The organism is Limobrevibacterium gyesilva (assembly GCF_025989185.1).
Lineage (GTDB): Bacteria > Pseudomonadota > Alphaproteobacteria > Acetobacterales > Acetobacteraceae > Limobrevibacterium > Limobrevibacterium gyesilva.
Genome location: NZ_JAPDNT010000007.1, coordinates 115,343 through 173,013 on the forward strand (window position 1 = coordinate 115,343; position 57,671 = coordinate 173,013).

40 protein-coding genes (2 of these 40 running past the window's edge) are annotated in these 57,671 nt (G+C 68.4%); 22 read left to right on the top strand and 18 right to left on the bottom strand.

The annotated features are described in order from the left end of the window. A protein-coding gene (locus OL599_RS11825; RefSeq protein ID WP_264713949.1) for a dihydrolipoamide acetyltransferase family protein crosses the window boundary here: on the top strand, nt 1-1,187 show its 3' portion. Its footprint begins 43 nt before the window's first position; the window shows 1,187 of its 1,230 coding nt (coding positions 44-1,230); its start codon lies off the left edge, out of view; its stop codon occupies nt 1,185-1,187. Between the two features lie 13 nt (nt 1,188-1,200). Beyond that, complete coding sequence (gene lpdA, locus OL599_RS11830; protein WP_264713950.1) at nt 1,201-2,604, top strand: dihydrolipoyl dehydrogenase; 1,404 nt, start codon at nt 1,201-1,203, stop codon at nt 2,602-2,604. A gap of 5 nt (nt 2,605-2,609) precedes the next feature. On the opposite strand, the gene OL599_RS11835 is transcribed toward lpdA, so the two are convergent. The 3 genes from OL599_RS11835 to OL599_RS11845 are packed head-to-tail and all read right to left on the bottom strand — an operon-like array spanning nt 2,610 to nt 5,618. Beyond that, on the bottom strand, nt 2,610-3,467 hold the full coding sequence (locus tag OL599_RS11835) for a carbohydrate ABC transporter permease (RefSeq protein ID WP_264713951.1): 858 nt from the start codon (nt 3,465-3,467) through the stop codon (nt 2,610-2,612). Next, on the bottom strand, nt 3,464-4,375 hold the full coding sequence (locus tag OL599_RS11840; protein ID WP_264713952.1) for a carbohydrate ABC transporter permease: 912 nt from the start codon (nt 4,373-4,375) through the stop codon (nt 3,464-3,466). The genes OL599_RS11835 and OL599_RS11840 overlap by 4 nt, the downstream gene beginning before the upstream one ends. 10 nt (nt 4,376-4,385) lie before the next feature. Beyond that, nucleotides 4,386-5,618 (bottom strand): ABC transporter substrate-binding protein, encoded by a 1,233-nt coding sequence (locus OL599_RS11845; protein WP_264713953.1) that lies wholly within the window; start codon nt 5,616-5,618, stop codon nt 4,386-4,388. 777 nt (nt 5,619-6,395) lie between these two features. Between OL599_RS11845 and OL599_RS11850 the strand changes: the two genes are divergently transcribed. The 13 genes from OL599_RS11850 to OL599_RS11910 all read left to right on the top strand — a co-directional run bounded on the left by OL599_RS11850 (nt 6,396) and on the right by OL599_RS11910 (nt 23,234). Next, nucleotides 6,396-7,832 (top strand): ABC transporter substrate-binding protein, encoded by a 1,437-nt coding sequence (locus OL599_RS11850; protein WP_264713954.1) that lies wholly within the window; start codon nt 6,396-6,398, stop codon nt 7,830-7,832. 138 nt (nt 7,833-7,970) lie between these two features. Then, nucleotides 7,971-9,575, top strand: a complete 1,605-nt coding sequence (locus OL599_RS11855; RefSeq protein WP_264713956.1) for an ABC transporter substrate-binding protein — start codon at nt 7,971-7,973, stop codon at nt 9,573-9,575. Nucleotides 9,576-9,591: 16 nt separating this feature from the next. Next, nucleotides 9,592-10,533 (top strand): ABC transporter permease, encoded by a 942-nt coding sequence (locus tag OL599_RS11860; RefSeq protein ID WP_264713957.1) that lies wholly within the window; start codon nt 9,592-9,594, stop codon nt 10,531-10,533. Nucleotide 10,534: 1 nt separating this feature from the next. Then, nucleotides 10,535-11,362 (top strand): ABC transporter permease, encoded by an 828-nt coding sequence (locus tag OL599_RS11865; RefSeq protein WP_264713958.1) that lies wholly within the window; start codon nt 10,535-10,537, stop codon nt 11,360-11,362. Nucleotides 11,363-11,364: 2 nt separating this feature from the next. Beyond that, on the top strand, nt 11,365-12,366 hold the full coding sequence (locus OL599_RS11870) for an ABC transporter ATP-binding protein (protein WP_264713959.1): 1,002 nt from the start codon (nt 11,365-11,367) through the stop codon (nt 12,364-12,366). Continuing rightward, nucleotides 12,363-13,331, top strand: coding sequence for an ABC transporter ATP-binding protein (locus tag OL599_RS11875; protein ID WP_264713960.1), 969 nt, complete (start codon nt 12,363-12,365; stop codon nt 13,329-13,331). The genes OL599_RS11870 and OL599_RS11875 overlap by 4 nt, the downstream gene beginning before the upstream one ends. Nucleotides 13,332-13,507: 176 nt before the next feature. Beyond that, a complete protein-coding gene (gene minC, locus OL599_RS11880) occupies nt 13,508-14,158 on the top strand; it encodes a septum site-determining protein MinC (protein ID WP_264713961.1) in 651 nt (216 codons plus the stop codon). 27 nt (nt 14,159-14,185) lie between these two features. After that, nucleotides 14,186-15,001 (top strand): septum site-determining protein MinD, encoded by an 816-nt coding sequence (gene minD / locus OL599_RS11885; protein ID WP_264713962.1) that lies wholly within the window; start codon nt 14,186-14,188, stop codon nt 14,999-15,001. After that, nucleotides 14,998-15,258, top strand: coding sequence for a cell division topological specificity factor MinE (gene minE / locus OL599_RS11890; RefSeq protein ID WP_264713963.1), 261 nt, complete (start codon nt 14,998-15,000; stop codon nt 15,256-15,258). The genes minD and minE overlap by 4 nt, the downstream gene beginning before the upstream one ends. Before the next feature lie 524 nt (nt 15,259-15,782). Continuing rightward, on the top strand, nt 15,783-20,579 hold the full coding sequence (locus tag OL599_RS11895; RefSeq protein ID WP_264713964.1) for an NAD-glutamate dehydrogenase: 4,797 nt from the start codon (nt 15,783-15,785) through the stop codon (nt 20,577-20,579). 276 nt (nt 20,580-20,855) lie between these two features. Then, complete coding sequence (locus tag OL599_RS11900; RefSeq protein ID WP_264713965.1) at nt 20,856-21,728, top strand: substrate-binding periplasmic protein; 873 nt, start codon at nt 20,856-20,858, stop codon at nt 21,726-21,728. 58 nt (nt 21,729-21,786) lie between these two features. After that, nucleotides 21,787-22,461, top strand: coding sequence for an amino acid ABC transporter permease (locus OL599_RS11905; RefSeq protein WP_264713966.1), 675 nt, complete (start codon nt 21,787-21,789; stop codon nt 22,459-22,461). After that, nucleotides 22,458-23,234 (top strand): amino acid ABC transporter ATP-binding protein, encoded by a 777-nt coding sequence (locus tag OL599_RS11910; RefSeq protein ID WP_408886936.1) that lies wholly within the window; start codon nt 22,458-22,460, stop codon nt 23,232-23,234. The genes OL599_RS11905 and OL599_RS11910 overlap by 4 nt, the downstream gene beginning before the upstream one ends. A gap of 182 nt (nt 23,235-23,416) precedes the next feature. Here the strand turns inward: OL599_RS11910 and OL599_RS11915 are convergent, their stop codons facing one another. From OL599_RS11915 to OL599_RS11930, 4 genes are all read right to left on the bottom strand, one after another. Beyond that, entirely contained in the window at nt 23,417-24,214 is a 798-nt protein-coding gene (locus tag OL599_RS11915; protein WP_283949663.1) for an amino acid ABC transporter ATP-binding protein, read from the bottom strand. Continuing rightward, nucleotides 24,195-24,860 (bottom strand): amino acid ABC transporter permease, encoded by a 666-nt coding sequence (locus OL599_RS11920; RefSeq protein ID WP_264713968.1) that lies wholly within the window; start codon nt 24,858-24,860, stop codon nt 24,195-24,197. Before OL599_RS11920 ends, OL599_RS11915 begins: the two co-directional genes overlap by 20 nt. After that, nucleotides 24,857-25,537 (bottom strand): amino acid ABC transporter permease, encoded by a 681-nt coding sequence (locus OL599_RS11925; protein WP_264713969.1) that lies wholly within the window; start codon nt 25,535-25,537, stop codon nt 24,857-24,859. The genes OL599_RS11920 and OL599_RS11925 overlap by 4 nt, the downstream gene beginning before the upstream one ends. 67 nt (nt 25,538-25,604) lie before the next feature. Next, on the bottom strand, nt 25,605-26,477 hold the full coding sequence (locus OL599_RS11930; protein WP_264713971.1) for a transporter substrate-binding domain-containing protein: 873 nt from the start codon (nt 26,475-26,477) through the stop codon (nt 25,605-25,607). 158 nt (nt 26,478-26,635) lie between these two features. Between OL599_RS11930 and OL599_RS11935 the strand changes: the two genes are divergently transcribed. After that, nucleotides 26,636-27,835 carry an aminotransferase class V-fold PLP-dependent enzyme gene (locus OL599_RS11935; RefSeq protein ID WP_264713972.1) on the top strand — a complete coding sequence of 400 codons (1,200 nt, stop codon included), beginning with the start codon at nt 26,636-26,638 and terminating at the stop codon, nt 27,833-27,835. Here OL599_RS11935 and OL599_RS11940 read toward each other — a convergent pair. Together OL599_RS11940 and OL599_RS11945 are read right to left on the bottom strand one after the other, a co-directional pair. Continuing rightward, nucleotides 27,832-29,010, bottom strand: a complete 1,179-nt coding sequence (locus OL599_RS11940; RefSeq protein ID WP_264713973.1) for a mandelate racemase/muconate lactonizing enzyme family protein — start codon at nt 29,008-29,010, stop codon at nt 27,832-27,834. The two genes, OL599_RS11935 and OL599_RS11940, sit on opposite strands and share 4 nt — an antisense overlap. Then, a complete protein-coding gene (locus tag OL599_RS11945; protein ID WP_264713974.1) occupies nt 29,007-30,509 on the bottom strand; it encodes a M81 family metallopeptidase in 1,503 nt (500 codons plus the stop codon). Before OL599_RS11945 ends, OL599_RS11940 begins: the two co-directional genes overlap by 4 nt. Nucleotides 30,510-30,658: 149 nt before the next feature. On the opposite strand from OL599_RS11945, the gene OL599_RS11950 reads away from it, so the two are divergent. After that, nucleotides 30,659-31,846 (top strand): mandelate racemase/muconate lactonizing enzyme family protein, encoded by a 1,188-nt coding sequence (locus tag OL599_RS11950; RefSeq protein ID WP_264713975.1) that lies wholly within the window; start codon nt 30,659-30,661, stop codon nt 31,844-31,846. A 6-nt stretch (nt 31,847-31,852) separates the two neighbouring features. Here OL599_RS11950 and OL599_RS11955 read toward each other — a convergent pair whose 3' ends face one another. Next, the gene (locus OL599_RS11955) at nt 31,853-34,192 is read right to left on the bottom strand and encodes a penicillin acylase family protein (RefSeq protein ID WP_264713977.1); all 2,340 of its coding nucleotides are present in this window, start codon (nt 34,190-34,192) and stop codon (nt 31,853-31,855) included. A 206-nt stretch (nt 34,193-34,398) separates the two neighbouring features. Here OL599_RS11955 and OL599_RS11960 point away from each other — a divergent pair, with 206 nt between their 5' ends. Further along, entirely contained in the window at nt 34,399-35,544 is a 1,146-nt protein-coding gene (locus tag OL599_RS11960) for a Gfo/Idh/MocA family protein (protein ID WP_264713978.1), read from the top strand. Nucleotides 35,545-35,551: 7 nt separating this feature from the next. On the opposite strand, the gene OL599_RS11965 is transcribed toward OL599_RS11960, so the two are convergent. Next, nucleotides 35,552-36,028 (bottom strand): GreA/GreB family elongation factor, encoded by a 477-nt coding sequence (locus OL599_RS11965; RefSeq protein WP_264713980.1) that lies wholly within the window; start codon nt 36,026-36,028, stop codon nt 35,552-35,554. 397 nt (nt 36,029-36,425) lie between these two features. Here OL599_RS11965 and OL599_RS11970 point away from each other — a divergent pair, with 397 nt between their 5' ends. Genes OL599_RS11970 through OL599_RS11980 form a run of 3 tightly spaced genes read left to right on the top strand, consistent with a single transcriptional unit; the run spans nt 36,426 to nt 39,714 of the window. Continuing rightward, on the top strand, nt 36,426-36,872 hold the full coding sequence (locus OL599_RS11970; protein ID WP_264713982.1) for a hypothetical protein: 447 nt from the start codon (nt 36,426-36,428) through the stop codon (nt 36,870-36,872). Nucleotides 36,873-36,925: 53 nt separating this feature from the next. Then, the gene (locus tag OL599_RS11975; RefSeq protein WP_264713983.1) at nt 36,926-38,203 is read left to right on the top strand and encodes a hypothetical protein; all 1,278 of its coding nucleotides are present in this window, start codon (nt 36,926-36,928) and stop codon (nt 38,201-38,203) included. A gap of 8 nt (nt 38,204-38,211) precedes the next feature. Beyond that, on the top strand, nt 38,212-39,714 hold the full coding sequence (locus OL599_RS11980) for a Dyp-type peroxidase (RefSeq protein ID WP_264713984.1): 1,503 nt from the start codon (nt 38,212-38,214) through the stop codon (nt 39,712-39,714). 18 nt (nt 39,715-39,732) lie between these two features. Here the strand turns inward: OL599_RS11980 and OL599_RS11985 are convergent, their stop codons facing one another. From OL599_RS11985 to OL599_RS11995, 3 genes are read right to left on the bottom strand one after another with little or no spacing between them, the layout of a single operon-like run. Further along, nucleotides 39,733-40,914 carry a catalase family protein gene (locus OL599_RS11985; RefSeq protein ID WP_264713985.1) on the bottom strand — a complete coding sequence of 394 codons (1,182 nt, stop codon included), beginning with the start codon at nt 40,912-40,914 and terminating at the stop codon, nt 39,733-39,735. Nucleotide 40,915: 1 nt separating this feature from the next. Continuing rightward, entirely contained in the window at nt 40,916-42,781 is a 1,866-nt protein-coding gene (locus OL599_RS11990) for a GMC family oxidoreductase (RefSeq protein ID WP_264713986.1), read from the bottom strand. 10 nt (nt 42,782-42,791) lie between these two features. After that, complete coding sequence (locus tag OL599_RS11995; protein WP_264713987.1) at nt 42,792-45,209, bottom strand: hypothetical protein; 2,418 nt, start codon at nt 45,207-45,209, stop codon at nt 42,792-42,794. Between the two features lie 575 nt (nt 45,210-45,784). Here OL599_RS11995 and OL599_RS12000 point away from each other — a divergent pair. Beyond that, nucleotides 45,785-47,119 (top strand): sigma 54-interacting transcriptional regulator, encoded by a 1,335-nt coding sequence (locus OL599_RS12000; RefSeq protein ID WP_264713988.1) that lies wholly within the window; start codon nt 45,785-45,787, stop codon nt 47,117-47,119. Here OL599_RS12000 and OL599_RS12005 read toward each other — a convergent pair whose 3' ends face one another. The 4 genes in view from OL599_RS12005 to OL599_RS12020 are tightly spaced (at most 12 nt apart) and all read right to left on the bottom strand, a layout consistent with a single transcriptional unit that may run on beyond the window. Beyond that, nucleotides 47,120-51,121: an eCIS core domain-containing protein gene (locus OL599_RS12005; protein WP_264713989.1), complete on the bottom strand. Its 4,002-nt coding sequence runs from the start codon at nt 51,119-51,121 to the stop codon at nt 47,120-47,122. A 6-nt stretch (nt 51,122-51,127) separates the two neighbouring features. Then, the gene (locus OL599_RS12010) at nt 51,128-52,375 is read right to left on the bottom strand and encodes a PASTA domain-containing protein (protein ID WP_264713990.1); all 1,248 of its coding nucleotides are present in this window, start codon (nt 52,373-52,375) and stop codon (nt 51,128-51,130) included. 3 nt (nt 52,376-52,378) lie between these two features. Continuing rightward, entirely contained in the window at nt 52,379-56,029 is a 3,651-nt protein-coding gene (locus OL599_RS12015) for a DUF6519 domain-containing protein (protein WP_264713991.1), read from the bottom strand. A 12-nt stretch (nt 56,030-56,041) separates the two neighbouring features. Then, nucleotides 56,042-57,671, bottom strand: partial view of a hypothetical protein gene (locus tag OL599_RS12020; protein ID WP_264713993.1) — the 3' portion only. The gene runs 734 nt beyond the window's last position; 1,630 of the gene's 2,364 nt are visible here — the last part of the coding sequence; the start codon falls outside the window, past its right edge — the gene reads right to left on this strand; its stop codon occupies nt 56,042-56,044.

A 57,671-nucleotide genomic window follows, 5' to 3' on the forward strand; every position in this document is an offset into this window, starting at 1 on the left:
TCGCCGAGGCGGAAGTGGTGGGTTGGCACGTGCAGGTCGGCGCGACCGTGGCCGAGGACGATCCGCTGGTCGATGTCATGACCGACAAGGCCACCGTGGAGATACCGTCGCCCCGCGCCGGCCGGGTCGTCGCGATCACCGGGACGCCCGGCGACAAGATTCGCGTGGGCGCGGAACTCGTGGTGCTTGAAGTCGACGGCGAAGGAGCCGCGCCGGAGGTCGCCGCCCCGGTTGTGACGGCGGCGGCACCGGAGGTGGCCCGGCCAGCACCGGAAAGGCCTCCCGTCGCTTCGGCGGCGATCCCGCTGCGTTCGCCAGGGGCCAAGCCGCTGGCTTCTCCCGCCGTGCGCCGTCGCGCCCAGGAACTCGGCATCGCCCTGCAATTCATCGCCGGCACCGGGCCGGGGGGCCGCATCGGCCATGCGGACCTTGATGCCTATGGGGCCTCGGGCGGCCGTGCGCCGCTTTCCGCGGGGCGTGCGAGGCTGGAGGCGGTCGAGGAAGTCAAGATTATCGGGTTGCGGCGGCGGATCGCCGAGCGCATGCAGGAGTCCAAGCGGCGGATCCCGCACTACTCCTATGTCGAGGAACTCGACGTGACCGCGCTGGAGGAACTGCGCGGCCATCTCAACGCGCGGCATGGCGCCGAGCGGCCACGGCTGACGCTGTTGCCGTTCCTGGTGCGCGCGCTGGTTCGCGCCATTCCGCGGTTCCCGCAGGTCAACGCCCTGTTCGACGACGAGGCCGGCATCCTGCGGCGCCATGCCGCGGTGCATATGGGCATTGCCACGCAGACGCCGCAGGGGCTGATGGTGCCGGTCGTTCGTCACGCCGAGGCGTTGGATCTGTGGGAGGCCGCGTCGGAGATCGCCCGGCTGGCGAATGCGGCCCGGGAGGGCAAGGCGCCTCGCGATGCGCTGAGCGGCTCGACCATCACCATCACCAGCCTGGGGCCGATCGGCGGCATCGTCACCACCCCCGTGATCAACCTTCCGGAGGTGGCGATCATCGGTGTGAACCGCATCGTCGAGCGGCCTGTCGTGCGCGACGGGCAGATCGTGGTGCGCAAGATGATGAACCTGTCCTGCTCGTTCGACCATCGCGTGGTCGATGGCTGGGACGCGGCCCAGTTCGTGCAGGAGCTGAAGGCGCTGCTGGAGCAGCCCGCAACGTTGTTCGTCGAATAAGGGACACGACGCGATGATCCGCACCAAGGTCCTCGTGGTGGGCGGCGGCCCGGGCGGCTATGTGGCCGCGATCCGCGCCGGGCAACTGGGGTTGGAGACGATCCTGGTCGAAGCCGAGCGGCTTGGCGGCACCTGCCTGATCAAGGGGTGCATCCCGTCCAAGGCGCTGATCCACGCCGCCGGGACGTTCGAGGCCATGCGGCGCGCGGCCGGCGGCGATGCGCTCGGCATCATGCTGCCAGAACCGCCGCGGATCGATCTGGCCAGGACGGTGCGCTGGAAGGAAGGGATCGTCGACCGGCTCAACCATGGCGTCGCCGCGCTGTTGCGCAAGGCGAAGGTGCGCGTGATCGAGGGCTGGGCGACGTTCTCCGACGCCAAGACATGCACGGTGCGGACCGCGGGCGGCGAGGAGAGCGTGCGAGCGGAACACGTCATCCTCGCCAACGGGTCCGAGCCGGCATTCCCTCTCGGGCTGGAGCCGGGCGGTCCCGTGATCTCGTCCACCGAGGCGCTGTTGCTGGACCGGCTGCCGGAAAGGCTGCTCGTGGTCGGGGCCGGCTATATCGGCCTGGAGCTTGGCACGGCTTTCCGCAAGATGGGCTCTGACGTGACGGTGGTGGAAGCGCGCGAGCGCGTCCTGCCGAACTGGGACGAGAAGCTGACGAATCCAGTGAAGCGCTGGCTGGAGCGTGCCGGCGTGACCCTGCATCTGGGCGCCAGCGTCGAGGCGGTGGAGCATACGGGCGCCGAGGCCGTGGCCATCGTGCGGACGGGGGAAGGGCCGGCCATCCGCATCGCGGCGGAGAAGGTGCTGGTGACCGTCGGGCGAAGGCCGCGCACGCAAGGCTGGGGCTTGGAGGCGATGGCCGTCGACATGGCCGGACCGTTCGTGCGGATCGACGAGCAGTGCCGGACGTCGATGCGCGACGTGTGGGCGATCGGCGACCTGGTGGGCGAACCGATGCTGGCGCACAAGGCTTCGGCGCAGGGCGAGCTGGTGGCGGAGCTGATTGCGGGCGCACGGCGGCACTTCGATCCCGTCGCCATCCCCGCAGTGTGCTTCACGGAGCCGGAGATCGTCAGCGTCGGCCTGACCCCGCCGGAGGCCGAAGAGCGCGGCCTGGATGCCATCGTCGGTCAGTTCCCGTTCGCGGCGAGTGGCCGCGCGCTGAGCATGGAGGCGGGGGAGGATGGCGGGTTCGTTCGCGTGATCGCGCGCCGCGACGATCACCGGCTGCTCGGCGTCCAGGCGGTGGGCGCGCATGTTGCCGAGCTTGTGGGCGAATTTACGCTGGCGATGGAGATGGGGGCGCTACTGGAGGATGTGGCCGGCACGATCCACGCGCATCCGACGCTGACAGAGGCGTTCCACGAAGCCGCCCTGAAGGGGCTGGGGCACGCGATCCATATCTGAAAGCGTCAGCCCTTCACGCCGCCCATCGTCAGCCCGGCCGTCATGAATCGCCGGAACGCGTAGTAGATCACCAGCGGCGGCAGCGCATAGATGATCGAGGCGGCCATCAGGTAGTTCCACGGCGCCTCGTCGCTGTTGAGGAACTTGCCCAGCACGACCGGCACCGTGATCGTGGCGTCCGACGACAGCAGCAGGAACGCGTACAGGTATTCGTTCCATGCCAGCAGCAGGGCATAGGTGCCGACGGCCACGAGGGCGGGGGCCATGAGCGGCAGGTAGATGCGCACGAAGATCTGCGGCGGCGAAGCGCCGTCGATCCGGGCCGCCTCGTCCAGCTCATGCGGAATGCTCGCGCTGTACTGGCAGAAGATGAAGATGGCGTAGGGCGTCGCGAACGTCACTTCCACCGCGATCACCGACCAGTAGCTGTCCACCAGCCCGTAATTGCTCATGATCCGGTAGAACGGGATGGCGAGGAAGGACATCGGGATCACGTAGGTCAGCAGCGCCGCGTTGGTCAGCAGCCAGCCGATCCGTATCCGCAGCCGCATGATGGCATAGCTTGTCGCCGACCCGATGGCGAGGGTGAGCAGCGCCACGATCACGCCGATGAGCAGGCTGTTGCCCATCTGCCGCCAGTAGTTGGCGAGATACCAGTAGCCCTCGTTGAACACCGTCTGGAAGGCGTGCAGCGTGGGGTTCGGCGGCCAGATATTGGTGCTGAACACATCCTCTTTCTCCTGCACCGCCACCAGCACCATGTTGTAGAGCGGTGCGAGGGTCCAGATCAGGATCACGAGGCCGAGCAGCATGGCGCCGGCATTGCCGAGCCGTCCGTTCGCCCGCCGCGCCTGCGTGCTCACAGTTGCACCTCGCCTTTGCCCATCTTGCGCATCAGGACGATCACCAGCGGGATCAGCAGCGGCAATGCGGAGATCACCGCCGCCATGCCCAGCCGCGGCTGGCTCAGTTCGAACGCATCGCGGATGCCGAGCGTGGCCAGCACGTGCGTCTGCAGCGCGGGTCCGCCGCCGCTGACGAAGTGGACGGTGTTGAAGTCTCCCAGTGTCCAGATCACCGAGAGCAGGGTGCAGACCAGGTAGAGGTTCGCCATGATCGGGAAGGTGATGTGGACGAACCGGTTGAGGCCGGTGGCGCCGTCCACGCTGGCGGATTCATACAACTCCTGCGGGATCGCCATGCGGCCGGCCAGGAAGATCAGCGTCCAGAACGGCATCCACTTCCAGATATAGGCCACGATGTTGGAGGCGAGCGCGAGGCTTCCGTTATCGAGCCAAGGCGGCCCGTCGACCTGGAACAGTGTCCAGATGACGTTGTTGATGAATCCCCACTGGCCGTTGAGCATCCAGTTGATGGAGATGAAGGTCGGGATCGCCGGCACCGCCCAGGGCAGGATGAAGATCAGCAGCAGCCACTTCACCCATCGCTGCGGCCGCATGAAGAAGCCGGACAGCATGAGCGCGAGAAACAGCTTCAGGTTCACGCCGACCGCCAGGAAGATCAGGGTGTTCACGACCGTTTCCATGTAGATCGGGTCGTTGAACAGGGCCCGGTAGGTGGCGGGCGCGCTGCCGAGCCACAGGCCGTAGCCAACCGGGAAGATCACGAAGGCGAGGAAGACCGCGATGTACGGCAGCACGAAGGCGCCCGCCCAAAGCGCGTTGGAACCCGGAACCAATCCCTCCCAGACCGCGTGCCGAACCGCCCGGCCGCCAAGCCGTGCCGTGCTGCCGGCGGAGGTGATTGCCATCCCCGCCTCGCTACTCCGCGGGCTCGGGGTATTTGGCGAAAGCGGCCTTGATCTGCTGGAACGCCGCGTCCACGGCCTTGTCGGGCGTCATGCGGTTCTGCATGACGCTCGCTTCCGCCGTGCCCCAGATCTGCTGGGCGTTCACATCCGCATAGGCCGGGTTGAAGGCCTGGAACCACGGCATGGTCGGCCCGTCCAGTTCCTGCTTCACCGCCACGGGGCGGTGCGGATCCTTCGGGTCGGTCCAGAACGGATTACCCTTGACGATGGACGGCATCACCGGAAGCCAGCGCCCGCGCGCCTGCGCCAGGTAGGTGTCGAGGTTCTTGGGCTGGATCAGGTATTTCAGGAAGTCCTTGGCCGCATCGACGTTCGGCGCGCCCTTGGGCACGAAGGCCAGCTTCACCGAAACCAGGCTGGTCACCGGCTTGCCGTCCGGCCCGTTGGGCTGCGGCATGGTGATGATCTCGTGATAGTACTGCTCGGTCTTCTCCATCTGCGCGACGGCGATGGAGATCGTCGCGTTCGGCGTCATCACGATCTGCTTGGCATAGAAGGCATTGTTGTTGTCGGGGTCGCCCCAGTTGATGGCGCCCGGCGGCACATAGCCTTCCTTGTAGGGCGTGGTGAGTGCGGTCAGCGCGTCGATCGCCGCCTTGCGCACCTGCGGATCGTCGGCGTGCAGCTTGCCATCCGGGGTGACGATCCCGCCGCCGCCATAGGCCACCAGGAACTGGTTGAACAGATAGGTGCTGTCGGAATCACGCGTCGACAGCGAGTAGCCCAGGCCGTAGACGCGCTCGCCCTTGGCGCGCAGCTTCTTGTGCACATCCTCGAAGAACTTGAAATACGCGTTCCATTCCGCGGGGATGTCCGCGTCCTTGTAGCCGGCACGCTCGATCATCGGCCGCCATACTTCGTAGTGCAGGGCCTGCTGCTTGAGCGGGACGCCGTAGTCGCTGCGCTTGTGGGCGACGTTGTTGTACAGCCGCGCCGCCGTCAGCGCGGTCTGGTTGTATTCCGGCTTCTGCGTCTCCACGACATCCGACACGTCGACCAGCTTGTCGTTCCAGGCTGCCTGCGGCAGCAGCAGGAAGTCGCCGTTGTCGACATAGCAGATGTCCGGCACCTCGCCGGTCGTCATGGCGGAGATGATCTTCGCGGGGAGGTCCGAGCCGTTGTAGAAGGTCAGCGCGACCTTGTTGCCGGTCGCGGCTTCCCAGGCCGCGACCATATCCTTCATCGCCTGGTCTTCGGCAGGATAGAACCCCTGGTTCCACCACACGGTGACCGTTTGCCCGGCGGCCCGGGCAGGGGCTGCAGCGGCGAACGCGCTGAGCGCGCATACGCAAAGACAGCCTGCGAGGCTCCGCCACATCCTGCTGTGCATTCCTGCCGTCTCCCTCACTGCCGCCACCTGATCTGCCGGAGTGTCGGCGCGCCGTTACTCGCGTCAGCCGACATCCCGCCGCTGGCGGCCGGATCGACGGCCCGGACCAAAAGCTGGGCCGTTCCCATTGGCCGCGCAACCGGATTCCACCACTGCGGGATGCAAAAAGCTGTGAATCTGCTGGCAATTTCAGACGGCCGCTCGCGCGGGCAGCCTGGCTGCGGATCCCGTTGCACAGCGGCCCACGAATATTGCATGATTTGTCGAGAAGCGTTCCGCGTGCTGGCTCTGCACTGGCAGAGCGGTCTGCTGGCTCTCATCTTGCCCGTTAACGTCGACGTGGAAGCCGCTGACACCGGACTTCCTCACGGCTGCCGACATCCATTTTGCGCAGTGCCTTCCGTTCGATCGGGATCACCCCATCCGCCGGCCGCGAAGAACGCATAAGAGGGAGTGCGCAGCGATGAAGACCACGCGTCGGACCATCATGCAGACAGGGCTGGCCATCGCGGCCATCGCGGCCGCACCTTCGGTCTTGCGGGCGCAAGCCCGGCCGCCGGCATCACGCACGATCCGCGCGGTGATGCACGGCGACATCCGACCTACGATCCGATCTGGACGACGGCGAACATGTCCGCCTATCACGGGGCCATGGTCTACGACACGCTGTTCGGCATCGACGGCGAAGAGGCGCCGCAGCCGCAGATGGTCGGCAAATACGGCGCCTCCGACGACAAGCTGACATGGACTTTCGAGTTGCGCGACGGCCTGCGCTGGCATGACGGCACGGCGGTGACGACGGCCGATGTCGTTCCCTCGCTGAAGCGCTGGGCCGCCCGCAATGGCGCCGCCCAGTTGATGATGCAGCGGGTGCAGGCCATCGAGGCCAAGGACGACAAGACATTCACCATCGTGCTCAAGGAGAGGTTCGGGCTGCTGCTGGACACCCTGGCCAGCAGCGACACGCCGACCTGCTTCATGATGCGCAAGCGGGAGGCCGAGACCGACCCGATGCAGAAGATCGACCAGGTGGTCGGTTCCGGGCCGTTCACGTTCAATGTCGCGGAGACGAAGGCGGGGTCGCAGTACGTCTATGACAAGAACGCCACCTACGTGCCGCGCGGCGAGCCCCCCAGCGGCATTGCCGGCGGCAAGGTGGTGAAGGTGGACCGCGTCATCTACCAGAACATGCCGGACAGCCAGACGGCGGTGGCGGCCTTGCAGGCGGGTGAGATCGACTTCTACGAGATCCCGCCGATCGACCTGATGGCGCAGCTGCAATCCGATCCCAACCTCGTCTTCGAGGTGCTCTCCGAGCTTGGAACGGTCGGCATGATGCGGGTGAACCACCTGCAGCCGCCGTTCGACAACCAGAAGGTCCGGCAGGCATTGCTGTACACCGTCAAGCAGGAAGACATGCTGCGGCCGACCTTCGTCGATCCGAAGTGGTTCCATGGCTGCGGCAGCTTCTTCACCTGCGGATCGCCGATGGAGAACGACGCCAACATGGCGTGGTACACCGGCGGGCAGAACCTGGCGAAAGCGCGCGAACTGATGAAAGAGGGAGGCTATGACGGCCGTCCGATCGTGCTGCTGCAGGCCACCAACATTCCCTACATGAGCAATGCGGCGACCGTCCTTGCGCAGCAACTGCGTTCGGCCGGGTTCACGGTGCAGCTGGAGCCGATGGACTGGTCCAACGTGGTGCAGCGCCGCACCAGCAAGGCCCCGCCGGACAAGGGCGGGTGGAACATCTTCATCACCTCAGGCGGGGGAAGCAGCTACAGCAATCCCTATATCGACATCGGCATGGCCGCGAACGGCGAGAAGGGGTGGTACGGCTGGCCGACGAACGAGCTGCACGAGCAGCTGCGGGAGAAATGGATCAACGCCGAGACGCTCGCCGAGCGCAAGGCGATCGCCCGGCAGATCCAGGACAATGCCTGGAATTTCGTGCCGCATCTCTATTACGGCCAATGGACGCAACCGGTGGCCCACCGCAAGAACGTAACCGGCTGGGTTCATGTGCCGGAGATCATCCCGTTCTGGAACGTCCAGAAGGGCTGACGGAGAGTCTTCCTGCGGCCCCGGGCCGTTACGTGCTTGTCGCACAAACGGAACCAGCGTTACTGTTCAGGCCCGCAGTACGTGCCGCACGCTCCCGCCAGAGGAGCGGCGGCGCTGCGACGAACAGGGAGCGGGAAGATGAAGACGACGCGCCGGACGATCATGACGACCGGGCTTGCGGCGGCTGCTACCGTGGCCGGACCCGGCATCCTGCGGGCACAGACCCGCCCGCCGGCCGCGCGCACCATCCGCGCGGTGCCGCATGGCGACATCCCGACTTACGACCCGATCTGGACCACGGCGAACATGTCCGCCTATCACGGCGCGATGGTCTACGACACGCTGTTCGGCATCGACGCCAACCTCGCGCCGCAGCCACAGATGGTCAGCGGCTTCGGCGTTTCCGAGGACAAGCTGACCTGGACGTTCGAGCTGCGCGACGGGTTGCGCTGGTCGGACGGCAGCGCCGTCACCTCGGCCGACGCGGTCCCGAGCATCCGCCGCTGGGCGGTGCGGTCCGGCTCCGGCCAGCTGCTGCTGCCACGTATCAGGGATGTGTCGGCGAAGGACGACAAGACCTTCATCATCGCGCTGAAGGAGCCGTTCCCGCTGCTGCTGGACATGCTGGCCTCCAGCACCACGCCGCTGTGCTTCATCATGCGCAAGCGCGAGGCGGAAACCGACCCGATGCAGAAGATCGACCAGGTCGTCGGCTCGGGGCCGTTCATCCTGAACGCCGGCGAGACCAAGGCCGGCAACCAGTACGTCTACGACAAGAACCCGAACTACGTGCCGCGCGGCGAACCCCCCAGCGGCATCGCCGGCGGCAAGGTGGTGAAGGTGGACCGGGTGATCTTCCAGAACATGCCGGACAGCCAGACGGCGGTGGCAGCGCTGCAGGCGGGCGAGATCGATTTCTACGAGATCCCGCCGATCGATCTGCTCGACCAGTTGCAGGGCGACCCGAACATCACCGTGGAGAACCTCTTCGAACTGGGGGCGGAGGGCTATATCGGCCTCAACTGGCTGCACCCGCCCTTCGACAACCAGAAGCTGCGGCAGGCGCTGCTATATATCGTCAAGCAGGAGGACATGCTGCGGCCGACCTTCGTCGACCCGAAATGGTATCGCACTTGCGGCAGCTGGTTCGCCTGCGGCTCGCCGATCGAGAACGATGCCAACACCGCCTGGTTCAAGGGCGGCCAGGACCTTGCCAAGGCACGGGCGCTGATGAAGGAAGGCGGCTATGACGGCCGCCCCGTGGTGATGCTGCAGGCCACGAACATCCCGTACATGATGAATGCCGCGACGGTCATGGCGCAGCAGATGCGCTCGGCCGGGTTCAACGTGCAGCTTGCGCCCATGGACTGGGCCAATGTCGTGCAGCGCCGCTCCAGCAAGGCGCCGCCGGACCAGGGCGGCTGGAACATCTTCTTCACGTCCTCGGGCGGCCTCGCCATGAGCAATCCCTACATGATCGGCGGCATGGCCACGATCGGCGACAAGGGATGGTTCGGCTGGCCCACCGACGAACGCAACGAGCAGCTGCGCGACCAGTGGCTGAAGGCGGAGACATTGGAGCAGCGCAAGGTGGTCGCCGCGCAGATCCAGGATAATGCCTGGAACATCGTGCCGCACATGTATTACGGCCAATGGGTCCAGCCCACGGCGCACCGGAAGAACGTGACCGGTTGGCTGCACGTGCCCGAGGTGATTCCGTTCTGGAACGTCGTGAAGACCTGAGGGGACCTGCGACCTCATGATCGGCACCATCGTGCGGCGCCTGTTGTCGATGTTGCCGGTCATGGGCGTGGTGGCCGTCTGCGTCTTCCTGCTGCTGCATCTCGCCCCCGGCGATCCTGCGGCGATCATCGCCGGCGAGAACGTCTCGCCCGAGAACATCGCCCGCATCCGCGCGCAGCTTGGCCTCGACCAGCCGGTGTGGCGGCAGTTCCTGGTCTGGGTGGGCTCGCTGCTGACGGGGGATCTGGGCCAGTCGATGTTCTGGGGCGATTCCGTCACCTCGCTGATCGGGCAGCGCGCCGAGCCGACGATATCGCTCGCGTTCACGACGGTGATGGTCGCGGTGTTCCTGGCGATCGGTCTCGGCGTGCTGGCGGCCGCCTGCGCCGGCACGCTGGTCGACCGGCTGGTGATGGGCTTCGCCGTCATGGGGTTCTCGGTGCCGGTGTTCGTGGTCGGCTATCTGCTGATCTTCGTGTTCGCCATCAACCTGAAATGGCTGCCGGTGCAGGGCTACACGCCGATTTCCGAAGGCGTGGCGCCGTGGCTGCGCAATCTCGTGCTGCCGTCGATCGCGCTCGGCATGGCCTATGTGGCGCTGATCGCGCGCATCACCCGCACCACCATGCTGGACGTGCTGGCCGAGGACTACATGCGCACGGCGAAGGCGAAGGGCGTGGCCATGCGGCCGATGCTGTTCAGGCACGCGCTCAAGAACGCTGCGGTGCCGATCGCCACCGTCGTGGGCAACGGCGTCGCCTTGCTGATCGGCGGCGTTGTGATCACCGAAACCGTCTTCAACATTCCGGGCGTCGGGCGGCTCGTCGTGGATGCGATCGCACGGCGCGACTATCCGATCATCCAGGGCGTCATCATGGTGTTCTCCGGCGTCTATGTGCTGGTCAACCTGCTCGTGGACCTGTCCTACACGTTTCTCGACCCCAGGATCCGCGATTGAGATGACCCTCCGACGCTTCGGCCGCCGCAACCCGACGATCGTCATCGGCGCTTTGCTGCTGCTGCTGGTCACCGCCGCTGCCATCGCGGCGCCGCTCATCGCCGGCGACCCGCTGCTGATCACGCCGGTCGATCGCCTGCTGCCGCCTTCGGAGAAATACTGGCTTGGAACCGATCACCTTGGCCGCGACGTCTATGCCCGCGCGGTGTTCGGGGCGCGCATCTCGCTGCTTGTCGGCGTGGCGGTCGCCGCCGTCTCGGTCGTCGTCGGCCTTGGCATCGGGTTGGCCGCCGGCTACTGGCGGCAGGTGGACGCGGTGGTGATGCGGTTCATGGACGGGATGATGGCCATCCCGGCCATTCTGCTGGCGATCGCCCTGGTGTCGCTGAACCGCGCCAGTGTGTTCATCGTCGTCGTCGCCATCAGCCTGCCGGAGATTCCGCGCGTTGTGCGCCTGGTCCGGTCGGTCGTGCTGACGGTGCGGGAGATGCCGTATATCGAGGCCGCCGTCTCCGGCGGCAGCCGCGGCCGCAAGATCGTCATCCGCCACATCCTGCCCAGCACGGTGGCGCCGCTGATCGTGCAGGCCACCTACATCGCCGCCTCGGCCATCCTCATCGAGGCCGGGCTGTCGTTCCTGGGTGCGGGCGTGCCGCCGGAGATTCCCACGTGGGGCAACATGATCGCATCCAGCCGCCTGTTCGTCGCGCGTGCGCCCTGGACGATCTTCGCGCCCGGCACGCTGCTGGCGCTGGTCGTCCTGGCGGTGAACCTGGTGGGCGACGGGCTGCGCGACCTTCTCGACGTGCGCCTGGCGCGGCGGATGTGACGATGCGAGCAGGCGCGGAACCGATCCTGTCCGTCGAAGACCTGCACACGCATTTCTTCACGCAGGACGGCGTCACCCGCGCGGTCGACGGCGTGAGCTTCACCGTTGCCGCCGGCGAGACATTGGGGATTGTCGGCGAGTCCGGTTGCGGCAAGAGCGTCACTGCCCTGTCGATCATGCGCCTGCTGCCGCCGGGCCTCGGCCGCAGCGTGGGCGGCAGCGTGCGCTTCGGCGGCCGCGACCTGCTGACGCTGGACGAGGCGGAGATGCGGCGGATCCGCGGCGATCGCATCGCCATGGTGTTCCAGGAGCCGATGACCTCGCTGAACCCGGTGCTGACCGTGGGCGAGCAGATCGCCGAGGCGGTGATGATCCACCAGGGCAAGAGCCGCCACGACGCCTGGGCCCGCGCCGAGGAGATGCTGACCCTGGTGCGCATTCCCGACGCCGCCCGGCGCGTGGGCGACTATCCGCACCAGTTCTCGGGCGGCATGCGCCAGCGCGTGATGATCGCCATGGCGCTGTCCTGCCACCCGCAGTTGCTGATTGCCGACGAGCCCACAACCGCGCTCGACGTCACCATCCAGGCGCAGATCCTGAAGCTGATGCTGGAGCTGAAGGGGCGTATCGGGGCGGCGATCCTGATGATCACGCACGATCTCGGCGTCGTCGCAGAAACCTGCCAGCGCGTCATCGTCATGTATGCCGGGCGCAAGGTGGAGGAGGCATCGGTGCTGGACCTGTTCGACCGGCCGCTGCATCCCTACACGCGCGGCCTGATGGCCTCCATTCCGCGCCGCCGCCCGGGCGCGCCGCGCACGCGGCGGCTGCAGGAGATTCCGGGCATGGTGCCGTCGCTGCGCGAACCGCTGTCCGGCTGCCCGTTCGCGCCGCGCTGTCCGCTGGCGACCGCGCGCTGCACGGCCGAGGCGCCGCCGCTGGAGCAGCACGGCGCCGGCCATGTGGTGGCCTGCTGGGAAGCCGGGCGGATCGGCGTGTCATGACCGAGCCCGTGGTCGCCGTGCAGGGCCTGCAGAAGTATTTCCCGGTGCAGCGCGGCATCCTGCGCCGCACGGTCGCCACGGTGCGGGCGGTGGACGGGGTCACGCTCGCCATCGCGCCGGGCGAGACGCTCTGCCTGGTCGGCGAGTCCGGCTGCGGCAAATCGACGGTCGGCCGCCTCATCCTGCGGCTGATGCAGCCGACCGGCGGCCGCATCCTGCTGCGCGGCACCGACGTCACCACGCTCGGCGAGGCCGCCATGCGACCGCATCGCCGGCATGCGCAGATGGTCTTCCAGGACCCCTATGCCTCGCTGAATCCGCGCCTGACCGCCGGGATGATCGTCGGCGAGCCGCTGGAGAACTACGACGACATGGCCGGGGCGGACCGGCGGGCAAAGGTGGCCGCCCTGCTGGAACGCGTCGGCCTGCGCGCCGAAGCCATGCACAAATATGCGTTCGAATTCTCCGGCGGCCAGCGCCAGCGCCTGGGCATCGCGCGGGCGCTGGCGCTCGATCCCGGCCTCATCGTCGCCGACGAGGCGGTCTCGGCGCTCGACGTGTCCGTGCAGGCGCAGGTGCTGAATCTGCTGATGGACCTGCAGGAGGAGCGCGGCATCGCCTACCTGTTCATCTCGCACGACCTGGGCGTGGTGGAGCATATCGGCCACCGCATCGCGGTGATGTATCTGGGTCAGATCGTGGAGCTGGCGCCGAAGGCCACGATCTTCGCGGCCCCGCTGCACCCCTATACCGAGGCCCTGATCGCCGCGGCGCCCATCCCCGACCCGCGTGCCAGGACCGAACGGATCGTGCTGGAAGGCGATATCCCCAGCGCCATGAACCCGCCATCCGGCTGCCGCTTCCACACCCGCTGCCCGATTGCCGTGGCGCGCTGCCGGACCGAGGCGCCGCTGCTGCGGCAGGTGGCGGCCGGGCACGCGGTTGCATGCCATCTGCGCCCGTGATGGCGGCGGCCGGCCGCGACTCGGAACGCTGGGTCCGTGGCTGAGCCGGCGCCTTCCGGTGTCGGTTCAATGCCTTGCCTGGAACTGTTGACCGGCCCCGGCGGTCCAGCTACCCCCGGAGCGTGATTGCATCCGCCCCGTCCCGCCCGTTCATCCGCGTCCGAGGTCGCTCCTTCGTGGCGCTGGTACTGACGCCTGAACCACCGGTCGCCGACTGGCTGGCGGCGCTTGACAGCCAGATGAAACAATCCCCGTCGGTGTTCGAGGCCAGGCCGGTGATCGTCGATATGTCCGGGCTGCCGCGCGGGACCGACCTGACCGCCGTGGTCGACGCGCTCATGGCGCGCGACCTGCGCATCATCGGGGTCGAAGGCGCGGACCCGGACTGGACGGACGGCCAGACCTGGGGCCGCACCCCGATGATGAGCACCAGCCGGGCCGACCGGTTCTACGAAGTGACGACGGAAGTGGCCGACGTGCCGGCACTGCCGAAGGAGCCGTCGGCACTGGTGCTGACGCGCCCGGTGCGGTCGGGGCAGTCGGTTACGTTCATGCAGGGCGACGTGACCATCGTCGGCTCGGTGGCGTCGGGTGCCGAGGTCATCGCCGGCGGCTCCATCCATGTCTACGGCGCGCTGCGCGGCCGCGCCGTCGCGGGCCTGCTGGGCCAGCCGGGTGCGCGGATCTTTTGCCGCCGACTCGACGCCGAACTGCTAGCCATCGACGGAATCTACAAGACGGCTGATGACATCGAGCCGGAGCTTCGGGGGCGTGCGGTGCAGGCATGGTTGGACGGTGAGGCCGTGATGCTTGCGGCCTTGGACTGACGGCGCAGATCAGAGGGTGATGTAAAGATGGCCAAGGTCCTCGTTGTGACATCGGGAAAGGGCGGCGTCGGCAAGACGACGTCCACCGCCGCCCTGGGGGTGGCGCTCGCGAAATCGGGGCAGAAGGTGGCGGTGGTCGATTTCGACGTCGGCCTGCGCAATCTCGACCTGGTGATGGGCGCCGAGCGGCGCGTGGTGTTCGACCTGATCAACGTGGTGCAGGGCGATGCCAAGCTGGCGCAGGCGCTGATCCGCGACAAGCGGGTGGAGAATCTGAGCCTGCTCGCCGCCTCGCAGACCCGCGACAAGGATGCGCTGACCCAGGAAGGCGTCACCCGCGTGATCGGGGAGCTGCGGGAGAAGTTCGACTGGATCATCTGCGACAGCCCTGCCGGCATCGAGCGGGGGGCCACGCTGGCGATGTACCATGCCGATGTCGCGGTGGTCGTGACCAATCCCGAGGTCTCCTCGGTGCGTGACTCGGACCGGATCATCGGCCTGCTCGACAGCAAGACGGCCAAGGCGGAGAAGGGGGAGCGGATCGAGAAGCACTTGTTGCTGACTCGCTACGACCCCGTGCGCGCGGAACGCGGCGACATGCTGAAGACCGAGGACGTGCTGGAGATCCTGTCGATCCCACTGCTGGGCATCATTCCCGACAGCGAGGAGGTGCTGAAGGCATCGAATCTCGGCGCGCCGGTGACGCTGAGCAGCCCGACCAGCGCCCCGGCCCGCGCCTATTTCGACGCGACCCGGCGCCTGATCGGCGAGACTGTGGCAATGACCGTCCCCACGGACAAAAAAGGCTTCATGGAAAGGCTGTTCGGGCGGAGGGTGGCATGAACCTGTTCGGCTTCTTCAGCCGGCGCAGTTCCGCGCCGGTCGCGCGCGAGCGCCTGCAGATCCTGCTGGCGCATGAGCGCGCCTATAGCGGCAAGTCGGACCTGGCCGCGATCCTGCAGGAGGAAATCCTGGCGGTGATCGCGAAGCACATCGAGCTCGACCGCGACAAGGTGCAGGTCAAGCTGGACCGCGGGAAGGCGGTCTCCACCCTGGAGATCGATATCGAGATGCCGACGCAGGTCGGCGCCAGGGCATAGCCGCCTTGTGAGCCGGTGCGGGCCGCGGCTGCGTCAGCGAGGCCCCACTCCCTTGTGATGATTGCCGCTTCGGCCACCCCTCGGGGCGGAGGTGAACGACTTCGTCCGGATGGTGGAGACGCAATCCAGTTCCAATGGGGTCGGACCTGGCCTGCACGGAGTGGGCCGGTGAGACGTATGCGTGACCTGCAAACCGGACCATCGATGGTTCTGCGTCCCGCACCGGTGCGGCGAGGGTTCGCTGTGGCCGAAATGTTACGATAACATACCGTAAGACGGCGCCAACCTCACGCCGCAAGCCGGATTTGAGGGGCCGGTCTCGCCACCGGGCGCACCACCTCCGGGAGAGCGTCGAGCGGCGCGCGCCACTGCCGGGTGCGGCCGGATTGGCCTTGCGCATCTTTCCCCGGGCATACCCGCGCCAAACCCGGCGCCGAGGCGTATAGTGCGCCCGTGTGAACCGGCGGATGACGTGCCGGCCGCGCGCAGGCATGGGGGATAACGGCGAAATGGTCGATGGGAACGTGAACGAAAACGCGTCGGCAGGGGGCGTGGCGGCCGCGGAGACGGCGCCGACGGGGTTCCAGGAGCTTCTCTTCGGCCGCGTCGATCCGCAGGATCTGGCGTGCTGCTCGCCGGCCGACATCCGGCGCCTGACGGAAAGCGCCTATCGCCACGTCTCTGAGCCGCGCCAGCACGGCCAGCCCGACATCCGCCTGCTCGACCACGAGATCACCGGCAAGAGCAAGCGTCGGGAGATCACCGTCATCGAGGTGGTCAACGACAACATGCCGTTCCTGCTCGATTCCACGCTCGCCGAGATCGCCGAGCAGGGCTACGAGCCGACCCTGGTCGCGCACCCCATTCTGGCGGTCGAGCGCGACCGCAGCGGCGCGCTGCGCCGTCTCGTGGGTGAGGCGGTGGGGGTGGCGCCTGCGGGCGTGCGCCGCGAAAGCTTCCTGCACATCCATCTCGACCGCATCGACGATTCCGCGGCCCGCGCACGGCTGGTCGAGGGGCTGTCGAAGGTCTACGCCGATGTTGCGGTTGCGGTCGGCGACTGGGTGGCGATGCGCACGCGCGCCTACCAGGCGGTGCAGGCCTATCGCGTGAACCCGCCGCCGCTTTCGCGCGAGGAGGTGACCGAGGCGATCGCCTTCCTTGAATGGATCGGCGCCGACAACTTCACCTTCCTGGGCGTGCGCGAATACCGTCTGCCCGAAGACGACGCGGCCGATCCGATCGAGGGCACCGGCCTCGGCCTGCTGCGCGACCCCGCCGTGCGCGTGCTGCGCCGCGGCCGCGACCTGGTGGTGGTGACGCCGGAGATCCGCGCCTTCCTGCAGCGGCCGCGCGCGCTGATTATCACCAAGGCCAACGTGAAGACGCGGGTGCACCGGCGCGCGCATCTCGACTATATCGGCGTCAAGCTGTTCTCCGACGCGGGCGAGCTGCAGGGCGAGCTGCGGATCATCGGCCTGTTCACAGCCAACCTCTACACCAACGTCACCGGCGCCATCCCGTATCTGCGCCAGAAGATCGCCGGCGTCGTGGCACGGGCCGGCTTCGACCCCGCCAGCTACGCCGGGCGGGGGCTGCTGGCGGTGCTGGAGAGCTACCCCCGCGACGAGCTGTTCCAGGTGGACGAGGACACGCTCTACCGCTTCGCTATCGAGATCATGAACCTGTCCGAGCGGCCGCGCATCCGCGCGCTCGCCCGCGCCGACGAGTTCGACCGCTTCATCTCCGTGCTCGTCTTCATCCCGAAGGACCGCTACGACACCACCATTCGCCGGCGCGTCGGCGATTTCCTGGCCCAGGTCTACCAGGGCCGGGTCTCCGCCGCCTACCCGACCTACCCCGAGGGGCTGCTGGCCCGCACCCACTTTATCATCGGCCGCGACGAAGGCCGGACGCCGGTGCTCGATCAGGAGACGCTGGAGCGCGGGATCGCGGCGATCGTGCGCACCTGGAGCGACGGTCTGCGGACGAGCCTTGATGCCCGTACGGACGGCGCCAAGGCCCGTGCCTTGTTCGCCCGCTATGGCGACGCCTTCTCCGCCGCCTACCGCGAAGCGTTCTCGCCGGACGAGGCGACGCGCGACATCGGCATTCTGGAGGGCCTGTCCGAGGACCATCCGCTCGCCGTCGATCTGTACCGCCACGACAGCGACCCGGACACCCGCGCCAATCTGCGCCTGTTCTCCCGCGGCACCGCGTTGGCGCTGTCGCAGCGCGTGCCGCTGCTGGAGAATCTCGGCTTCCGCGTCGTCAATGAGCGGACCTACCGCATCGCCCCCGCCGACGTGCCGGAAGCCGGGCGGATCTGGCTGCACGACATGGTGCTGGAGCGCGCGTCCGGCGCCGCGATCGACATCCAGACGATCCACGGCCCGGTGGAAGCGACGTTGCTGGCGCTGTTCCAGGGCCGCGCGGATTCCGACGGCTTCAACCGGCTGGTGCTGGAAGCTGGGCTGGCCTGGCGTGATGTCGCCATGATCCGCGCGCTGGGCCGCTACCTGCGGCAGATCCTGGTGCCTTATGCCCAGGACTACCTGGCGGCCACGCTGTCGCGGCATGCCCGCATCGCGGCGCGCATCGTGGCGCTGTTCCGTACCCGCTTCGATCCCGCGGCCGACGCCTCGGTGCGCGAGGAGCGCGAGGCGGCGATCCGGGCCGACATCGAGACCATGCTGGCCGACGTCGCCAGCCTGGACGACGACCGCATCCTGCGCCGCTTCGTCAACCTCGTCGAAGCCGCGGTCCGCACCAATTTCTTCCAGACCGGCGCGGACGGCATGCCGCGCGAGACCATCACCTTCAAGTTCGTCTGCGCCAAGGTGGAGGCGCTGCCGTTGCCGCGCCCGCTGTTCGAGATCTTCGTCTACTGCCCGCGCGTGGAGGGCCTGCACCTGCGCTTCGGCAAGGTGGCGCGCGGCGGCCTGCGCTGGTCCGACCGGCCGCAGGACTACCGTACCGAGGTGCTCGGCCTAGTGAAGGCGCAGCAGGTCAAGAACGCCGTCATCGTGCCGGTGGGCGCGAAGGGCGGCTTCGTGCCGCAGCGCCTGCCGCCGGCGTCGGACCGGCAGGCGTGGATGGCCGAGGGCACCGAGAGCTACCGCATCTTCGTGCGCAGCCTGCTTGAGCTGACCGACAACCTGGTCGAGCACCACCTGGTCCCGCCGGCCGACACCGTGCGCCACGATGCCGACGATCCCTATCTCGTCGTTGCCGCCGACAAGGGCACCGCGACCTTCTCGGACGTCGCCAATGCGCTCTCCATCGAGGCGAATTTCTGGCTTGGCGACGCCTTCGCTTCCGGCGGCAGCAACGGCTACGACCACAAGCATATGGGCATCACCGCCCGCGGCGCGTGGGAGGCGGTGAAGCGGCATTTCCACGAGATGGACATCGACATCCAAAGCCAGCCGATCACCGTGGCCGGCGTGGGCGACATGTCCGGCGACGTATTCGGCAACGGCATGCTGCTGTCGCGCACGCTGAGGCTTGTTGCCGCCTTCGATCACCGCGACGTTTTCCTCGATCCCGAGCCGGACCCGGAGGCCGCCTGGGCCGAGCGCAAGCGGCTGTTCGATCTGCCGCGGTCGAGCTGGGCCGATTATGACCGGACGAAGATCTCCACGGGCGGTGGCGTGTTCACGCGCGCGGCCAAGTCCATCCCCTTGTCGCCGCAGGTGCGCGCCGCGATCGGGCTCGACGCCGCGGAGGCGACCCCGGCCGAGGTGATCAACGCCATCCTGAAGGCGCCGGTCGATCTGCTGTGGTTCGGCGGCATCGGCACCTATATCCGTGCCAGCACCGAGACCGACGGCGAAGTGGGTGACCGCGCCAACGACGCCGTGCGCATCGCCGGCGCCGACGTGCGCGCGAAGGTGATTGGCGAGGGCGCCAATCTCGGCGCCACCCAGCGCGGCCGCACCGAGGCGGCGCGCAAAGGCGTGCGGCTGAACACCGACGCCATCGACAACTCCGCCGGCGTCAACACCTCGGACGTCGAGGTGAACATCAAGGTCGCGCTCTCGATACCCGAGCGCGACGGCCGGCTCGACCCGCAGGCGCGCAAGGACCTGCTGGTGGAGATGACGGACGATGTCGGCGACCTGGTGCTGCGCAACAACTACCTGCAGACGCTGGCGATTTCGCTCGCCGAGCGCCGCAGCACGACCGATCTCGGCTTCCACCGACGGTTCATGCAGGCGCTGGAACAGGAGGGCCGGCTGAACCGCGCCGTGGAGTTCCTGCCGGACGAGATGACGCTGACGGAACGCGCCCGCCGCGGCGAGGGGCTGACACGGCCGGAGATCGCGGTGCTGCTCGCCTACGCCAAGCTCGCTCTGCACGACCACCTGCTGGCCAGCCAGATTCCCGACGATCCCTATCTGGGCATGGAACTGGAGCGGTATTTCCCCGCCAGGCTGCGCGAACGCTTTCCCGACGCCATCGCCGCGCACCGGCTGCGGCGCGAGATCATCGCCACCCAGGTCTCTAATGCGATCGTCAATCGCGCCGGCCCGGCCGCGGTGACGCGCCTCATCGACGAAACCGGGTCCGACGCGCCGACCATTGCCGCCGCCTATGCGGCCGCGCGCGACTCCCTGGGCATTGCCGAGCTGAATGCCGCCATCGACGCGCTGGACGGCGCGGTGCCCGGGATGCTCCAGCTCGGCCTCTATGCCAGGGTGCAGGAATTGCTGATGAACCGCATCGTCTGGTTCATCCGCAACGTCGAGTTGACCAGCGGGACGCTGGACGCGGTGGTCGATCGCTTCCGCGGCGGCATCGCCGAGATCGGGGGCGACCTTGCGAGCCTGCTGCCGCCGGCCGCGGCGCAGGCCTGGCATGATCGTGCGCAGGAACTGGCCGGGCAGGGTGTTCCCGCCGACCTCGCCGCCCGCCTTGCCGGCTTGTCCGAGCTCACGCTGGCGCCGGACATCGTGCTGGTGACGCAAAAGACCAACCATGCCTTGCCGGAGATTGCTGCCACGCATTTCGCGGTGGCGGAGCTGTTCCGCCTGGGCAGCATCGCGCGGGCCGCGGACGATGTGACGGTGGCCGACTACTACGACCGGCTGGCGGTGGACCGTGCGGTGGACGCCATCGGTGGCGCCCATCGCCGGCTGACCGCGCAGATCGCGGGAAGCGGCCACACCGGCGGCGACGGCGTGGCCGCCTGGAGCGACGCGCTGGGACCGAAGGTGACGCGGATCCGTGAGACGGTCGAGGGCATTGTCGCTTCGGGGCTTACCGTCTCGAAGCTGATGGTCGCGGCCAGCCTGCTGGGCGATCTCGCGCGGGAATAGCGCGACAGGGCCGGCTCGGGCCCTTCGCACGCGGGGGCGGAACGGGGTGAGGGGGCAGCGCCGCTGGGCGCCGCCCCCGCTTGGCGCCGCAGTGTGTTGCGAAGAATTTCAGGTGTGCTAGATTTTGTGTCATAGGCTGCGCAGCGAACTGGCGCGTGGATCTGTTTGTCGCGACTTGCGTCTGCGGCATCTGTTTCTTCCCCGTCGCTCCCCAGCTTCCGGCTGCCCCGCCGCGCGCAACGCCCGGCGTTGAGGTCACACAGAGGAGGACGTGTCGTGCGCTCTTGCCTCGCTGTCACACTCGGCATTGCCGTGTCCCTGCTCGCACTCCCTGCCATCGCCGACGAGCCGACATTCTTCAGCGAGTCGAAACCGATGTTCGACAACTGCGGCGACGGTTCACTCGCCAAGGCGCAGAATGAGGGGATCACGCTCGGGTTCTCGCAGAACCCGCCCGAGGCTTGGCTCGACGAGAAGACCAAGCAACCCAACGGCATCGACTGGGACATCAACAAGGCAGCTCTCGACTGGATGGGGGTGAAGACCATCAAGGTCGAATGGATGCCCTGGGAATCGCAGGTCCCGGCCCTGCTGTCCAAGCGGACGGACGTGATCGCCGGCAACATCCACCACACCGCCGAGCGCGACAAGGTGATCAGCTTCTCCGGGCCGGCCTACTGGTATGGCCCGATCATCGTGGTTGCCAAGGGCAATCCGCTCGGCGTCAAGACCTATGAGGACCTGAAGGGCAAGCAGGTCGGCTCGATCTCCGGCTCGGCCGCCGACTACTACCTGCGCAAGATCGGCGTGGCCACCACGCCCTTCAAGACCGAGATCGACGAGCTGCAGAGCCTGAACCAGGGGCGGCTGCAGGCCGTGCTCGAGGACGACCTCGTCTACCTCGAATTCGCCAAGAACAATCCGAGCAACAATCTCGAGCCGCTGTGGAGCATTGCGGTTCCTGACGACATCATCAACGGCGGCGGCTACGGCATGGCGCGCTTCGCCATGCGCAAGGAGGATTGCACGCTGCGGTCCGCCTACACGCAAGCCCTCGCCGAGCTGCGTGCCAATGGTCATGTCAGCTACATCCTGCGGAAATACGGACTTTCCGACCGCAATCTCGTCCTGTTCAAGCTGGCACCCTGAAACCGTGATGGCCGGGGCGGCAACGCTCCGGCCCGTCCGCCGCCGTTGAAGCGCCGCGATGGAACTTCTGAATCCTGAAATCGCGGCCGCCAATATCGGTCCGCTGTTCGCCGGCCTGGTGATGACGATCGAGCTGACCTTCGTCGTCATCCTGCTCAGCCTGGTCTTCGCCCTGCTGGTGGCACTCGGAGGCATGTCGCGCTTCCGGCCGCTGCGCTGGCTGGTCAAGGCGTATATCGAGGCCATCCGCGGCACGCCGCTGCTGCTGCAGCTCATCTACATCTATTACGTCCTGCCGGAGATCGGCATCCGGCTGAACTCGTTCGTCGCCGGCGTGATCGCGCTGACGCTGAACTACTCGGCCTATCTGTCCGAGGTCTATCGCGGCGGCATCCAGGCCATCTCCAAGGGCCAGCACGATGCCGCGGCGGCACTCGGCATGACCAGCGGATTGGCGATGCGCCGGATCATCCTGCCGCAGGCCGTCCGCATCGTGATCCCGGCCCTCGGCAACTATTTCATCGCGCTGTTCAAGGACACCGCGCTGTGCTCCGTCATCAGCATCCAGGAGGTGGTGTTCACGGCGCAGATCATCGCCGCCCGGAATTTCCAGTATTTCACCCTCTACACCATCGTGGGCATCATGTACTTCACCGTCAGCTTCCCCGCCGCCCGGCTGGTCGGCTATCTCGAACGCAGGATGCGCGCCGGCTACCGGCGCAAGCTGCGATGACCGACGCTCCGTCGATGATCGAAATCGAAGGGCTGCACAAGCATTTCGGCTCGTTGCACGTCTTGCGGGGGATCGACCTGCGCGTCGCGAAAGGCGAGGTGATCTGCATCATCGGCCCCTCCGGCAGCGGCAAGTCCACGCTCCTGCGGTGCATCAACCATCTGGAGGTCGCGGAGGCCGGCCGGATCCGCATCGATGGACAGACGGTCTACCGCGACGAGGTCAATGGCAGCATGCGGTCGCACTCCAACCGCGCGATCTCGGCGGTACGCGCGCAGGTCGGCATGGTGTTCCAGCAGTTCAACCTGTTCCCGCACCTCACCGTTATCGGCAATATCATCGAGGCGCCGGTGCATGTGCTGCGGCGGCCGAAGGACGAAGCACGCCGGCGGGCGCTGGAACTCCTGGCGCAAGTGGGCCTCTCCGACAAAGTGGACGCCTACCCCGAGGAGCTCTCCGGCGGCCAGCAGCAGCGCGCGGCCATCGCACGCGCCCTGGCAATGGACCCCAAGGCCATGCTGTTCGACGAAGCGACCAGCGCGCTCGACCCCGAGCTGGTGGCCGAAGTGCTCACCGTCATGCGTGACCTGGCCAGTCGCGGCATGACGATGGTGGTGGTGACGCACGAAATGAATTTCGCCCGCCAGGTCGCCGCGCGCGTGATCTTCATGGACCACGGCCAGATCGTCGAGGAAGGCGAACCGCGCGCGATCTTCGGTGCACCACGCGAGCCGCGTACGCGCGAATTCCTCAGGACCGTGCTGGATCGCTGAGGCAGAGGGGGGCCTGTCTCATACCAGCGGCCATGAAGAATGACCGCTGGTATGAGTCGTTATTTTGCGCGCCGCCGCCCACCAAGCCCGCGACAGGCACGCGCTTGCGTGCCGCAAGCGGATCGGCGCGCGATACCAACGGCCCTTGACGATGGAAGGGCCATCGTCAAGGGCCGTTGGTATCAAACGCCTTTCAGCTCGATCCGGGCCAGGAAGCTCCGTAATCGTTCGTGCGGCTGCGCGCCGAACACCTCGCTTGGCGGACCCTCCACCGCCACGCGGCCCCCATCCATGAACACCACGCGCGACGACACGTCGCGGGCGAATGTCATCTCATGCGTCACCAGGATCATCGTCATGCCTTCCCGGGCAAGTTCATGCACGACCATCAGAACCTCGCCCACCAGCTCGGGGTCGAGTGCCGATGTGATCTCGTCGAGCAGCAGCACTTTCGGGTTCATCGCCACCGCGCGCGCGATCCCCACGCGCTGCTGCTGGCCACCGGACATCTCGAACGGCAGGCTGTCCAGCTTGTCGCCGAGCCCCACGCGCACCAGCCATTGCTCGGCGACCGTGCGCGCTTCGGCATGCCGCAGGCCGCGGACCTTGCGCAGGCCGAGCATCACGTTCTCCCGCGCCGTCAGATGCGGAAACAGATTGAACAGCTGGAACACCATGCCGATATCGGCACGGATGCGCGCCAGCTCACGCTCGCCGCGCGGACGCCGGTCGCCGTTCGTCTCGCGATAGCCGACCTCGACGCCGTCGACCTTGATCGAGCCGTCATCGTAGGTTTCCAGGACATTGATGCAGCGGAGCAGGGTGGTCTTGCCGCTGCCGCTGGCGCCGATGACGGACACAACCTCGCCCGCCCGCACATCGAGATCGACGCCCTTCAGCACCTGGTTGGCGCCGAACGACTTGGACAGCGCGCGCACCTTCACCAGCAGGGCGGCGTCGCTATTCCCGGATGTATGCAAAGCGTGCCTCCAGGCGTCGGCTTGCAAGGGACAGGGTGTAGTTGATCAAGAAATACATGATGGCTCCCAGCACATACATCGGCATCGGCTGGAAGGTGCGCCCGATCACCTGCTGGATCGCCAGCATCAGATCGACGATGCCCACCAGCGACACCAGGGCGCTGCCTTTCACCGTGTCCACGACCGTGTTGATCCAGGGCGGCAGGAAGCGCCGCAGCGCTTGCGGCAGCACGACATAGAGCATGCGCTGCACGAAGGTGAGCCCGATCGCCTTGCCCGCCTCGTTCTGGCCGGGATGGATCGACTGGATCGCGCCACGCGCCACCTCCGAGACATGCGCGGTCTCGAACAGCGCCAGTGCGGACAAGGCCGCCCAGAAATTGTTGATGCTCCAGCCGGTGGCGGGCAGGGCGTAGTAGACAAAGAAGATCAGCACCAGCAGCGGCAGGCCACGAATGATGTCGCTGAACAGGCGGATCGGCCAGGCGATCCAGCGCGGGCCATAGGTGAGCCCCACGCCGAGGGTGACGCCCAGCACCAGCGCCACCACCACCACGGTCGCCGAGACCTGCAGCGTCACCAGCAATCCCTGCCACAGGAAGGGCAGGCTCTTGACCATCACGTTGAGTTCGGGCGGGAGGGTCATAGCCGGCGGATCGCGAACCGGCGTTCCAGCAGGCGCAGCCCGAACAGCAGCCCGTAGCCGGTCACCAGATACATCGGCGTCACGACGGCATAGACCTCGACGATGCGGAACGTGTTCGTATAGATCCAGCTGGCGCCGTATTGCAGTTCGGGCACCGCGATCACCGAGGCCAGCGCCGTGTCCTTGAACAGGGAGATGAACGCGTTGCTCAATGAGGGCAGCACGATGCGCAGCATCGTCGGCAGCTTCACGTACACGACACGTTGCCATGGCGTGAGCCCGATCGCCTTGCCGGCATCGATCAGGCCCTTGGGTATGGCGTCCAGCCCGGCGCGGAACACCTCCACCAGATAGGCGCCGGCATAGACGGCGAGGGTGATGATGAAACTGGTCGGCGCGTCATAGGCGAACCCGCCGATGCTCGGCACGCCATAGAACACCAGATACACCAGCAGCAGCAGCGGCACGTTGCGGATGAATTCCACATAGGCCGCGATCACCGCGCGCACCGCCCGCCCGCCGGAATTGGCCAGCAGCGCCAGGCTCAGGCCGATCGCGATGCCGATGAGGATGCCGGCCGCCGCCAGCTCGAGGCTGAGCAGCAGACCCCAGCTCAGCCGGTCGAAATACTTCCAGACGAAGTTGAAGTTCAGGTGGTAATGCAAACGGAGCGACACCGGACATTGGCGCGCCGGCGAAGGATCGCGAACCCCCGCCGGCGCGGAGTCGTGGCAGCCTCGAACGTCAGATCGGCGGGAAGCCCGGTTTCTGCACCGGCGGCTTCTCGCCGAAGAACTCCTCGAACGCGGCGTTGTAGATCTCGGGCTGGTGGCCGTGCATGGCCACGTTGAAGCAGGTATCGACCCAGTGCAGCCAGTCCGGATCGCCCTGCCGCATGGCGGCACTGTAGAGCTGCGCCTCGTAGGCATAGCCGGGATCGGTGTAGACGCCGGGATTCTTCTTCACGAGCCATTTCACGGTGGACGCATCGACCACCGCGACATCCGCGCGCCCGGCCGTGATCGCCTGGAACGTGTTGGCCTGGCTGTCGAGCTGCATCACCTGTGCCTCGGGCAGTGCGTTGTGCACGAGGATGTCGGCATCGACATTCTGCAGCACCGACGCCCGCACCTGCTTGCCCGCTGCCAGCAGGTCCTTGTACGTCTGCCACTTCCCTTTCGGCGTCGTCATCAGCGCGGCGCCCTCGACGTAATAGGGCCGGGAGAAGGCGACCAGTTGTGCCCGGGCAGGCGATACGGTCATGAACTGGATGACGATATCCACCTTGCCGGTGGTGATGTTCGGAATCCGCGCCGCCGGGTCCTGGCGGACATAGTCCACCTTGGTTTCGTCGTCGAACAATCCCTTGGCCAGGATGCGGGCCATGGCGATGTCCATGCCCGTGAGCTTGCCGCTGTCATCCTCGAAATGCCACGGAGGATTGGTGGAGCCGGTGCCGACGATAAGCTTGCCGCGGTCCAGCACGGTGCGAAGCTGGCTGGTGGGTGCGGCCTGGGCCGCGGCGCGCGACGGATCCAGCGCAGCGCCCGCCGCTGCCAGGGCGAGACCGGCGCCCCCGAGCCTGAACAGGCTCCGCCGTTGCGTGATGTCGATCATCTCGTCACCCCCCGCTCTTATGTTTGAACCGCGGGCCTCGTGCTTTCATCCGAAGCCCGATTGGACGACAGTTTACCCGGAATTGCCGTGCATGGAACAAGTATCGCCACCGTGGCGCCCACAACCGCCCGGGCGGCAGAGAGGGAAGGGACGAGGCCATGAACACTCCCGATATCCGCGCCCGGCTCGGCGTGCGCCCGATCATCAACGTCTCCGGCACCATGACGGGGCTCGGCGCGTCCATCGTGGTGCCCGAAGCGATCGAGGCGGTCTCGGCCATCCTGCGGCAGTTCGTGGAGATCGAGGACCTGCAGCGCAAGGCGAGCGAAGCGATCGCGCGGCTGTGCCAGGCCGAGGCAGGGTTCGTCACCGCCTCCTGCAGTGCGGCGATCACGCTCGGCGTGGCCGGCGCCATGACCGGCAGCGACCTCGCCGCCATCGAGCGGCTGCCGGATGCGACGGGCCTCAAGAACGAAGTGGTGATCCTCGCCGGCCACATGGTCTCCTACGGTGCGCCCATCGAACAGGGCATCCGCCTCGCCGGCGCCCGTGTGGTTCCGGTCGGGCAGGCGACCTCGGCGCGGCCGCACCAGCTCGCGGGGGCGATCAACGGGCAGACGGCTGCGGCGGTCTATGTCGTGTCGCACCATACGGTGCCGTACGGCATGCTCCCGCTCGCCGAATTTGCCGAGATCGCACATGCGAAGGGCGTGCCGGTGATCGTTGACGCCGCCTCGGAGTACGACCTGCGTGGCTTCATCGCGGCCGGCGCGGACCTTGCGTTGTATTCCGCGCACAAGTTCCTCGGCGGCCCCACCGGCGGCATCGTCGCCGGGCGCGAGGACCTCGTGCGCGCCGCATTCCTGCAGAACATGGGCATCGGCCGCGGCATGAAGGTCGGCAAGGAGGGCATCGCCGGCACCATCGCCGCGCTGGAAGCCTGGGAGCGGCGCGACCACGCCGCGATCCGCGCGCGGGAGACGGCGGCCCTCGAACTTTGGCAGACGACGCTCGAAGGCCGTGCGGGCATCACCCCGGCCATCGTCGCGGACCCCACCAACAATCCGCTGGACCGGCTGCACGTCGCCGTCGATCCGGCGGCGGCGCACATCACCGCCTGGGACCTCGCCGATCGCCTCGCCGCCGGAAGCCAGCCGGTCATCGTGCGCGACCACGAGATCGAGCACGGCTATTTCTACATGGACCCCTGCAACCTGCATCCGGGCGAGGAGGTGATCGTCGCCGGCCGGTTGGCCGAGGAACTGGATCGGGCGCAGGAGTCGAACGACGTCATCGCCACGAAGCTGTCCGACCGGCGTGCGCGGCGCCTGCGTTCCCTGCTGTCCTGGCCGAACTAGAGGGATGCCGGGGTGGCGTAGAGCAGCTTGCCGCCCACCCGGATATCGACATCCACGAGGTATTCCCGCAAGCCCTGCGGATCGACATCGATGCCGAGCCCGGGGGCGTCGGGTGCGGCGATCTCTCCGTTCGCGTCGCGCTGTAGATGGTTGCGCGTGATGTCGAGCGACAGCGACTTTGGCGCGAAGGGAAATTCGCAGATCCGGTGGTCCTGCAGTCCCGCGAACGGCTGCAGCGACGCGCTGAGCGCCAGATGCGACGTGAAGGTGTGGTTCACGAAGGTCACGCCACGGGCCACGGCATAGTCGGCGACCCGCTTCGCCGGGCCGATGCCACCGATCCGGCCGGTATCGATCTGGATGAAGCCGACGCCGCCGTAGTCGATCAGGTGGCGCGCCATCGAGAAATTATGCGCGCCCTCTCCCCCGGCCATCCTGACCTTCGTGCTGCGCCGCGACAACGCCTGATAGCTTTCCAGCGCGCTCGAATGGAACGGCTCTTCCAGCCAGGTGGCCTGTGCCGCCTCCAGTGCAGGCAACCTGGCGGCGGCAGCCTCCACGTCCTCGCCCCAGATCTGGCCGACATCGACCAGCAGAACGGCGTCCGGCCCGAGGCCCTCGCGCGCCGCCACGAAATGCTCGGCATCCGCCCGGGCATCGCCGCGCCCGATCGGCCCCCAGCCGAACTTGGCGGCGCCGAAGCCGTTGGCCCGCGCGTCGCGCGCATGGCGCAACGTATCCACCGGCGTGTCGCCGAACAGCATGGACGCGTATGGAACCTTCTTGTGGGAGGCGTCGTAGCCGAGCAGCCGCCACACCGGCTCGCCGCGCGCCTTGCCCAGCAGGTCCCACAGCGCCATCTCGACGCCGGAAAACATATGCGGCGCCTGCAGCAGATCCATGCTGTCGTATTCGACGCGCGCCGCGATCCGCGCGATATCGGCCGGCCCGTCCAGCGTCTCGCCCAGCACGGATGCGCCGACGGGCCGGCAGACGCCGTGCGACATCGGGCAGACGAAGGCGGCGATGGAAACGAGCGGCGAGGCCTCGCACTCCCCCCAGGCGACATGCCCGCCGGCAGCCACGCGCACCAGCAGCGCATCCTGGCTGCCATCCGCCTCCGTGGTGATGGCGGGCATCGCCAGATAGAACAGGTCGACGGCCTCGATCCTCACGGCACGGTACCACGCCTTGCATAGACCTGCGGCGCCGGCGTGAAGGCGATGTCCTCGTCCAGCGGATACATCGGCCGGGCGCAGATCGTATGACCCAGCGCCTTGACGTTTGCGGAGGTGGCGCCGGGCACGTCGATATTGAAGTTCTTCTCCACCCACTCGTCGTACATGTGGTGCTCGGTATGCGGCGACTTCACGACGATGAGGTCGAAGTCCCGCGGGTTGAGCCCGACCGAATAATACATCGCGCGATCGAACAGGCTCACCGAGCGGCTGAGCACCACGACCGTCGTATTGTCGTAGGTGAGCACGGCGGTCGGCCCTGCCTCCAGGCCCGAGCGCATCGTCTCCAGCCGCGCCCGCCCGTCGGACAGCAGCCGCACCTGTGCGCGCACCGGCATGGGCGGGAAGCGGGCCTTGTCGTGGCAGCCGCCAAGGGTAACGTCGATCGTTGCGCCGACGCCGGCCGCATGCGCCGCCCGCGCCGCGCCGGGATCGACGATCTGCGCCAGGGCCCGCTTGTCGTATCCCGCCTCGCGCAACGCATGCAGGATGAGGTTGGAATCCCCCGACGCCCCCGACGACGTGGCGTCGGCCGCATCCGTGAACAGCACCGGTCCCGCCATCGTCTTCGCCTGCGCGATGGCGCGCCCGATCGGGATCAGCTTGCCCTGCATCCGGAACCGCTGCGCCCAGAATTCCTCCGCCAGCCGGGTTGCCTCCTGCTGCGCGCGCGCCACATCGCCGTCGGTCATGACGATCACCTGGCTGCACAATTCCGGCACGTCGGTGAACGGATTGCCGATCATGATGCCCGCCGCCAGCGCCGTGCCGTCGCGTTCCAGCCGCTGGCACTCGCGGATCAGGTCGCCGTAGCAGCCGCTTTTCGTGATCAGCTCGTCCCCGCGCACCAGCGCCGGAATGACCACGCGCACGATGGCCGCCGGCGCCGGCCGCGCCATCAGCCGCAGCAGCAGCCGCGCGGCGCGCGCGCCGGTGTCGGCGAAATCGACATGCGGATAGGTGTGATACAGCGCCAACCCATCCACCTGCCGCAGCATCCGGTCGGTGAGGATGCCGTGCAGATCGAGCGAAACCACGATCGGCACATCGGGCCCGGCGAGCCGCCGGATCTCGCTGAGCAGGAATCCTTCCGGGTCCAACTCCCCATCGGCCCCCATGGCGCCGTGCATGGACACATAGATGCCCGACACACCGGCAACGTTCGCCGCGACGGCCTGCACCAGCTCGCCCGACAGCCGCGCCCATCCCGCGCGCGACAGCAGCCCCGCGCTGCCCGCCCGCGCGCCATAGGCGGGCACCGTTTCGACGCCGGGCGCACCGCGAAACACCTCCAGGGCCCCACCCATGGCCGTGTTCAGGCCGGCCTGCCGGTACAACGCCTCGCCCGGCTGCACCGCGAAATGGTCGTATCCGGATTGCAGCGGATTGAACGAGGAGATTTCCTGCATGCACTCTACGAGCAGAATTCGTGGCATTGTGTCGTCTTCCTCGTTGTTCTCTTTGCTGCTGCTTCGCGCGCCCGTTCACCGGAAGGTTGACGGACATGCTCTCTCCCGCTTGCATGCTCATATGATGTTTCGGCCGCTGTCAACGAATGCACGCGGCGCCAGGGAAGGATGACGCCATGGGCTCGCCCACCACGACCGTGACCGAACCGGCACGTGACGTCGTCCGGATCACCGCGATCGAGGCCGCGCCGCTGTTCGGCGAGACCCCCAAAGGCGGCTGGTCCGCGGAAATCCGGCCCGAGGACTCCATCCACGCGCTCGTCGCCGTGCATACCGACCGCGGCATCACCGGCTATGGCAGCGCCTTCACCGATGGCCGCCTGGTGGCGGCGGGGCTGCGGGTGCTGGAGCCGCTGTTCCGCGGCGAGAACGCATTGGAGCCGGAGCGCGTGTCGGAAAAGCTGCACCAGAATACGTTCTGGATGGGCCGCGGCGGCACGCTGACCCACACCATCAGCGGCATCGACATCGCGCTGTGGGACATCCTGGGCAAAGTGACGGGCATGCCTGTCGGCCGCCTGCTGGGCGGAACCTATCGCCGCCGTGTCCTGCCGTATTGCTCGCTGCTGATGGAGCAGCCGGCGGAAATGGCCGACGTGGTCGCCGCCTATCGTGCCAGGGGCTTCCGCGCCTTCAAGATCGGCTGGGGGCCGTTCGGCCGCGCCGGCGATCCGAAGCTCGACGAAGCCATCGTTGCCGCCGCTCGCCGGGCCGCGGGCGACGATGCGCAGCTGCTCGTCGATGCCGGCGCCAGCGACGCGCATTGGCCACAGGGCCTGAAATGGGCGATGCGCACGGCGGAGATGCTGAAGGACCACAATGTCGGCTGGTTCGAGGAACCCCTGCGCCCTGACGCCATCGACGATTTCTGCATCCTGCGCAAATCGAGCCCGGTCCCCATCGCCGGCGGCGAGGTGCTGACGCGGCGACAGACCTTCCTGCCCTGGCTGTCGCGCGGCGCCTTCGACATCGTGCAGCCCGACGTGACCAAGGTCGGCGGCATCAGCGAGCAGCGGCGCATCGCCTGGATGGCCGACGATTTCGGCGTCCGCTATGTCGGGCATGGCTGGAACACCGCGCTCGGCGTCGCCGCGGACCTCCAGCTCGCCGCGGCCCTGCCGAACGTCACCCTCGTCGAGTTCATCGGCGGCAGCCCCTATGTGGACGGCATCACCGAAGAGCCGTTCGCGCTGGACGCCGAAGGCTACCTCACCATCCCCGACAAGCCGGGCCTCGGCGTGGCGCTCGACCGCGAGAAGCTCGCGCGCTACACGCCGGACCCGTCGGTGCTGTTCCGGGCGTAGCCGCCGTCACCCCGGCTCGATCAGCGTCGTGGCTTCGCAGGCGCGCTCCACGTCCTCGCGGCGCAGATGCACCACGTGGTACTCGCCGCGGATCCACGGCAGGAACTGGTCCTGGTAGTGGGGGCTGCCGGGCACGCCGGAATTGCCGATGTTCTGCACGGCGAGGAACGAATCCGGCTGCGAGAAATCCACGACGATCCGGTACTCCGCGCCCGAACCCGCCCCATGCGGCGGCAACTCGCCGCCGGTGTTGCGCACGGTGTGCGATCCGCCGTCCACCGGATGTGGCCCGATATCGAATGCTTCGCCCGTCGCGGCGTTGGACACCGGATGCCGCCAATGCGCCATGTGCACCTGGCCCCATTGCCACGCCTGCGGATCGTCGCCGAGCCGCTGGCGCAGATCGGCGTGCACCTGCCGCGCCACGGCGCGCGCCGCGTGTTGCGTGCCGGCGGGGAAATATGCCATGTCCGGCGCCTCCAGCAGCGCCACGGCAAGCCCGGTCTGCTGGCTCGCGAGGTCCAGCAGGCGCGCGGGCAGATGCTCCGCCAGCACCCGCCGTTGCCACAGCGCCATGAACGCCTCGAAGACGGTCGCGGCAGGGCTTTCCAGCGTGTAGCGGTGATCCCAGCCGGACAAGGCCGCGGAGATCGCGGCGACCCCGGGGTCCGCATCGCCCTCCAACAGGCGCAGGATATGCGGGCAGGTCCGCTCCGCGCGGGCGTTCTTCACGTCGTTCTGCAGCGCGATGCTGGCCGCCTTGCCGGCGGGGCCGGGGGCGGCGAACGCCTCGTCGATGCGCACGCCGCGATGGCCTTGCGAATAGGCGCCGTAGATCGGGTACGGATAGTCGTCCCCGACAATGCGCTGATTGGCGCTGGCAACATAGCCGCGCGCGGGGTTGAAGGCGTGCGGCAGCCCGTCGAACGGGATCTTCCCGCTCCAGCGGTCTGCGGGATTGCCGGCATCGCGGAAGCCATGCGTGATCCGCCCGCGCACCGGCACGCGCCCGGCCATCTGGTAGCCGACATTGCCCTGCGCATCGGCATAGACGAAGTTGAATACCGCCACCGACCAGTCGCGCAGCGCATCGCGGAAGCCCTGCCAGTCCCGCGCCCTGGCAATGGCCACCAGCGCGCGCATGTCGTCCAGATGCTCCATGCCCACCCAGCGCAGCGACAGCGGCGGATCCCCCTCGGCGGCGATCGCGGTCACCATGTGGTTGACCACCGGCCCGCGCACGGTCGAGCGGATCACCTGGCGGCGCGTCGCCTCGCCGCGCACGGGCACTTCAACCTCGCGCTCGGCGAAGCGGCGCCAGGTATCGCCGTCGCGATAGCGTGCGGGGTCCGCGGGGTCGATCTCCTCGCGATACAGGTCGCGGGTTGAGGCGGCGTTGTTGGTCAGGCTCCAGGCGATCGTGCCGTTGCTGCCCCACCACAATCCGGGCAGGCCGGGATGGCCGCAGCCCGCGGCATTCTCCTCCGGCCCGTGCAAGGCGAATTCGTACCAGCTCGACGGCACCCAGAACGGCTGGTGCGGGTCCCCGGCCAGCACCGCGTGGCCGCTGCCGGTGCGCGCGCCCGCCAGCGCCCAGTTGTTGCTGCCGGTCGCATCATCGGTGCCGACGGCGCGGCCACAGCCCAGGGCGCCCGCACCCAGCACCAGGTTCTCCGATGCTTCCGGCGTCCGGTACAGCGCGCGCAGTTCCGGCGTGGGCAGCAGCCGGCCTGCCTCCGCCGCGGCGATGCGGTCGATCCGCCCGTTCAGTGACCACCACAGCCCGCGTGCGATCGCCACGATGTCGCTCACCGTGAACGGCGCCGGCACGTAGTCCAGCACGCGGAACTCGATCGGCAGCGCGGCGCCCAGCGTCTCGATCTGCCGGTTGATCCCGGCAACCATGGCGGCGACGACCTCGTAGGTGGACTGGTCCATCTGCGCCGGCTCGCGCTCGGCGAGCTGGTCGATGCCCACGGTCAGATGCGCGATGTCGCTGGCGGCGTACGCGGGGCCCAGGATCTCCGCCTGCCGGCCCAGCGCGCGGCGGCGCAGCCGGTCCATCTGCCACAGCCGGTCCTCCGCCATCGCCACGCCGAGGCCGAAATACAGATCCGTGGTCGTGCCGGCATGAACATGCGGCACGCCGGCGCGGTCGCGCAGGATCTCCACCTTGCCGCCGACCCCGCCGGCGATGCGCCGATCGCAGGGTGCCGCATGGCGGCGCAGGAACGCGTCACGCTCGGCCGCGAACTCCGCCGGCGTGATGCCGGCCGCGCGGCAGACGTCGTTCACCGGCTGCTGTCCGCGCAGCGCGGACAGCAATATGGACTCGTTGAGGGACATGGACGCTCCTGTATGGCCGTGTGCCCGGTGCGGTCTCCGCCGCGCCAGGCCGCATCATTCGCCATCGGGGCCGGATGCACCACCCCCGAAATCGCCCACGTGTCCGGCAGGCTGGCATATCGTGCCCGGAGTCATCATTCTGTCCGCAACGATACGGGAGGGACGGCCGATGCCCGCAGGTCTCACCGCTACCGGGAGACGCATCCATGCCTGACGCTTTCGCCGTATTGGGACGCAAGCTCCGCCTGGGCGTCGTCGGCGGCGGCCCCGGCAGCTTCATCGGCGCCATCCACCGTGCCGCCGCCCAGCTCGACGGGCGCTTCGACATCACCGCCGGCGTGCTCTCATCCGATCCCGCGCGCGCCCGCGCGGCCGCGGCGGCCCTCGGCTTTCGCGGCCACGGCAGCGTCGCGGAGATGCTCGCCGCCGAACCTCTCGACGCCGTTGCGATCATGACGCCGAACGACCGGCATTTCACGGAATGCCAGGCGGCGCTTGCGGCCGGGCTGCACGTCGTCTGCGACAAGCCGCTGACCAACACGCTGGCCGAGGCCAGCGCATTGCAGCAACAGGCGGAGGCCGCGGCCCGCGTGTTCTGCGTGACCCACGCCTATTCCGGCTATCCCATGATCCGCCAGGCCCGCGCCATGGTCGCGGCCGGTGTGCTCGGCGCGCTGCGGGCGGTGCAGGTGGAGTACCTGCAGGCCGGCATGAGCGCGCCGGTCGAACACGGCGCGCTCACCACCAAGCTGCGCTGGAAGCTCGCCACCGCGCGCAGCGGCCCGTCGCTGGTGCTCGGCGACATCGGCACGCATGCGCAGCATCTCGCCTGCTTCGTCAGCGGCCTGCCGGTCGAAAGCCTGTGCGCCGATCTCGGCGCACTGGTGCCCGGCCGCAGCGTGGACGATTACGGTGCCTTCCTGCTGCGCTTCGCCGGCGGCGTGCGCGGCACCATGACGGTCAGCCAGGCCCTCGCGGGAACCGAGAACGCCATCACGCTGCGGGTGTTTGGCGAACACGGCCACATCGAATGGACGCACGCGCGCAACAACTACCTCACGCTCGCGTTGCAGGGCCGCCCGGTGCAGATCCTCGCGCGCGGGGACGCCGACCTGCTGGCGCCGGCGAAGCGGCTGGTGCGCATCGCCCGCGGCCATCCCGAAGGCTTCCTGGAGGCGTTCGCCAATCTCTACCGCGACGCTGCCGAAGCGATGGCCGCCCGCATCTGCGGCGCCGCGCCCGACCCGCTTGCGCTCGATTTCCCGACCGCGGCCGACGGCGCGGCGGGCCTGGCCTTCATCGAGGCGGCGCTGGCCTCGCGCGCAGCGGGCGGCGCCTGGGTGTCGCTCTGAGCGCGCGCTATTCCCGCGCGATGGCCTCCACCGTCACCGCCGGGCGGCCGCCGCCCACTTCCACGACGTCCCCGGCCTGGGCGCCGATCAGCGCCTCGGCGAGCGGCGAAACCCAGCTCAGCAGACCCTTGGCCGGGTCCGCCTCGTCCTCGCCGACGATCCTGTACCGGCCGATGCTGCCATCTCTCCGGCGGATGGCGACGGTCGTGCCGAAAGTGACTTCCTGCGGCGGCCCGGGCGGCGGCTCGACGACCCGTGCGCTTGCCTTGCGCGCCTGCCAGTAGCGCAGGTCGCGCGCCAGCTTCGGCCGTTCGGCGTCGTCCGCCACCGCGTTTGCGAGCGAGTCCTGCAGGCCGGCGACATGCGCCTCGATCAGCTGCAGCCCGCGCGGGGTGACGAGGTTCGGGTGGTCGCTGATCGGCCTTTCCGGCAATGCCGCCGCACGCGTCTCGGCCGCTTCCTCGGATACGAACGCACGGCTCATGATGCGGAACCTCCCACGAAATGATCCTGGAGTCGTGCCCCTTGAACCGGGTGCGATGGCCCGGAAACCGGCCGGCCGGCGACGCGAAATACGATCCACGCCGCAGTGGCGGCGGTCCTGCCGCACGATTGTCACGTCGTATGCACAAGTATAACCCCGGTTCCCGGCTGCAACAATCAATCTCGGACGCCCGCTTTTTCGCCTGGCCGCGCGCGGCTCACCCTGGCAACAAGATAAACAGTTAAGGGAGGACCGCCCCGGCCGCCGGCATCGGCGCAGGCGAAGATTGCAAAGCGCATGCCGGGTTGTGCATGCTTTCCGATGAAGCGTTCGCTGGCCGCCCGAAATCACGAGGCTGCAACCGCACATTTCCGGCACATGTGAAAGGTCTTCGGCAATGGCAATCACGGTCGCCGACCTGCAGAAGATGTCGCAGCAGGAGCTCGATGCCCTCTTCACCGGCAGCCCCACGGGCGACATCCCGAACGGGCAGGGGGAGGGAACCGCGATCGTCGCGCCCGGCACCCGCTTCACGCCGGAGATCGCTTCGCTGATCAACATATTCGCCTGGCAGGGCAAGGTGTTCGATGCGGAGAAGGGCCTGCTGCGCAACCGCATCCTGCCGTTCGGCATCAACGCCATCGTCGCCCGCGTCTACAAGGGACCAAGCTGGCTCGACGGCAAGGACTGCATCGTGCTCGACTATTCCGAAACGTCGCTGGTCGCGCAATGGATCCGCGACGAGATCCGGCAGGTCTCGCCTGGGCTGTACCTGGGCAAGGTGTACTGGAACAAGGCGCGGCTGATCGATTTCGCCCTGCAGTTCCCGACGGAGGCGGCCTAGGATGTCCGCTGTGCGACAGACCTGACGCTCAGCCCGGCAGCGGGCCGCACTGGATGACCCCCCAATCGGCCTTCATGGTGTGCGCCACGCTCGACTCAACGCGCCGGGCAGAGCTGGAGCAACTGCTCACCTCGATGACCAGCCTGCCCGGGCAGGCCGACCCCGCCAATGCGTTGATCCCCTTCGGCGCCTTCGAACGGCTGCATTTCGCCCGCATCGTGATCCTGGAAGACCTCGCGGCGGGCGCCGAGGCGCCGCCGCCATACCTTGCCTTTCTCGGCGACTGCGATGGCGATGGCGACGCGTTCCTGCATGAGCTCGCGGAACGCACGCCGGACGGCCTGCGCCGGGTCTTCGGCTATTGCCGGGATTTCCAGCCGGGCACGAACCTGTTGCGATGGATGCAGGACCACGCCACGCCGCCGGCCACCTATTATGTCAACTGGGTCGGCCGCACGGTGCGCCAGGTGCGCGAGGAAGCAGCGCTGCGGGCCGCCTTGGTGGCCTATCTGCGCGAACATGCAGCCGTGCTTCCGCAGCAGCCGCCGCGCGAGATCCGCGCCCGCCTGATCGCCTTCGTTGCGGCGGAGAGGCAGGCCGGGCGGCTGTCGCTGACCCAGCCGACGTCCACGCCGCCGGGCTGGCAATTGCGCAACATCCTCCATGCCGCCGGGGTCGCGCTGGCGCTGCTGGCGCTGGCGCCGTTCCTGCTGCTGGGCCTGCCGTTCTACCTCATCCGCCTGCGCCAGCTCGAACGCAGCGACGCGGAGATCACGCCGCGCCCGGCCGCGGCACATCTCGCCGCCCTCGGCGCGATCGAGGACCACGACGTCAGCAACCAGTTCAGCGCCTATGGCAGCATCAAGCCGGGCCGGTTCCGGTACTGGACGCTGGTATTCCTGCTCTGGGTGGTGAACGCCACCACCCGCCACATCTACACGCGCGGCCGCCTGGCGCGGGTGCCGTCCATCCATTTCGCCCGCTGGGTCTTCCTGGAGGGCGGCCGGCGGCTGTTCTTCGCCAGCAACTACGACGGCAGCCTGGACAGCTACATGGACGATTTCATCAACAAGGTCGCCTGGGGGCTGAACCTCGTGTTCAGCAATGGCGTCGGCTATCCGAAGACCAATTTCCTGATCCTGGGCGGCGCCAAGGACGAGCAGAAGTTCAAATACTACATCCGCCGGCGCCAGCTGGTGACGTCCGTCTGGTACAAGGCCTATCCCGGCCTTACCGCCTACGACCTCGCCCGCAACAGCGCCATCCGCGCCGCGATCGAGGCGTCGGCCATGACCGAAGCCGAGACCCGCCGCTTCCTGCAGATGGTGTGAGCAATCCCATGCCAACGCCCGCGACCGATGCCGCCGACATCCAGGGCCTGGTCCGCTCCGGCTACGGGCAACTGACGGCGGCACGCTTCCTGCTTCTGCGCATCGCCGATACGGTGGCGGCGCGCGCCTGGCTTGAAGCGGCGCCAGTCACCAGCATGGCCCATCTCGACACGCCGCAGGAAGGGACGCTGAACATCGCGCTGACCTGCGAGGGGTTGCGCGCGCTGCGCCTGCCGGAACAGGCACTCGGTGGCTTCTCTGCCGAATTTCTCTCCGGCATGGCCGGCGACGAAAGCCGCTCCCGCCGTCTCGGCGACATCGGCGCCAACGCGCCGGATCGATGGCGCTGGGGCACTGCCACCCACATGCCGCATCTGCTGCTGTTGCTCTACGCCACGCCGGAGCGGCTGCAGGACTGGATGCGCACGGTGATGGCGCCGCCCTGGGACAGCGCCTTCACAGTGCTGGAATTGCTCCAGACGGCAACGCTCGACCAGCACGAGCCCTTCGGCTTCCTCGATGGCGTCAGCCAGCCCACGATCGACTGGACCGGGAAGCCCGATCCCGCGGAATCCGCCCACGAGACCTACAGCAACCTCGTCGCGACCGGCGAGATGCTGCTCGGCTATCCCAACGAATACGGCAAATACACGGACCGGCCGCTGCTTGACCCCGCACTGGACCCTGCGGCCCTGCTGCCCCCCGCCGAGGATCACCCGGAACGGCACGATCTCGGCCGCAACGGCTGCTATCTCGTGTTCCGCCAGTTGCAGCAGGATGTCGGCGGATTCTGGCGTTTCCTCGACAATGAGGTGGGCGGCAACGCCGAAGCGCGCACGCGGCTCGCCGAAGCGATCGTCGGGCGGCAAATATCCGGCGCGCCATTGCTGCCCCAGACCGGCGGCCCGATCCCGGGGGTGGGCCCGGATACCGACGATATCCGCCAGAACAGCTTCACCTTCGACGCCGATGCGGACGGCCTGGTCTGCCCGCTCGGCGCCCATATCCGCCGCGCCAACCCGCGCAACGCCGACCTGCCGCCGGGCACGCGCGGCACGCTGTCGCGGCTGCTGCGAGACCTCGGCCTGGTCCACCAGGCGCTGCGCGACGACTTGATTTCCTCAACGCGCTTTCACCGGATGCTCCGGCGCGGCCGCGACTACGGCGTGCAGATGTCGCCCGAGGCGGCGTTGCGTGCGCCGGCAGCGGCGGAGGCCGGGCTGCATTTCATCTGCCTGAACGCCAACATCTCCCGCCAGTTCGAGTTCGTGCAGGGCGCCTGGCTCGCCGGCATCGCCTTCGACGGCCTTACCGGCGAACGCGACCCGCTGACGGCCCCGCGCGAGGGCCTGCCGGGCGGCCCGCCCGCCGGCGTTTTCACCATGGCACAAACAAGCGGGTTGAATCGCCGCATCGCCGGCCTGCCGCAATTCGTCACCGTGCGCGGCGGCGCGTATTTCTTCCTGCCGGGGCTGCGGGCGTTGCGCTGGATTGCCGGTGTGCATGGCTGAAGAGCGGGGCTTCTGGCCCTAGGCCCCAAAGGTCTCTTCGCCCGTCGGTTCTTCATGCGGCGTGGCGTTCATCTCCTGCCGCAACCGCGACAGTTCCGTGTAGATGCGCAACCGTCCGCGGTTCTGATTGCCCAGCGGGCGATGCTCCGGCAGGCAGTGCCAGGGGTTGATCGACAGGCGGCTGGCGAAGGCGAGCTGCTCCGCGCTGTCGAACACCTGCCGCGGCAGCGTCAGCGTGGCCACGCGCACCGGCGGCGACAGCTGCGCCGGCCAGCGTACCGAGGCGTTCTCGATGGGCATGCGCACCGGGTCCGTCTGCAACTGCACCACGAAGTCGAACGCCGCTTCCCCGCGCGCGAGTGTCGCCGCCATCGCTTCGCGCAGGTAGTTGTCCGGTGGGCGCAGCGGCAGGCGCGGCACATGGCTGCGCGTGGCGAGCCGCGGATGCAGCGCGTATTGCATGGCCTGACCCGTGCCCAGGGCATAAGGCACGCAGCCCCAGTAAGGCGTCTCCAGCGGGCTGCTCTGCGTGCGCGCCCACAGGCCCTGCATGATCGCATCGAGCAGATGGCTGTCGTGCAGGTTGACGAAATAGAACAGCGGCAGCCCACGCCGGATGGCCGCCTGCAGCTTGGCGTTCTCGCGCAGGTTCGGCGTGGTGAAGGTCGGCGTACTGATGGCGGTGAAGTCCTGGGTGAAGCGCTCGTCGTCCAGCAGTTTCGCGCCCGGCACCCCCATGACCTTGATGCCGATGCTGAGCACGCCGACATCGTCGATATCGGGCGGGCTGTCCGGGCCGGGCCCGGCGAAGCGCACCCAGGCCGGATAGGCACGCGGTGTCGCGAACAGGCCGTGCCGGAACGCCAGGGGAAGGTCGGGGAACACGGTGAAGGCGCCGCGGACGACGCCATGGGTCTTGGTGTTGCCCGCGCGCTCGAAATGCCCCGGCGCGTGGTTCGCGCGCATATACCCGGCCATGTCCGCGACGATGGAAGCAACGCAGGCTTCCTCGTCGGGCAGCATGGTTTCCTCGGCGAGTCCGGCGCCGCGCATTGTCTGGCGGCGCAGGATCAGCGCCTGCGCCAGGCTCGCCAGCGGTTCCTGCAACAGGCGGTCGAACAGCGGGCGGAAGAACGGGTCCACCCGCCGTTCCACGTGCAGCAACCCGATCAGCGCCCGGTGCAACGCCTGCAACAGCATGTCACGTTCCCCCGCTGGTCCGGGCATCGGCCACGATCACGTCGGCTGCTTTCTCGGCGATCATGTAGACGGCGCAGGCAATGAAGAAGCCAGGGATGCGTGGAAACACCGAAGCGTCCACGACCCGCAGGCCGTGCGTGCCGTGCACCCTGAAATCGCTGCCCAGCACGCCGCCGGCCTCGCGCGGCCCGATCGCGCAGCTGCAGGATGCGTGATGGCCCCACGCATTGTCGCGCACGAAGCCTTCCAGCTCGGCGTCGGACTGCAGATGCGCGCCGGGCAATTCCTCCGCGGCGATCAGCCCGTCGTCTTTCATCCGCTGCGTCATGCGCCGCACGGCGCGGATGCCGGCCACCACCGCCTTCAGGTCGCGCGCCTGCGGGTCGTCGCCCTCCTCGAAATAGTGGAAATCGATCTGCGGCGTGTCGCGCGGATCGGCCGAATGCAACGTAACCGTGCCGGCCCGGTTGGCGGTGTGCGCCTTCAGGACGCACCACGACAGGTAGTCGTGGTGCTCGGCGATCAGCCGCGAATAGGTCGGGAAATAGCCCTTGAACAACCCGAGCAGGGCCATGAGAAGCAGGTCGGGCTGGGAAGCTGCCGGTCTGGACCGGTGAATGACCGCCAGCGCCGCACCGTTCGAGGTGTACATGCCCCGGCGGCGATTGGCCCAGGCGCGATATCCCGGATCGCCGCGCTCGAACCGTGCCCCGCGCAGCACGCGCCATTCGAAGGCCATGCGGTTGACCACGCCGATCTCGTAGCGATCCTGCAGGTTGCGCCCGACTCCCGGCAGGTCGACGCGCACGGCAATGCCATGCCGCTCCAAGGCGCCGGCAGCGCCGATGCCCGACAGCATCAAGATCTGCGGCGTGTTGAACGCGCCGCCGGCAAGGATCACCTCGCGCCCGGCATGAATCCGGCACAGCTCGCCAGGCAAGTCGTCCGGTTCGGCATGCGCCCGGTAGAGCCGTGCGCCGCTGAGATATTCCACGCCGATGGCCCGATTGCCGTCGTCCAGCAGCACGCGTGTTGCAAGCGCGCCGAGCACCACGCGCAGCCGGTCGGGATGACGCGCTGCGACGTCCAGCACCCGCTCACGCGCACCCATGCGCTGGTGGCCGCGCGTGGACAGCGGCGTGTAGCAGATGCCATCGGCGTTTTCACGCACGAGGCGCCAGTCGTTCGGATCGGCCTTGCCGCGCACCAGCCAGCGCAGCCGCCGCACCATGCCCCGGCCGTCCTCAAGCACCTCCAATGCCGACTCCGCCAGCACGCGCATCAGCTTGCGGTCGCGCAAGACAGACAAGGGCATGGCCTTCTCGGTCTGCAGCCAACCGCCCCAGCCATGCCGTGTCGGATCGATCCCCAGCCACGACAGCAACCGCCAGACCGGCCGGTGGCGGCAATCCTCCAGCCGTCGGAAGTAGCGCTGCATGCGCGCGCCGCGCCACGATGGGTCACCGGTCGCATCGGCAATCGCATCCCAGTCGCTGGCGGGCGGGCGAACCAGGATCATCGCGTTGTGGGCGGTGCAGCCACCCAGCGCGGCCGCCCGCGGATACAGCACGCCGCCACGGGGCTCGATGTATTTCGGATCGCGGCGCTGCTGTGCGGCGCAGGCATAGTGCCGCACGAAGAAGTCCCACCGCATCGCCGGGTTCTCCGATGCAAAGGGATGGAAAGCGGGCACGTCGTAGTCATCGGGCAGCCGCGCGTCGCCAGCCGGAATGGCACGCGGATCGCCGCCGGCTTCCAGCAGCACCACGCGCATCCCCGCTTCCGCCAGCCGCGCCGCAAGGGTGCCGCCGCCGGCGCCGGATCCCACGATGACGTAGTCGCAATCGGGAGCGCCGTGCGCGGGCATGCGGGCCGTATCAGAACGTCTTGATGAATTCGATCAGCGCCCGCTTGTCGTCATCACTGAGAGGCGGCTCGGCCTGCTGGTAGCCGGTGCCGAAATAATGGCCCCGATTGACCAGGAAGTCCGGACACTTGCTCAGTGACAGCAGCGGCTCCGCGAGATCCGCGAACACCTTGCGCGCGTCGTCATCGCTTGCGTTCTCCGGCAGCACTTCCAGGGCGCGCCTGACCTTCAGCAGCACGTCCAGAACCTTCGCGACATGGCCCACGCGCTCTGCAGCATCGCCGCTCTCCGGCAATAGCATCAGGTTGGACAGCAGGCTCACCGGCGTGCCCGGCGGGATCGGTCCGATGCGGATATCGCCCCCCGCGGTGAACAGCCAGGGCAGCCACCGGTTCAGCGTACTGCGCAGCGGCAACGCCATCTCTGGCAGATAGCCTGCCGGCACCGACAGCCAGCTTCGCGCGGTGGTGCGATCAATGGTGCCCGGCACCTTGTCGCCCAGCACCGGGTCTTTCGCACGCTTCTCTGGCCATAACAGCTGCTCGATCCCCGATTGGAACGACCGCATCCGCGCATCCACCGCCGGGCTCGGATCGAACGTGCCCAGCGTGTTGTTCAGCAGGAATGGCGCCGTGGACCACACGCTGATCAGCGACGGCGGCCTGGTATAGCCGCGCCCGCCTGCGGGCATGCTGTACTGGCGGGATGCGCCGGTGAACGGGTCATGCACGGTGATCATGCCCACCGACGGCAACTGCTTGTAGGAGTCCGAGGAGAAATTGTCCCAGATGTTGCCGGCCAGCGCATTCGTCGCCAACGGGCTGCAGGCGTTGGTTTGCAGCAGCGTCACGGGAACGCGCGCCTCGGTGGAGAGGAAATTGCCGTCGAGGAAATCCGGCGCGCGCACGATGGCGCGCATCTTCGCCTTGTAGTCCTCGGTCTTCGTCCACTCCCAATAGCGGTTCCAGCACTGCAGATAGCCCGGACCGGCGCATCCCGCGGGATCCAGCCCCTCCGCCGGCGCCGGCTGCTTGCTGGAGTGGCAACGCGCGCAGGTCTCGGCAAAGACCGTCTTGCCGCGATCCAGCACCGCCTGATCCGTCGTGAGGTATTGCTCGCCCCCCGGCGCATCCTTCAGCTTGTCGGGCTGGCCGGCCTTGAGCAGGAACAGCGCTGTGGCCGGCGTCTGCATCTCGGTCGCGTTCCAGTAGCTGGAATTCTTCTGCGCGACCGCAATCTCGATCGGCGTGATCGGGATGCCGCCGACCAGGGCGTTGAAGTGCAGCAGCCACTCCTCGCTGAACAGCCCGATATTCAGGTACACCCGGTTCAGCGCACCCAGCGCGCCCACCGAATCGGAACCGTCCTTCAGCACCCGCGGCGTCAGCGCCGTGTCGGGCGGCGCGAAGAACTGCGTGAGCGGACCCGAACTCACGAAATCGTTGAACTGCTTGTTGTGCAGATTGGCGACGCTCAGCTTCTCCTGCCCCCAGCGCTGCGCGATCGCCAGCCGCGCGCCCAGGCTGTAGACGGCATTCATCGTGCGTGGGTTGTTGATGTAGTCGCTGGAAACCAGCGACGTGTCCAGCGTCCCCGGCCGCCAGGTGTGCACAAGTTGGAACATGTAGTTCGCCGGATCGTTGTTCCACACGAAGATCCGGTCGATCCACAGATACTGCGCGCCGACGGTGGAACTGAGATCGGCCCAGGCCGGGTTCTCCGGATCGGCAGGCGGATGCACCGGGCTCGGCCCGACATGGCAGAATCCGCAACTCATCCCCACGCGATAGGGCCGCACCAGCTCCTTCGAAAGATAATAGCCGGGATCGTCGTAATACCGCTTCGGGTCCCACTTCTTCGCGGCCGCCTCGTCGAAATCCGGGTTCGGGAACAGCCGCAGCCCGACCACGCCGCTCGCCATGCCGTAATAGGAGCCGACCGGGATGTTCCGGCCGCGCGCGCCGATCTTCACGCCCGGATATTTCTGTTCGTTCTCGAACGGGTCCGGCGCGCATCCGGGTTTGCGCTTGTCCAGCCACAGCCCGAACCGATCCGGGTCCGGGCCGGTCGCCTTCTCGAAGCAGGGCTCGTTGATCGCACCGAGATAGGCGAAGCGATTGTCGCGGCCATAATGCAGGGAAGGATGCGAGGACAGCGTCTTCAACAGGTCGAAGGCGCCGAAGCTCGCGCGGGTCATCACGTCCCAGAACCGGTCGTCGCCGCCGGTCCACACCAGCCACATGTTGCGACCCTTGACCTCGTCGGCGGCCAGCGCCACGCCACGGTCCATATCGCGGAAGAAATCCTCGTCGGCCGCGGGAAACGAAGCCGCGTCCCGGCCGGCGACCTTTGCCTCGTCCAGCACCCGGCCCGATTTCGGCCCGGCGTCGTAGCAGCCGAACAGCGGCGCCAGAGATAGCAGCAGCACAGCCCCCGTAACAGCCCACGCGCCTCGCGCCATGGCCGTTGACCTCCCGTTGACCGCGGGGCCTGCAATCGGCCCCTTCACCAAGCCTGCAGGCACGTGATGCGATCGGAGCGTTGCAAACGCTAGAGGTCCGGTCGGTGCGTTGTCAAAAACAAAGGCGTGACGCCGCCGTCTACTGTTACGACGCGCACGTCGCCAGCGGCTTCAGCGGTGTGCACGTGGATGGCGTGCTGGAAATCCACGCGGCGATGGGCCGTGTGCGCGGAACCGACCAGGACCTGAGGCGGTGCGCCATGAAACCCGACCGCCTGCGTCACGATTGCGCGAGGGGAATGCCGGTGCAGTCCCTGACTCTTCGTTGAAGTCGCAGTTGCGCCGTGGAACAATCACGACGCTTGCCGCTGCCGGGCAGGCGCGGCGAATGTGTCTCTGTCGCGGTCTGAAACTTGACCCTCGTCAAAGGGTTGCGCAACCTCGCGCCACCTGAAGCGTCGCAACGCAAACACGAAGGGAGCGGATCCCGGCGGCAGTTCAGCGCCTTTCGGCACGGATCGGCCGCCTGGGCGGTCATCATCATGGCGGACACGCATCAGCACGCCACGGCACCGCCGGTCGTCCTGTTCGGCGGCGGAAGTCCCAATACCGAGCAGCATCTGCGCGGTGCCATCCAGCGCCTCGGCTACAACCTTGCCGCCGAACGGCCCGCGGGCGAGCCCGATACGGCCCGCAAATGCATCGGCGTCCTGCTGACGGATGGCGACGGCGGTGCGATCCGCCGTTGGCTGCACGCTCTCGACCGGCGCCAGCTTCGCGTGCTGGTCGTGGTGCCGCAGGGCTTGCGCGTCGACTGCGACCTGTTCGGGCCTTACGACGAGGTGATCTTCGCGCCGTTCTCGTCCGATGAGCTCGACCTGCGGCTGCGCCGCCTTGCCGCCGCGATGCCGCGCGTCCCGGCGCCGGCGGGCGATGGCCTGGTCGGGCAGGCGCCCTGGTTCGTCGACGCGCTGCGCACCCTGCGCAAGCTGTCGTCCTGCGACCTTACCGTGCTCATCGAAGGCGAAACCGGCACCGGGAAGGAACTGGCAGCGCGGGCGCTGCACGATCTCAGCGCGCGCCGGTCCGGGGCGTTCGTGCCGGTGAACTGCGCCGCCTTGCCTGACGGCATGCTGGAGAACGAACTGTTCGGCCATCGCGCCGGCGCCTTCACCGATGCGCGCATGGCGGCCGGCGGGCTGGTCGAACAGGCCGATGGCGGCACGCTGTTTCTCGACGAGATCGACGCGCTCAGCCCGCATGCCCAGGCCGTGCTCCTGCGTTTCCTGCAAAGCAAGGAATACCGCCGCCTCGGCGGCGATGTCCTGCGCCACGCCGATGCCCGGGTCGTGGCGGCAGCCAACACCTCGCTCGCGGAACTCACGGCCGCGCGCCGCTTCCGTGCTGATCTGTATTTCCGGCTCGATGTCGGCCGGGTGGTGATGCCGCCGCTGCGCGAGCGGCCCGGCGATGCGATGCGCCTCGCGATCCATTTCCTCGACCGGATCAACGCAACCGGCCCGCGCCGGCTGCGCTTCGCACCGGACACGCTCGCCTGGATCGAAGCGCAGCCATGGCCGGGCAATGTCCGCGAGTTGCAAAGCTTCGTCGAACGGCAGGCGGTGCTCGCCGAGCACGACATCATCGCGCCGCCCGCGACGCGCGGCCCAGCGGCAGCGGCGGAAAGCCTGCGGCAGGTGAAGGCAGCCGCGCTCCAGGCGGCCGAGGCCGGCTATCTGCAACGGGTCATGCGCGATGTCGGCGGCAACGTCTCCGCCGCCGCCCGGCTGGCCGGCACCGAGCGGCGGACCTTCGGGCGCCTGCTCAAGAAGCACGGCCTCGACCGCCGCAGCTTCCAGGACGAGCGCGGGGCATGATCACACCAGGGCCAGGAAGGCGGACTTCATCAGGTCCGCCACGTCGATCTCGGGGCGTTGGATGTCGATCTTGTTGATGTCGAAATCCAGGCCATTGGCCTCGCTCCACTTCACCGGCGCCGTGAAGCCCACTTCCAGTTCCGGGCCGAACTTGCCCAGCGGCTCCTTCCACGGCCCCCAGGTCTTGGACACCGAGGTCAGCCAGAGGTCGACCGAGACGGTCAGGCTGGCATTGGCGTTCACCTCGAACTGCGGGCGCGCCACGCCGCACACGGTTGCCGCCACCGACAACCCCTCCTGGCGCGACCAGTGGATGCCGACATGGGCGCCGCCATGCGCCTCCAGGCCCAACCTCGCGTCGAGGCCGACACGGCCCTTTCCCTCGGCCGGCCCGACCTCGATCTTGAGGCCGCCGCCGATATCCAGCGTGAGTCCGGCGCCGGCGGGCACAGTGAAGTCGCCGCATCCGTCGATGACCGCGTCCTCGGGATGTTCGAGGTCGAATTTCACGCCGGCCCGGGCATTCTCCAGTATTCCCGGGCCAAGGAAGGCGTCGAGGTCGAGATTGGCGTCGAAGAACGCGAACACGCCGATGCCGAAGCCGGCGATCGATATGCCCCAGATCGGGAAGTCAGGCGTCGCCCCATGGGCCAGGCGCTTGGTGTCGCCCCATTTCCTGAACACCTCGAGATGCGGCTTCAGGCTCACTTCGCCGGCCACGATCACCCGTGCGTCCGGCGTCACCTCCAGCCCCGCGGCGCCGCGCAGCACCTTGCCGAACACGACCTCGGCCGCACCCTTGCCGGAGACGGTGAACTTGTCCGCGGGCTTATCCGGCCGCGGCGTTCCGTCGGCGTCGCGGGCCATATTGGTCGCGACGATATCGACCGCACCCTTGGCCGGCCCTTTCTCGAAGTCGCCGTGGCCGTGAATGGTCACGGCCGCGCCGTCGACGGCGACTTCCAGCGTGCCCTTCACGGCGGCGATCTGGAAGTCCGCGCCGCCGGCGCCGCTGACATGCCATTCGCCGGTTTCGGGGTCGCGCCGCGCATGCACCGAAACGGTGGCGTTCTGCACGCCCGGGATCTTGTCCACCGGCAGTTTGATGTTGTCGGCGGCGATGACCACGCCCTGCTCGGGATTCCACGACACCTGCACCACGGCGCCGGCGAGTGCGCCCGCAAGCTTCAACTCGCCGGAAACGCCGACCCCGAGCCCGCCTGCCGCGGCCGGAGCGGCCGTATCGGTCCCGCCGCCGGCCGCTTCGCCGTCTTTCATCCCCCCGGGCGCGCCACGCGAAATGCTCACCGAGACATGACCCGAGGCAACGCCAGGCAGGGCGCCCGCCCGGATATCCTGTTCCAGCTTCAGCGTGAACGCATCGGTCGCGTAGTCGTAATCGAAGCTGGCACGCGTATCTTTCAGGAACGCGAGATCGAAGTCGAAGCTGCCCAATACGTGCGGCCCCTGCTTGCCGATTGTCGCGGTCAGCCGCCCGCTGCCAAGCCCGTCGATCACCAGAATGGCCGAGCCCTCGACGAACACCCCGGCGGAATTGGCGCCGAGCCGCAGGCTCGCCTCCGGCACATGGATAGTGCCGAGATCCAGCCGCTGCGCGGGCAGGGGAACATCGACGAACAGGCTGTCGCCGCGAATGCTCGCGGGGAAGTCGAAGCCCGGGAACAGCGCCTTGGTGGCGGTCACCCGGGCGTCGGCGTACAGCTCACCATCGGCGCTGATGCCGGCCTCCACAACCTCGAACGGGCTGCTGCCCTTGATGGCCGCGGCGCGCTTTTCGGCCAGTTCGCTCAACCGTTCCTGGATCTGCTTCTTGTCGACGTAGCCGCCGAAGCCGAGATTGCGCGACTGCTTGATGTCGAACGAGAGCGCGGGGCCGAACGTCACCGCATCCACCTTGTCGAAGGCCTTCCCGGTCAGCGTCCCGGTCACGCGGCCCTCCTTGATCGAGTCCTGGATCGTGTAGTCGATGCCGTCCTTCTCGTTGAGCCTGAAGCCCTTGTAGATCTCGCCGTTCGGGCGGTCCGCGAGGCGGTAGCGCAGCTCGCCCGCCTTGCCGCCCTTGACGCGCGCGAGCCGCCGGCGCGCGCCGCCCGCCGGGCTGGTGAACACGTGCACGTCGCTGGGGCCGGTTCCCTGCTTGTATTTTTTCGTCATGAGCAGGCCTTCGGCGGCCAGCTCGTCGTCCGTCAGCACGCGCAGCTGCTGCAGGTGGTCGCCGTCCTCGATCTCGCTGCGCGTCCAGTGCAGTTCGGAGAACTTGCCTTCCAGCGCCTCGACCTTGCGGAAGACGATCTGCCAGCTTTCGCGCACCTCGGCCGCGTCCGGTTCCTTCATCGCCGCCCGGTCGGGCTTCCAGAAACTCCCCTTGTTCCCCTTTGATCCCTTGGTCTTGCCCGAAGCGGCCTTGATCAGGGCGGTCAACTGGCTGTTGATGTGGCCGCTGACCTGGCTCCCGGCCGTGCGGTTGGCATCCTGTTGCCATAGCCACATGTTCTCGAACGCGTCGGCGCCGCCGAGCTGCAGGTCCTGGATGTGGTCGGCGTCGGAATACGTGTCCTTGCCGGTCTTGCCGCTCTTGTCCCAGGACGGCACGACGAGCTTGTGGCTCGGGTCCGCCCGGTTCGCGAGGCGCGCCTTGTCGGCCAGTTCCTCCTGCGTGCCGATCAGCATGAAATCCGCTTTGCCGGGGTCTTGCCTGGCGAGGATCAGGTAGAAGACGCGGCTGCCATTCTCATCCGTGACCACCGACTTCTTCCTCGCCCCCGCGACTTCGGGGATGAGCGCCTTGATCTTGGGCACGGCGCCCTTCGCGATCATGCCATTCACCCAGGTCTCGTAGGCGTAATGGCTGGTGGAACGCGGGGTACGGCCTTTGAACGTAAAGGGCTTGGTCTTGTAGATCGGGTCGAACTCCGGGCCGGGGCTTCCTTGCACATCTTTCGCGGTATGCCTGGCAGTGCCCTTCAGGTCGCCGGCCACCATGGGCAATTGCAAGGTCGGCACTTCCATCGTGCCTTTCTTCTTGCCGATCTTCTTGGCCTCGATGCGGCCGAGCGTGGGCGCGCCGGGATCGAACACCTTCGGATCGTCGGCGACCTCCTCGTCCTTCTTGATCTCTGATGGCGCCTTGGCTTCGGGGGCGGGCTTCTTGACCTCCGCCTTTGCCTCGGCACCGGTCTTGCGTTGCAGCCGCGCCGGCTGCGCCCGCGCCGAGCCGCCGCCCTGCTGGATGGTGTGCACCAGCTCATGCGCCAGCAGCTGCCGCCCCCCGCCCGTGTCGGGCCGGTAGCGGCCGGCGCCGAAGAACACGTCGCGGCCGACGGTGAACGCCTTGGCGCCGACCGCCCGCGCGGCCGTTGCCGCGGGCGCTCCGGTGTGCACCCGTACGCCGCCGAAATCGCGCCCGAGCCGGCTCTCCATGTTGGCGCGCGTTTCCGGCGACAGCGGTGCGCCGCCTCCGGCCCGCGCGTGCTCCACGGTTGCCTGCACGCCGGTCGGCGCCGGCCCGGAACCGTCCGCCGCCTTCTTCTGAACGTGATCGACCAGGGACGCGCCGCAATCGCCGTTCTTGTGCGGGTCCTCGTCCGGCGTCACCGTTGCCTTGCATGTGTCGACCGCACGCTGCAGCGGCAACATGCCTTCGGTCTTTCGCGCCTCCTCCTCGCGCTGTTCGGGGCCGGGGGCAGGGCGATGGCGTCCGGGCAGGGGCACCGGGGGATGGCGGCGTTTCTCGGATGCCGTTTCCTCGGGGTATTCCAGCAGCGCGCGCTGGATGGCGAGCGGGGCGATCGCCGGAGCCGGCGCGGCCGCCCCATCGGGCATGCGCATGGCGCGGTCGGCGACGCGATCGGCCTCCTGCTCGAACCGGTCGCGCGCCGGGCCCACCTCGAGCTTGGCCTGCACCGGCGGTCGCGCGGCCCGCTTCGGCGCGCGTTTTGCCGGGGCCGGCCGCGCCTTGCCGCGGGCGAGGGCCAGCGCCACGCGCCGCTACTCCGTCCGCGCCAGCACGTCGCGGAGCACGCGTTTCAGCGCCTGCGCGTCACGCAAGGCGGGCAGGCCGAAGGCGTCGCGCACCTTGTCGTCGGCAGCGGCGGCGATGTCGGCCAGCGCGCTCCGGTCGCGCAGGCCCAGCGTGTTCGCCCGCGCGAACAATTCCTCGCCACTCAGCCGCACCGGCGCGAAACGCGGGTCCAGTGCGACGAGATCGAGCACCAGCAAAGGCGGGGCGGCCTTCTCCGGCACCCCCACGGCCAGCGCCACCCCCTGCGTCGGCGGCACGCGGGTTCCCGCATCGGGATCCTGCTTCAGCACGAACCCCTGGCGCCGGTCATCGACCACGAGCTCGATGCCGCTCACGGTCAGCCCGGTCTTCTCCAGCATCGCGCGCGCATCGGGCAACCGCAGGCCGACCAGCGCGGGCACGCCAACATCCGTGTGGATGCCGACCACGAGGTCCACGGCGCTGCCTTTCGGCACGGCGGTATTTGCCTCGGGCGCATGGCGGATGACCTGCCCGGCCTGCTCCGGGGCGTCCACCTCCGTGCGCGCCCCTGGCTGCAACCCCACCGCGGCGAGCAGGCGCACCGCCTCGGCTTCGGCGCGCCCGACCAGGTCGGGAACCTTCACCGTGTCCGCCTGCCCGCCGCCGGCATCATCGGCCGGCGGCCGGCAGATGTCGGGCGGGGCGGCGCCGAGCTGGATGTCGCGATAGAACACACGGCCGGGCGCGGCCGGAATCTGCTCGGTGCCGGCATACAGCACCGCGCCATCGGGGCCGTTGACCCGCAGCGTGACCGGCCCGGTGCCGGGAACGGCCATGCTGAAGGCGCCGACCGCGTCGGTGCAGCCGAAGCCGCGCACCTCGCCTTTCGGGCCACGCGCACTCACGGTCAGGCCGGATTTCGGCTGGCCGTCCTGGGATACGCGGCCCCATAGCACCGTTGCATCGGCGCTCGGCGCCGGCGTCGGCACCTGGGCGCGGGCGAACTCGCTCTCCACGCGGGCGACACGCAGGGCCTGGCGCGCGGACAGCAGCGCAAGGGCCTGGGCACGTGGGTCGTCGGCGCCGAAACGGGCCTGCGCGCGGAACGCCTCGCGGGCGAGCTGCGTCCCGCGTCCCGCCAGCAACGGCCGCGCCGCGCCGATGCCGGCGAGCCTGGCCCGGTCCCCGGCCGGCGCCATCGCCAGCAGATCGGTCAGGGCCGCTGCTTCGTCGGGTCCGGAACGGTCAGCCATGGCTCATCCCCCCTGCACGATGGCGTTGCCCACCAGATACTTGTTGTTCTCGGCGGCGTTCTGTCGGTTGAAGGCGTTGCAGGCGTTGGCCTGGAACAGTTCGATCATGCTGCGGTTCGGCGTCAGCACGCTCACCGAGGCGGCGCCGAGCGCGTAGAAGCAGTGCGTGCCCTGGTTGTCGGCCGTCTCGTTCATCAGGGCGAGCGTCGCCGCCGACAGGAACACCGGCCTGAACGCGCCGAGCCCCAACGGCTCCTTGAACCGGTTGTCGGCCACGTGCACCGAGAACCCGAAGACGAGCGCGTTGGTCAGGATGAAGTCGAGCAGCAGGTCGCAGGTGCACTGGTTCGATGTCATCACGACGTCGTCGGTGCTGATCAGCAACACGGCGCTCGCCGCCACCTGCACGTCCGCGGCAAGCGCGTCGAGCGAGACCTGGTTGGCGTTGAACAGCACCTCGCCGCCGAAGAACAGGTCGTCGTCATCGCTGTTGAACGTGGTGCGGTCGGCCGGCCCGGCATCGACCAGGGTCAGGCCGCTGAAGCCGAGGAACTGCAAATAGAGCTCGGTGGAAAATCCGAGATCCAGGATCGCCACCACCAGTCCGCCGAGCAGGTCGATGAAAGCCAGCAGCGGGTCGCCATTCTTCTGCGCCACCGCGCCGTAAGTGGTCTGGGCCGACGTGGACAGCCCGTATCCCGCGGCCCCTGCCGACGGAACCACCGGCACGCGGAACAGCCGCGCCCCGCCACGGCTGGTGAACTGGTTGTCGCACACGCTTATCGGGCCCACGGCGATGACTTCCAGCGCACGGCCCTCGGGCGTCACCACCACGTTGTCGTGCACGCGCAGGGCCGGCGCGCCGTCCTGGCGCAGGCCAGCGCGGTTGAGGAAGGGCAGGGTGAACGGCACCGACCCCGGCAGCACGAGCCCGAACACCACGCCGCCGCGCCTGCCGGGTCGCATTGTCTCGGTGGAGCGGACGCCGTTGTCCTTGATCCGGTTGCGCTCCACCACCGCACCCTCGGCCAGCAGCACGAACAGGCCGCAGATGGGGTCGCCGGCGGTGTTGCCGCAATCTGCGACGACGTTGTCGCGCACCACCAGCCGCTCGCAGAATGCAAGGGTGATGCCCCCGAACGCCGCGTGGACGCGCTGGTCGTCCGTGAGCGTCGGCACGTCGAGCGCCATGCAGGCGGTGATGCGGTTATGCGTGATCTCCAGACCCTCGACGGAGATGTAGTCCGCCGCCCGCGACAGGTCGAAGAAGCGGACGACGGAGATGCCGCAGGCGCCCATCTGCGCGATGCTGTTGTCGAGGATGGCCACGTCGACCAGCGCGCCTTCTGAGACGGGGACGAGAGGCGTGCCGTCATCGGTTCCGCCGCCCGGATCGGGATCGATGGTGATGCAGCCGTTGTCGTCCACACTGACCGTCAGGCCGATCGAGGTGAACGCGCCCTGGCCTCTGACGCCGACCGGCAGGTCGGCAATGAGGTCGCCGCGCGCGGCACCGCCGATGCCGGCCGGGTCGGCGTGCACGAAGCGCACGCTGCCGAGGATGATGCCGTGGCCGTTGCCGCGGCGGATCAGGTTGTCGCGGATGCGCACGCGCCGCGAGCCGCCGCCGATCTGCAGGCCGCCGAGCGGCTGGCTCTGGCGCTGCGCCGCCGCGTCCACCTCGATGCGGCAGCGCTCGACGCGCAGGTCGTCGCCGGCGAGATAGACGGCGGGCTGCAGGTCGGTCTGCGTGTTGCCGCCGAGGGGGGCGGCAAGCGGCTGAAGGTCGATGCCGCAGCCCAGCACCTCGGCGCCGCGCAGCCCGGTGCCGATCACCGCCACCGTGTCGCGGGCGCTGATGGCCAGCGCCTCGAGCATGGTCCGGATGACCGGTGCGGTGTCGTTGCCGTCCAGGTGGATTGCCGGGACCGTGGGGGCGGCGAATCCGAGCGCGCGGATGCGGATGTCGCTGGAGTTGCTGACGGTGATGAGCGCGCTGCCCGTGCCGGTCAGCAGGCTGTCCGGGCCGCAGCCGGTGATCGTGATGTTGCTGCGCCCGTCGATGAGGACGTTCCCGGCATAGGTGCCGCGCAGCATGCAGATCTCGCCGCCGCCCGCGGGCAGCAGGTCGATCGCCTGCTGGATCGAGCCGACATCGCCGAACGAGGCCTGTCCGTCGCCGACCGTGACGGTGCAGCAGCCGCCCATCTCGCACAGCGGGCGGAAGCGGTGGCGGCAGTCATGCGGGGTCGGCGCCGGGTTGCCGTTGGCATCGAGGCTCCAGGTAATGATCGCCAACGGTGTGAGGAACACCCGTGGCCCCATCGGCGACAGGCCCTGCTGCAGCGCCCAGGGCACGACGATATCGGGCGTGTTCGGGCGTGCCGCGACGACCCAGTAATCGCTGGGCCGGCCGGTGTCGGAGAAGGTGACGGTGAGGCCGGTGCCACCCAGCGTCTGCGCGGTGTTGACCGTGAAGCCAAGGTCCGGCGTGGCCGCCTGGCCGGACCCGCCGGTCCACAGCCGGAGGAAGAAATACTGGCGATCCTCCACCGGGTCGCGGTTGCTGAGCGCGTGCGCGCCCGGGCCGGTGAACCAGTCGAGCCAGGCCTGTGGCACGGCGGTGGCGATGACGATGGACTGGTCGTCGGGGTCGTAGCTGCGCTCGACGGTCGCGAGCATCCCTGTGGGCTCCGCGACCTTCTCGCCGTTGGGCAGCAGCGCGCCCCAGCGCAGCACTTCGATCGCCTGGCCGGCCAGCGGGAAATGCGCCTGGTCGCGCGGCGGGGTGAGGAAGTGGATGCGCCGCAGCGTGGTGCCGCCGCCCGGCTCCTGGAACGGCTGCGCCTGCACGCGGTACAGCGGCGAGGCGTTGTCGGCACCCCAGATGAACCGGCCGGGTGCGGTGATCTGCACCCGGAACGCCTGATTGTCGGCGCCGAGGAAGCCGGCATGGGTGGCCGGCTTGCAGGGGTCCTCGGTGATGCCCGCGGGATCGAAGCCGATGGTCAGGGTGGTGGCGGAAACGACCTCGCCGGTGTCGGCATCGACGGTTGCGCCTAGTGCGAGGCCCGCCTCCAGGGCGGCGAAGGCGGCGGCGCAGTCGCCCGCGGTGCCGGTGGTCACGTGCACGCGGCGCATGCGACGCAGGCGGGCGGTGGTGTCAGGGCCGCCCAAAGCGCGTTCGAGGATCTCGCTGTCCTCGGTGGCGGTGACGCATTGTTCCCACGCTTCCAGCCAGACGAGGTCGTTGCGATGGCCGCCGGCAAGGTCGGCGGCGGTTGGCGGGGCCGGCAGGCCGCCGTCGGGTGCGATCTGCAGCCAGTCGCTCTGGCCCAGGAAGGTCTCCGCCGCCCCCGCCTCGAAGCGCAGGCCGCCGAGATAGAACGAGCCGGCGCCGAGGGGAAAATCGTAGGTCAGCACCTGGGGATCGTCGGGCCGCGGGGCGGTGGTGACGCTGCCGACGGTAAAGCCGCCATTCGGCGAGCCGCCGCCGCAGATCGCCTCGAAGATCAGGCGCCGCAATTCCTCGCCGGCCAGCATCGCATTCTCGTTCTGGTCGCTGTCGAGCGTCACGCGGCCCTGCTGGTAGACCGCGCCGGCATAATGCTTGGCGGGCTGGAACAGCTTGCGGGAAATGTCCACGCTCGACATCTTGAGTCTCCTTCAGGTCTCGATGACCAGGTCGGCGATCACGCTGATCGGGGCGAACTCATCGAGCTTCGTGCGCACGTCGTCGCGTCGGATGGCGTCGAGCACCTGGTTGAAGACGCCCATCTCGGCGCCGTTCTCGCCGCCGCGGCACACGGTGGCGGGGCAGGTCTCGGAAAGCTGGGCGTAGCCGGGGGCGCCGAAGCGCCGGGAGACGAACCAATGGTTCGGCACACCGTCGGGGAAGAGCTGCGATTCGTATTGCTGCGGCAGCCGCGCGTCGGGCGCGTCGGCGGCGGCGGAGAAGCGGAAGCAGCCGTGCTGGTTGTCGACCACGCGCACCACGCCCTGGATCAGGCTGTCGGTGGCGTCCAGCCGGTCCACGTGGACGTCGCCGAAGACGGTCGTGCGCGCGAGCGAGACCGCGGCGACGCGGGTGGCGATGGCAGGCTCGCCGGTCAGGCTCTGCACGATGGAATCGCTGATGACGAGGCGGCCGATCGAGCACGGGTCGCCGGCCGCCGTCGCCTCGTGGATCGGGCCGAGGATGGCACCTTCGATGACCAGTTCCCCCACCTGGCCGCGGACTTCCAGCGCGACATAGGGGATGGGCCGGCCGATCAGCGGATCGAGACGGGCGCGTTCGCCGCCCGGGTCAAGCGTGGCGCGGCTGATGGTGACGCGGTCGAACACGCCGTCGATGACGAGGACCGTTTCGACCGGCACGCACAGGCTGTCCTCGGTCGGCAAAGGCTGGTCGGCGAGGCCGCTGGGCAGGATGCCGATCCACAGCCCGTCCACCGTGAGCGCGCGCGGCGGGGTCGGCACGGCGGGGCCGGCGATGGTGAGGCTGGTCGCGCCGGCATCGGGCACCAGGCGGATATAGGGGCGGGTGCGGTCGGCGGCCTGCAGCGTGAGGACGTTGACGGGACCGAGCACGTTGCCGGGCGGCGCGTCCGGCACATAGGTCTTGCTGTCGGCGAATTCGTGCACGCCGTCGAGCGGCAGGGCGAAGCCGGTGACCGGGCCGGGGGCGAGGTCGTTGCCGTTGCCGTCCTGCGGGCCGGGGTTGAAAACCGTGACGTTGGCGGTGGCTAGCCCGGCGCGGCGGTCATAGGTGCCCGCGCCGACCGCGCCGAAGCCTCCGTAATGGGTGGCCGCGACGAACAGCGCCTCGCCGGGGCCGGGCGGGGCGGTGAGCAGGATGCGGCCGCGCACGGGATCGACGAGCAGCAGCGCCTCCGGCGGCGGCGCCAGCCCGGTTCCCCAGCGCCCGAGATCGCCGGCGACGATGCGGTCCGGCCCGAGCGGTGCGGCACCCGAATTGGTGCCGATCGTCAGCGCCACCGCATCGGGAATGAGGTTGCGCTTGGGCGAGTCCGCGGTGATGGAATTGGCGAATATCTCCGCCATGATATCGGGCAGCGGCGGGGCGCCGAGCAGAGCGGCGACCGTCGCCCGCAGCCGTGCCGCCCCGCGCACGAGCTGGGCGACCAGCGGGGCGAGCTGCGGCTCCAGTCCCGCCGGCACGCCGTCCTGCGTCAGCAGGTAGTTGGCGGCGTTGAGTAGCCGGCAGGGGATCGGGGCCATCTCCTCCCATTCGCGCGCGGGCCGCCAGGCCAGCGGGTCGCCGCGCAGGCCGGGC

Bases quoted from the DNA above. Each gene is read 5' to 3' on its own strand.
- OL599_RS11855 (WP_264713956.1), top strand. From the start codon at position 7,971: ATGAAGACGACGCGCCGGACGATCATGACGACCGGGCTTGCGGCGGCT.
- OL599_RS12000 (WP_264713988.1), top strand. From the start codon at position 45,785: ATGGCGGACACGCATCAGCACGCCACGGCACCGCCGGTCGTCCTGTTC.
- OL599_RS11960 (WP_264713978.1), top strand. From the start codon at position 34,399: ATGCCTGACGCTTTCGCCGTATTGGGACGCAAGCTCCGCCTGGGCGTC.
- OL599_RS11865 (WP_264713958.1), top strand. From the start codon at position 10,535: ATGACCCTCCGACGCTTCGGCCGCCGCAACCCGACGATCGTCATCGGC.
- OL599_RS11990 (WP_264713986.1), bottom strand. From the start codon at position 42,781: ATGCCCGCGCACGGCGCTCCCGATTGCGACTACGTCATCGTGGGATCC.
- minE (WP_264713963.1), top strand. From the start codon at position 14,998: ATGAACCTGTTCGGCTTCTTCAGCCGGCGCAGTTCCGCGCCGGTCGCG.
- minD (WP_264713962.1), top strand. From the start codon at position 14,186: ATGGCCAAGGTCCTCGTTGTGACATCGGGAAAGGGCGGCGTCGGCAAG.
- OL599_RS11860 (WP_264713957.1), top strand. From the start codon at position 9,592: ATGATCGGCACCATCGTGCGGCGCCTGTTGTCGATGTTGCCGGTCATG.
- OL599_RS11980 (WP_264713984.1), top strand. From the start codon at position 38,212: ATGCCAACGCCCGCGACCGATGCCGCCGACATCCAGGGCCTGGTCCGC.
- OL599_RS11985 (WP_264713985.1), bottom strand. From the start codon at position 40,914: ATGCTGTTGCAGGCGTTGCACCGGGCGCTGATCGGGTTGCTGCACGTG.
- OL599_RS11970 (WP_264713982.1), top strand. From the start codon at position 36,426: ATGGCAATCACGGTCGCCGACCTGCAGAAGATGTCGCAGCAGGAGCTC.
- OL599_RS11875 (WP_264713960.1), top strand. From the start codon at position 12,363: ATGACCGAGCCCGTGGTCGCCGTGCAGGGCCTGCAGAAGTATTTCCCG.
- OL599_RS11850 (WP_264713954.1), top strand. From the start codon at position 6,396: ATGTCCGCCTATCACGGGGCCATGGTCTACGACACGCTGTTCGGCATC.
- OL599_RS11935 (WP_264713972.1), top strand. From the start codon at position 26,636: ATGAACACTCCCGATATCCGCGCCCGGCTCGGCGTGCGCCCGATCATC.
- OL599_RS11955 (WP_264713977.1), bottom strand. From the start codon at position 34,192: ATGTCCCTCAACGAGTCCATATTGCTGTCCGCGCTGCGCGGACAGCAG.
- OL599_RS11945 (WP_264713974.1), bottom strand. From the start codon at position 30,509: ATGCCACGAATTCTGCTCGTAGAGTGCATGCAGGAAATCTCCTCGTTC.
- OL599_RS11920 (WP_264713968.1), bottom strand. From the start codon at position 24,860: ATGACCCTCCCGCCCGAACTCAACGTGATGGTCAAGAGCCTGCCCTTC.
- OL599_RS11910 (WP_408886936.1), top strand. From the start codon at position 22,458: ATGACCGACGCTCCGTCGATGATCGAAATCGAAGGGCTGCACAAGCAT.
- OL599_RS11930 (WP_264713971.1), bottom strand. From the start codon at position 26,477: ATGATCGACATCACGCAACGGCGGAGCCTGTTCAGGCTCGGGGGCGCC.
- OL599_RS11975 (WP_264713983.1), top strand. From the start codon at position 36,926: ATGACCCCCCAATCGGCCTTCATGGTGTGCGCCACGCTCGACTCAACG.
- OL599_RS11870 (WP_264713959.1), top strand. From the start codon at position 11,365: ATGCGAGCAGGCGCGGAACCGATCCTGTCCGTCGAAGACCTGCACACG.
- OL599_RS12015 (WP_264713991.1), bottom strand. From the start codon at position 56,029: ATGTCGAGCGTGGACATTTCCCGCAAGCTGTTCCAGCCCGCCAAGCAT.
- OL599_RS11950 (WP_264713975.1), top strand. From the start codon at position 30,659: ATGGGCTCGCCCACCACGACCGTGACCGAACCGGCACGTGACGTCGTC.
- OL599_RS11905 (WP_264713966.1), top strand. From the start codon at position 21,787: ATGGAACTTCTGAATCCTGAAATCGCGGCCGCCAATATCGGTCCGCTG.
- OL599_RS11845 (WP_264713953.1), bottom strand. From the start codon at position 5,618: ATGAAGGATATGGTCGCGGCCTGGGAAGCCGCGACCGGCAACAAGGTC.
- OL599_RS12010 (WP_264713990.1), bottom strand. From the start codon at position 52,375: ATGGCTGACCGTTCCGGACCCGACGAAGCAGCGGCCCTGACCGATCTG.
- OL599_RS11965 (WP_264713980.1), bottom strand. From the start codon at position 36,028: ATGAGCCGTGCGTTCGTATCCGAGGAAGCGGCCGAGACGCGTGCGGCG.
- lpdA (WP_264713950.1), top strand. From the start codon at position 1,201: ATGATCCGCACCAAGGTCCTCGTGGTGGGCGGCGGCCCGGGCGGCTAT.
- OL599_RS11840 (WP_264713952.1), bottom strand. From the start codon at position 4,375: ATGGCAATCACCTCCGCCGGCAGCACGGCACGGCTTGGCGGCCGGGCG.